At 74.1% G+C, this 57,671-nt stretch carries 41 protein-coding genes and 3 pseudogenes (1 of these 44 running past the window's edge); 20 read left to right on the top strand and 24 right to left on the bottom strand.

The features are described from left to right. The 3 genes from uvrC to AB0H53_RS19620 form a co-directional block, all read right to left on the bottom strand. Positions 1 to 1,815, bottom strand: partial view of an excinuclease ABC subunit UvrC gene (gene uvrC, locus AB0H53_RS19630; protein ID WP_362114538.1) — the 5' portion only. It extends 183 nt beyond the left edge of the window; 1,815 of the gene's 1,998 nt are visible here — the first part of the coding sequence; the start codon lies at positions 1,813 to 1,815; its stop codon lies beyond the left edge, outside the window. A 115-nt stretch (positions 1,816 to 1,930) separates the two neighbouring features. Further along, positions 1,931 to 2,830 (bottom strand): hypothetical protein, encoded by a 900-nt coding sequence (locus AB0H53_RS19625; protein ID WP_362114535.1) that lies wholly within the window; start codon positions 2,828 to 2,830, stop codon positions 1,931 to 1,933. A gap of 5 nt (positions 2,831 to 2,835) precedes the next feature. Further along, positions 2,836 to 3,480 (bottom strand): papain-like cysteine protease family protein, encoded by a 645-nt coding sequence (locus AB0H53_RS19620; protein ID WP_362114532.1) that lies wholly within the window; start codon positions 3,478 to 3,480, stop codon positions 2,836 to 2,838. 224 nt (positions 3,481 to 3,704) lie between these two features. Here AB0H53_RS19620 and AB0H53_RS19615 point away from each other — a divergent pair, with 224 nt between their 5' ends. Further along, entirely contained in the window at positions 3,705 to 4,667 is a 963-nt protein-coding gene (locus tag AB0H53_RS19615; protein ID WP_362114529.1) for a hypothetical protein, read from the top strand. Between the two features lie 29 nt (positions 4,668 to 4,696). On the opposite strand, the gene AB0H53_RS19610 is transcribed toward AB0H53_RS19615, so the two are convergent. Together AB0H53_RS19610 and uvrA are read right to left on the bottom strand one after the other, a co-directional pair. Continuing rightward, complete coding sequence (locus AB0H53_RS19610; protein ID WP_362114526.1) at positions 4,697 to 5,125, bottom strand: Rieske (2Fe-2S) protein; 429 nt, start codon at positions 5,123 to 5,125, stop codon at positions 4,697 to 4,699. Between the two features lie 321 nt (positions 5,126 to 5,446). Beyond that, on the bottom strand, positions 5,447 to 8,428 hold the full coding sequence (gene uvrA, locus AB0H53_RS19605; RefSeq protein ID WP_362114523.1) for an excinuclease ABC subunit UvrA: 2,982 nt from the start codon (positions 8,426 to 8,428) through the stop codon (positions 5,447 to 5,449). Positions 8,429 to 8,621: 193 nt separating this feature from the next. Here uvrA and AB0H53_RS19600 point away from each other — a divergent pair, with 193 nt between their 5' ends. From AB0H53_RS19600 to AB0H53_RS19590, 3 genes are all read left to right on the top strand, one after another. Continuing rightward, a complete protein-coding gene (locus AB0H53_RS19600) occupies positions 8,622 to 9,305 on the top strand; it encodes a maleylpyruvate isomerase family mycothiol-dependent enzyme (protein ID WP_362114520.1) in 684 nt (227 codons plus the stop codon). Positions 9,306 to 9,314: 9 nt separating this feature from the next. Next, on the top strand, positions 9,315 to 9,971 hold the full coding sequence (locus AB0H53_RS19595) for an MBL fold metallo-hydrolase (RefSeq protein WP_362114517.1): 657 nt from the start codon (positions 9,315 to 9,317) through the stop codon (positions 9,969 to 9,971). A 147-nt stretch (positions 9,972 to 10,118) separates the two neighbouring features. Beyond that, positions 10,119 to 11,423, top strand: coding sequence for an MFS transporter (locus AB0H53_RS19590; RefSeq protein WP_362114514.1), 1,305 nt, complete (start codon positions 10,119 to 10,121; stop codon positions 11,421 to 11,423). Positions 11,424 to 11,463: 40 nt separating this feature from the next. Here AB0H53_RS19590 and AB0H53_RS19585 read toward each other — a convergent pair whose 3' ends face one another. The 6 genes from AB0H53_RS19585 to AB0H53_RS19560 all read right to left on the bottom strand — a co-directional run bounded on the left by AB0H53_RS19585 (position 11,464) and on the right by AB0H53_RS19560 (position 19,204). After that, entirely contained in the window at positions 11,464 to 11,775 is a 312-nt protein-coding gene (locus tag AB0H53_RS19585) for a hypothetical protein (protein WP_362114511.1), read from the bottom strand. A 112-nt stretch (positions 11,776 to 11,887) separates the two neighbouring features. Next, positions 11,888 to 12,868 (bottom strand): TerC/Alx family metal homeostasis membrane protein, encoded by a 981-nt coding sequence (locus AB0H53_RS19580; RefSeq protein ID WP_362114508.1) that lies wholly within the window; start codon positions 12,866 to 12,868, stop codon positions 11,888 to 11,890. A gap of 243 nt (positions 12,869 to 13,111) precedes the next feature. Then, positions 13,112 to 15,070, bottom strand: coding sequence for a TerD family protein (locus tag AB0H53_RS19575; RefSeq protein ID WP_362114505.1), 1,959 nt, complete (start codon positions 15,068 to 15,070; stop codon positions 13,112 to 13,114). 208 nt (positions 15,071 to 15,278) lie between these two features. Beyond that, positions 15,279 to 15,845: a TerD family protein gene (locus tag AB0H53_RS19570; RefSeq protein ID WP_362114670.1), complete on the bottom strand. Its 567-nt coding sequence runs from the start codon at positions 15,843 to 15,845 to the stop codon at positions 15,279 to 15,281. 202 nt (positions 15,846 to 16,047) lie between these two features. Further along, entirely contained in the window at positions 16,048 to 18,204 is a 2,157-nt protein-coding gene (gene uvrB / locus AB0H53_RS19565; RefSeq protein ID WP_362114502.1) for an excinuclease ABC subunit UvrB, read from the bottom strand. A gap of 127 nt (positions 18,205 to 18,331) precedes the next feature. Continuing rightward, positions 18,332 to 19,204 (bottom strand): MHYT domain-containing protein, encoded by an 873-nt coding sequence (locus AB0H53_RS19560; protein ID WP_362114499.1) that lies wholly within the window; start codon positions 19,202 to 19,204, stop codon positions 18,332 to 18,334. A 449-nt stretch (positions 19,205 to 19,653) separates the two neighbouring features. Between AB0H53_RS19560 and AB0H53_RS19555 the strand changes: the two genes are divergently transcribed. From AB0H53_RS19555 to AB0H53_RS19540, 4 genes are all read left to right on the top strand, one after another. Then, complete coding sequence (locus AB0H53_RS19555) at positions 19,654 to 20,199, top strand: methylated-DNA--[protein]-cysteine S-methyltransferase (protein ID WP_362114496.1); 546 nt, start codon at positions 19,654 to 19,656, stop codon at positions 20,197 to 20,199. 130 nt (positions 20,200 to 20,329) lie between these two features. Then, a complete protein-coding gene (locus tag AB0H53_RS19550; protein ID WP_362114667.1) occupies positions 20,330 to 21,604 on the top strand; it encodes an MFS transporter in 1,275 nt (424 codons plus the stop codon). A 54-nt stretch (positions 21,605 to 21,658) separates the two neighbouring features. Further along, the gene (locus AB0H53_RS19545; RefSeq protein WP_362114493.1) at positions 21,659 to 22,693 is read left to right on the top strand and encodes a pseudouridine-5'-phosphate glycosidase; all 1,035 of its coding nucleotides are present in this window, start codon (positions 21,659 to 21,661) and stop codon (positions 22,691 to 22,693) included. Beyond that, on the top strand, positions 22,690 to 23,574 hold the full coding sequence (locus AB0H53_RS19540) for a PfkB family carbohydrate kinase (RefSeq protein WP_362114490.1): 885 nt from the start codon (positions 22,690 to 22,692) through the stop codon (positions 23,572 to 23,574). Before AB0H53_RS19545 ends, AB0H53_RS19540 begins: the two co-directional genes overlap by 4 nt. An 8-nt stretch (positions 23,575 to 23,582) precedes the next feature. Here the strand turns inward: AB0H53_RS19540 and AB0H53_RS19535 are convergent, their stop codons facing one another. Continuing rightward, entirely contained in the window at positions 23,583 to 24,221 is a 639-nt protein-coding gene (locus tag AB0H53_RS19535) for a uridine kinase (RefSeq protein WP_362114487.1), read from the bottom strand. Between the two features lie 85 nt (positions 24,222 to 24,306). On the opposite strand from AB0H53_RS19535, the gene AB0H53_RS19530 reads away from it, so the two are divergent. The 3 genes and pseudogenes from AB0H53_RS19530 to AB0H53_RS19520 all read left to right on the top strand — a co-directional run. Further along, positions 24,307 to 25,101 carry an SDR family oxidoreductase gene (locus AB0H53_RS19530; protein WP_362114664.1) on the top strand — a complete coding sequence of 265 codons (795 nt, stop codon included), beginning with the start codon at positions 24,307 to 24,309 and terminating at the stop codon, positions 25,099 to 25,101. Positions 25,102 to 25,148: 47 nt separating this feature from the next. Further along, positions 25,149 to 25,508, top strand: a complete 360-nt coding sequence (locus AB0H53_RS19525; protein WP_362114484.1) for a MerR family transcriptional regulator — start codon at positions 25,149 to 25,151, stop codon at positions 25,506 to 25,508. 213 nt (positions 25,509 to 25,721) lie between these two features. After that, positions 25,722 to 26,369, top strand: a pseudogene (locus AB0H53_RS19520) (DUF2293 domain-containing protein); the annotation flags it as partial. A gap of 295 nt (positions 26,370 to 26,664) precedes the next feature. On the opposite strand, the gene AB0H53_RS19515 reads toward AB0H53_RS19520, so the two are convergent. Then, a complete protein-coding gene (locus AB0H53_RS19515) occupies positions 26,665 to 27,477 on the bottom strand; it encodes a chaplin (protein ID WP_362114481.1) in 813 nt (270 codons plus the stop codon). Positions 27,478 to 27,598: 121 nt separating this feature from the next. After that, positions 27,599 to 28,967: pseudogene (locus AB0H53_RS19510) on the bottom strand (amidohydrolase). A gap of 48 nt (positions 28,968 to 29,015) precedes the next feature. On the opposite strand from AB0H53_RS19510, the gene AB0H53_RS19505 reads away from it, so the two are divergent. Continuing rightward, positions 29,016 to 30,755 carry a hypothetical protein gene (locus AB0H53_RS19505; protein WP_362114478.1) on the top strand — a complete coding sequence of 580 codons (1,740 nt, stop codon included), beginning with the start codon at positions 29,016 to 29,018 and terminating at the stop codon, positions 30,753 to 30,755. A gap of 140 nt (positions 30,756 to 30,895) precedes the next feature. Here the strand turns inward: AB0H53_RS19505 and AB0H53_RS19500 are convergent, their stop codons facing one another. The 3 genes from AB0H53_RS19500 to AB0H53_RS19490 form a co-directional block, all read right to left on the bottom strand. Next, the gene (locus AB0H53_RS19500; protein ID WP_362114475.1) at positions 30,896 to 32,362 is read right to left on the bottom strand and encodes an SWIM zinc finger family protein; all 1,467 of its coding nucleotides are present in this window, start codon (positions 32,360 to 32,362) and stop codon (positions 30,896 to 30,898) included. Then, positions 32,359 to 35,397: an SNF2-related protein gene (locus tag AB0H53_RS19495; RefSeq protein WP_362114472.1), complete on the bottom strand. Its 3,039-nt coding sequence runs from the start codon at positions 35,395 to 35,397 to the stop codon at positions 32,359 to 32,361. Before AB0H53_RS19495 ends, AB0H53_RS19500 begins: the two co-directional genes overlap by 4 nt. 122 nt (positions 35,398 to 35,519) lie before the next feature. Then, the gene (locus AB0H53_RS19490; protein WP_362114469.1) at positions 35,520 to 35,747 is read right to left on the bottom strand and encodes a hypothetical protein; all 228 of its coding nucleotides are present in this window, start codon (positions 35,745 to 35,747) and stop codon (positions 35,520 to 35,522) included. 388 nt (positions 35,748 to 36,135) lie between these two features. On the opposite strand from AB0H53_RS19490, the gene AB0H53_RS19485 reads away from it, so the two are divergent. Next, on the top strand, positions 36,136 to 36,429 hold the full coding sequence (locus AB0H53_RS19485; RefSeq protein WP_362114466.1) for a DUF6343 family protein: 294 nt from the start codon (positions 36,136 to 36,138) through the stop codon (positions 36,427 to 36,429). Positions 36,430 to 36,439: 10 nt separating this feature from the next. Here the strand turns inward: AB0H53_RS19485 and AB0H53_RS19480 are convergent, their stop codons facing one another. The 3 genes from AB0H53_RS19480 to AB0H53_RS19470 all read right to left on the bottom strand — a co-directional run bounded on the left by AB0H53_RS19480 (position 36,440) and on the right by AB0H53_RS19470 (position 38,622). Then, positions 36,440 to 36,808 carry a tetratricopeptide repeat protein gene (locus AB0H53_RS19480; RefSeq protein ID WP_362114463.1) on the bottom strand — a complete coding sequence of 123 codons (369 nt, stop codon included), beginning with the start codon at positions 36,806 to 36,808 and terminating at the stop codon, positions 36,440 to 36,442. Positions 36,809 to 37,053: 245 nt separating this feature from the next. After that, positions 37,054 to 37,659 (bottom strand): dephospho-CoA kinase, encoded by a 606-nt coding sequence (gene coaE, locus AB0H53_RS19475; RefSeq protein ID WP_362114460.1) that lies wholly within the window; start codon positions 37,657 to 37,659, stop codon positions 37,054 to 37,056. Between the two features lie 24 nt (positions 37,660 to 37,683). Further along, complete coding sequence (locus AB0H53_RS19470; RefSeq protein WP_362114457.1) at positions 37,684 to 38,622, bottom strand: PAC2 family protein; 939 nt, start codon at positions 38,620 to 38,622, stop codon at positions 37,684 to 37,686. A 227-nt stretch (positions 38,623 to 38,849) separates the two neighbouring features. Between AB0H53_RS19470 and AB0H53_RS19465 the strand changes: the two are divergent. Further along, positions 38,850 to 39,151: pseudogene (locus AB0H53_RS19465) on the top strand (sheath polysaccharide-degrading enzyme); the annotation flags it as partial. Positions 39,152 to 39,247: 96 nt separating this feature from the next. Here AB0H53_RS19465 and rpsA read toward each other — a convergent pair. Continuing rightward, the gene (rpsA, locus tag AB0H53_RS19460) at positions 39,248 to 40,750 is read right to left on the bottom strand and encodes a 30S ribosomal protein S1 (RefSeq protein WP_362114454.1); all 1,503 of its coding nucleotides are present in this window, start codon (positions 40,748 to 40,750) and stop codon (positions 39,248 to 39,250) included. Positions 40,751 to 41,116: 366 nt separating this feature from the next. On the opposite strand from rpsA, the gene AB0H53_RS19455 reads away from it, so the two are divergent. Further along, the gene (locus tag AB0H53_RS19455) at positions 41,117 to 41,911 is read left to right on the top strand and encodes a class I SAM-dependent methyltransferase (protein ID WP_362114451.1); all 795 of its coding nucleotides are present in this window, start codon (positions 41,117 to 41,119) and stop codon (positions 41,909 to 41,911) included. Next, on the top strand, positions 41,908 to 44,439 hold the full coding sequence (hrpB, locus tag AB0H53_RS19450; RefSeq protein WP_362114448.1) for an ATP-dependent helicase HrpB: 2,532 nt from the start codon (positions 41,908 to 41,910) through the stop codon (positions 44,437 to 44,439). The genes AB0H53_RS19455 and hrpB overlap by 4 nt, the downstream gene beginning before the upstream one ends. A 185-nt stretch (positions 44,440 to 44,624) precedes the next feature. Here the strand turns inward: hrpB and AB0H53_RS19445 are convergent, their stop codons facing one another. Further along, positions 44,625 to 46,373, bottom strand: a complete 1,749-nt coding sequence (locus AB0H53_RS19445) for a lytic transglycosylase domain-containing protein (protein ID WP_362114445.1) — start codon at positions 46,371 to 46,373, stop codon at positions 44,625 to 44,627. A 208-nt stretch (positions 46,374 to 46,581) separates the two neighbouring features. Here AB0H53_RS19445 and AB0H53_RS19440 point away from each other — a divergent pair, with 208 nt between their 5' ends. After that, on the top strand, positions 46,582 to 47,439 hold the full coding sequence (locus tag AB0H53_RS19440; RefSeq protein WP_362114442.1) for a DUF4184 family protein: 858 nt from the start codon (positions 46,582 to 46,584) through the stop codon (positions 47,437 to 47,439). Between the two features lie 114 nt (positions 47,440 to 47,553). On the opposite strand, the gene polA is transcribed toward AB0H53_RS19440, so the two are convergent. Further along, positions 47,554 to 50,208 carry a DNA polymerase I gene (gene polA, locus AB0H53_RS19435; RefSeq protein WP_362114662.1) on the bottom strand — a complete coding sequence of 885 codons (2,655 nt, stop codon included), beginning with the start codon at positions 50,206 to 50,208 and terminating at the stop codon, positions 47,554 to 47,556. A gap of 245 nt (positions 50,209 to 50,453) precedes the next feature. Between polA and AB0H53_RS19430 the strand changes: the two genes are divergently transcribed. Both AB0H53_RS19430 and AB0H53_RS19425 read left to right on the top strand, forming a co-directional pair. Continuing rightward, on the top strand, positions 50,454 to 52,733 hold the full coding sequence (locus tag AB0H53_RS19430) for an FdhF/YdeP family oxidoreductase (RefSeq protein ID WP_362114439.1): 2,280 nt from the start codon (positions 50,454 to 50,456) through the stop codon (positions 52,731 to 52,733). 61 nt (positions 52,734 to 52,794) lie between these two features. Next, positions 52,795 to 53,298, top strand: coding sequence for a hotdog fold thioesterase (locus AB0H53_RS19425; RefSeq protein ID WP_362114436.1), 504 nt, complete (start codon positions 52,795 to 52,797; stop codon positions 53,296 to 53,298). Here AB0H53_RS19425 and AB0H53_RS19420 read toward each other — a convergent pair. Then, entirely contained in the window at positions 53,267 to 55,207 is a 1,941-nt protein-coding gene (locus tag AB0H53_RS19420; protein WP_362114433.1) for a Xaa-Pro dipeptidyl-peptidase, read from the bottom strand. The two genes, AB0H53_RS19425 and AB0H53_RS19420, sit on opposite strands and share 32 nt — an antisense overlap. Positions 55,208 to 56,298: 1,091 nt before the next feature. On the opposite strand from AB0H53_RS19420, the gene AB0H53_RS19415 reads away from it, so the two are divergent. Further along, entirely contained in the window at positions 56,299 to 57,516 is a 1,218-nt protein-coding gene (locus AB0H53_RS19415; protein WP_362114659.1) for a branched-chain amino acid ABC transporter substrate-binding protein, read from the top strand. Positions 57,517 to 57,671: the final 155 nt, after the last annotated feature.

Raw genomic sequence — 57,671 nt, 5'->3', positions numbered from 1 at the left:
ATGCTTGATCAGCGCCTGCTTGCGGGTGGCCCCGAGACCGGGGACCGCGTCCAGCGGGCTCGTCCGTATCCGCTGGTGGCGCTTGGCGCGCTGGTAGCGGATGGCGAAGTCGTGGGCCGTGTCGCGGACCCGCTGGAGCAGGTACAGCCCCTCACTGGAGCGCGGCAGGACCACCGGGTCGTCGTCGCCGGGCAGCCAGACCTCCTCCAGCCGCTTGGCGAGGCCGCACACGGCGATGTCGTCGATACCCAGCTCGTCCAGGGCCCGCTGCGCGGCGGCGACCTGCGGCTGTCCGCCGTCCACCACGACCAGCTGCGGCGGGTAGGCGAACTTCCGCGGCCTGCCGTCGTCCTCCGGCCGGTCCACGGGCACCTCGCCGTCGAGCTCCTGCTCGGCGGGCCACTCCCCCGTCCGCTCCTTCTCGGCGAGGTACCGCCGGAAGCGCCGGGTGATCACCTCGTGCATGGAGCGGACGTCGTCCTGGCCCTCGAAGCCCTTGATCTGGAAGCGGCGGTACTCGCTCTTGCGGGGCAGGCCGTCCTCGAAGACGACCATGGAGGCGACGACGTCCTCGCCCTGGAGGTGCGAGATGTCGTAGCACTCGATCCGCAGCGGGGCCGTCTCCAGGTCCAGCGCCTCGGCGATCTCCTCCAGCGCCCGCGAGCGGGTGGTCAGGTCGCTGGCGCGCTTGGTCTTGTGCAGGACCAGGGCCTGCTGGGCGTTGCGCCCGACGGTCGCCATCAGGTCCTTCTTGTCGCCGCGCTGCGGGACGCGCAGGGACACCTGGGAGCCGCGCCGGCCGCTGAGCCACTGGGTGACGGCGTCCAGGTCCTCGGGCAGGGCGGGCACCAGCACCTCCTTGGGGACCGCGTCGCCGCTCTCCTCGCCGTACAGCTGCTGGAGCGCGTGCTCGACCAGGCCCGCCGTGTCGACCGCCTCGACCTTGTCGGTGACCCAGCCGCGCTGGCCGCGCACCCGGCCGCCCCGGACGTGAAAGATCTGCACGGCGGCTTCCAGCTCGTCCTCGGCGACCGCGATCAGGTCGGCGTCGGTGGCGTCGGCCAGCACGACGGCGCTCTTCTCCATGGCCCGCCTCAGGGCCCCTATGTCGTCGCGCAGCCGGGCCGCCCTCTCGTACTCCATGTCCTCGGCCGCCACCGTCATGTCCTTCTCCAGGCGGCGGATGTAGGTGCCGGTGCGTCCGGCCATGAAGTCGCAGAAGTCCTCGGCCAGTTCGCGGTGTTCCTTCGGGGTGACCCGGCCCACGCACGGCGCCGAGCACTTGCCGATGTAGCCGAGCAGACAGGGGCGGCCGGTGCGGGCGGCGTTCCGGAACACGCCGACGGAGCAGGTCCGTACCGGGAAGACCCGCAGCAGCAGGTCCACGGTGTCGCGGATGGCCCAGGCGTGGCTGTACGGACCGAAGTACCGCACGCCCTTCTTCTTCTGCCCGCGCATGACCTGCACGCGCGGGAACTCCTCGTTCAGCGTGACGGCCAGGTACGGGTAGCTCTTGTCGTCGCGGTACTTGACGTTGAAACGGGGGTCGTACTCCTTGATCCAGGAGTACTCCAGCTGCAGTGCCTCGACCTCCGTGGAGACCACGGTCCACTCGACGGAGGCGGCCGTGGTGACCATGGTCCGGGTGCGCGGGTGCAGGCCCGCCAGGTCCTGGAAGTAGCTGGCGAGCCGCTGGCGCAGGGACTTCGCCTTCCCGACGTAGATCACCCGGCGGTGCTCGTCGCGGAACTTGTAGACCCCCGGCGAGTCGGGGATCTGTCCCGGTTCGGGGCGGTAGCTGGAGGGGTCTGCCATGCCTCACACCCTACTGGCGCCCGCTGACACCACGGGCACTCCCCGGGCGCCCGGGGAGCCCCCGTGGTGGGGGCACGGGGGCTCCGCGGTGGGGACGGCGTTCGCCCCGCCGGTGTCAGCCGCCGTGGCCGGTACGGCGGCTCCGCCGCAGGGCCGCGGCACCGGCGAGGGCCAGCGCGGCGACGGCGGCCGCCGTGACCGCCACCGCCGGTGCCCGGCGGTCCGGCCGCTGCTCCGCGCGGGCCTGCGGCCGCGGTTCCGGCCGGGCCGGGACCCCTGTCGCGGGGCGGCCTGCCACGTGGGCTGCCGGCCCGGCCGGGAGCCCGGCCTGCGGTCGGTCGTCCCGCGCCGCCCCCGGGTGGGTGGCGTAGCCGCCGGCCCTGCCCTCACCGGCGTACGCCGAGCCGGGGAGCTTGTCCCGGTACGCCGCCGCCACCCGGTTCCGGTAGGCGGCGAGGGTGGTGCCGTTCGCCCCCACCGCCCGTACCGCGTCCTCGTCCAGCGGGAGCACCCTGCCGCCCTTGTGGACGTACCAGGCGTCGATCTGCGGCTCGCGGAACACGGTGCCGCCGGGCAGTTCACGGCTGCCCTGCCGGGCGTACCTGGTCTCGTCGTCGCCGGTGGCGATGTTCACCACCTGCCATCCCCGGCCCTGGCGGACCGTCCACACGGACGCCTTCCGGCCGTCGGAGGAGACCGCCCGGGCCGCGTGGAACTCCACCCGGGCCACCGGGGCCCCGGGACGGCCCGCCACGAAGTCCGGTGACAGGACGTGCACTGCGACCGGCGCGCCCTCGACGCGGGGCGGGGCGGCGGCGCGGCCGGCGGCGCCGTCCCGCGCGAAGAACCGGGCCAGCGTGCCGAGGGTGGCGGGGGCGGTGACCGCGGCCCGGGCGGTGGGCGCGGGCGGGAGGGTTGCGGCGGTGGCCCGCGGGGTTCCGGTGGCCAGCAGCGCGGCGGTGGTCAGCGCGGTGGTGCCCAACGCGGCCGCCGTGACACGTCGTGTGCGCGTCATCCGTCTCACGCCCCGATCCGGTAGAGCGAGTGGGTCCAGGAGAAGGAGTTGTTGTTCACGTACCAGGCGTGCGAGGCCCAGTTGTAGCGGTCGCTGGAGGGCCACGGGTCGCCCCAGTACACCCAGCCGTTGGCGTCGTCGTAGCCGTGGACCACATGCATGTGGCCCCCGCCGCTGGACCACTGGATGCGGGTCTCCACCGGGCGGCCGGCGTCGACCTCGGCCTGGACGGTCGAGTACCGCAGCCATCCGTCGACGTAGGACCCGGGGTTCACACCGGCCCAGCGCAGCCCGGTCTGCACGTGGCCCAGGGTGGCCTGGGAGTTCGGGCAGTCGGTGCCCTGCTGGCGGTTGTAGGCGGCGTTGCAGAACTGGTTCTGGGTGTGGGTGCGGCCGAACCAGGTGGCGATGGTGTTGCCGGCGGCGGCCCAGCACCAGTTGCTCTTCTGCTGCGCCTGCATGGTGATGTTCAGGCGCTTGGCGGCGGCGGAGTGCTGGTCGGTGGCGGTGGCCGCGGCGGGGGCGGGGACGGGAGCGGCGCCGGCCGTGGTGGCGGGGGCGGTGAGGAGGGCGGCGGCCAGCAGCGCCGCGAGGGTGAGCGGTCTGTACTGGTTGCCGTGCGTGTTGCCGTGGGGGTTCAGGTTGCGCATCGCGGTCCTCCGGCTGGGGATGTGGGGAGGGAGGAGCGCGTCCGGACGCTCTGGCGAGCATCGATCATTGTCGCGAACAGGTCAACACGCTTGAATACGGAATGACATCGCGCTGTGAACGACAGCGGCTGCTCCGTGAACGGCCTCCCCGCCCCACCTGCTCGCCCGGCCTCACCCGTGCGGTGTCGCACCGCTCCGTCGTGAACGTTCACTGAGGAGTCCCCATGGGACACACCGAGGCAGATCTGGCGCAGTTCCTGACCACCGGCCCCTTCCACCTGGCGTTGCGCGCCGCGCTCACGGTGCGCGGGCTGCCGCTCCAGCGGGTCCAGCACCACTTGGCCCATCGCGGGATCAAGGTGGGGGTGACCAGCCTGTGCTACTGGCAGCAGGGCGCCCGGCGCCCCCAGCGTCCCGAGTCACTCAAGGCCGTGCGGGCCCTCGAAGAGGTGCTGGAACTGCCCGGCGGCTCCCTGATCCGGCTGCTCGGCCCGGTCGGTGACGGCACGGGAACGGACGGCGGCGGCGCGGGGGCCGGCGGGAGCGGCGGCGGCCGGCCGGCGGGCCGCTCCTACCGCTCACTGGTGGAGGTCTCGGGAGCGGTCGAGGAGCTGCTGGCCGGCCTGGAGGCGCCGGCGGACGGCGGGCTGCACACCGTCGGCCACCACGAGCGGGTGAGGATCGGGGAGCGGCGGCAGCTGGTCGGCCGCGACTCGCAGCACGTCGTGCGCGCCCACCGCGACGGGGTCGACCGCTACCTGGCGATCCACCACGGCGACCCGGGGTGCGACCCGGAGCGGGTGGTGGCGCGGGCGGGCGAGAACTGCCGCACCGGGCGGGTCCGGCGGCACCGGGAGACCGGCGTGGTCGTCGCCGAGCTGCTCTTCGACGCGCGGCTGCGGGCCGGGGAGACGTACTTCTTCGGGTACGGCTTCGAGGACGGCACCGGTGGCCCCAGCGGGGAGTACGTGCGCGGGTTCAACTTCGCCGGCGGCCAGTACGTGCTGCAGGTCGGCTTCCACGAGGACGCCCTGCCGGTACGGTGCCGGCGCTTCGCCCAGGCGTCGGCGGGCGCGCCGCGCGGCAGACGCGGCGACCTGACGCTCAGCGGGCGGCACCGCACGGTCCACTTGGTGGAGCAGGGGGTACGGCCGGGGATCCTGGGGATCGACTGGGACTGGGAGTGACCGCCCGGCGGACCGGCGGACCGGCGGGCTTACGCGTCGGGTCCGGCGACGAGTTTGCCGCCGGCGATGCGCACCGGGACCTCGGGCAGCGGCTGGGTCGCCGGGCCCTTGAGCGCCTGGCCGGTGGTGACGTCGAAGCGGCTGCCGTGGCACGGGCAGTTGCCCTCCTTGTCCTCGATCTTGTCCAGGACGCAGCCCGCGTGGGTGCACTGGGCGCTGAACGCCTTGTACTGGCCCTTGACCGGGCAGCTGACGACCAGGCGCTCCTCGCGGTACAGCTTGGCGCCGCCCACCGGCACCTCGTCAGCCGCGCCGAGGGTCACCGGGGCGGTCGGGGTGGGCGTCTGGGCGTGACCGAGCTTGGACTCGGTGGAACAGGCGGCGACCCCGAGCCCGGCGGCCCCGGCGAGGGCGGCGCCTTTCAGCACGGTTCGGCGGGCGGCGGGCTGGCCGGGCATGGGCTCTCCACGGTGGAAGGAGGACGTCGGTGACGGAACCGACGATACCGGCGTAGATCGGAGCCCTTCCGAGGGGGCTGCCGTCCCGCCGGCCGGGGCCCTGGGCCGCCATCCCGGACGGTGCGGGCCCGCGCCGCGCTCCTGGCGGCCGGGGACCGGCCCGGGGTCGCACCGCCGCGCCGCCCGCCCCCCGGCCGGGACGTACCGGTGCCGGTCGGCGGCGGAGCGGGGCGGACCTTCCGCGTCCGGCCCCGGGGCGGTGCCCCGGGGCGGTGCCCCGGGGCCGGACGCGGAGGGCGCCGGGGACGGCGCCGGGGAGGGTCAGGCCTTGCGGGCCCGGGTCGTCTTCCTGGCCGCGGCCGCCTTGCGCGTCCCGGACGCACCCGACGCGCCGGAGGCCGCCGCGGTCTTCCGGGCCGTCCGCTGCCGCGTCGCGGGCACCGACGCGTCGCTGATCCGGTCGGCGCCCAGGATCTCCCGCAGGAACTTGCCGGTGTGGCTGGCCGGGACCCCGGCCACCTGCTCGGGCGTGCCCTCGGCGACGACCAGGCCGCCGCCGCTGCCGCCCTCGGGCCCCATGTCGATGACCCAGTCCGCCGTCTTGATGACGTCCAGGTTGTGCTCGATGACGATCACCGTGTTGCCCTTGTCGACCAGGTTGGACAGCACCTTGATCAGCTTCGCGATGTCCTCGAAGTGCAGACCGGTGGTCGGCTCGTCCAGCACGTACACCGTGCGGCCGGTGGACCGCTTCTGGAGCTCGGAGGCCAGCTTCACCCGCTGGGCCTCACCACCCGACAGCGTCGGCGCCGGCTGCCCCAGCCGGACGTATCCGAGACCGACCTCGGTGAGCGTCTTCAGGTGGCGGGCGATCGTCGGGACGGCCTCGAAGAAGCCCAGGGCCTCCTCGATCGGCATGTCCAGCACCTCGGCGATGGACTTGCCCTTGTAGTGGACCTCCAGGGTCTCCCGGTTGTAGCGCGCGCCGTGGCAGACCTCGCACGGGACGTACACGTCCGGCAGGAAGTTCATCTCGATCTTGATGGTGCCGTCACCGGAGCAGTTCTCACAGCGGCCGCCCTTGACGTTGAAGGAGAACCGGCCCGGCAGATAGCCGCGCACCTTCGCCTCCATCGTCTCCGCGAACAGCTTGCGCACGTGGTCGAAGACACCGGTGTACGTCGCCGGGTTGGAGCGCGGCGTGCGGCCGATGGGCGACTGGTCGACGTGGACGACCTTGTCGACCAGGTCGTCGCCGTCCACGCGCGTGTGCCGCCCGGGCACCGACTTGGCCGCGTTGAGCTCGCGCGCCAGGTGGGTGTACAGGATGTCGTTGACCAGGGTGGACTTGCCGGACCCCGAGACGCCGGTGACCGCCGTCAGCACCCCGAGCGGGAACGACACGTCGATGTCGCGCAGGTTGTTCTCGCGGGCGCCGTGCACGGTGAGCTGCCGCGACGGGTCGACCGGGCGGCGGACGTCCGGGGTCGGGATGGACCGCTTCCCGGCCAGGTACTGCCCGGTCATCGACTCCTTGTTGGCCAGGAGCTGCTTCAGCGGGCCGGAGTGGACGACCTTGCCGCCGTGCTCGCCCGCGCCCGGGCCGATGTCGACGACCCAGTCGGCCACCTTGATGGTGTCCTCGTCGTGCTCGACGACGATGAGGGTGTTGCCCATGTCGCGCAGCCGCACCAGGGTCTCGATGAGCCGGTGGTTGTCGCGCTGGTGCAGGCCGATGGACGGCTCGTCCAGCACGTACAGCACGCCGACCAGCCCGGAGCCGATCTGGGTGGCCAGCCGGATGCGCTGGGCCTCGCCGCCGGAGAGGGTGCCGGCCGCCCGGTTGAGCGACAGGTAGTCCAGGCCCACGTCGACCAGGAACCGGAGCCGCTCGTTGACCTCCTTGAGCACCCGCTCGGCGATCTTCTTGTCGCGGGCGTTCAGCCTCAGCTCGCCCAGGAACTCGGCGCAGTCGCTGATGGACATCGCGGAGACCTCGGCGATGGACTTCCCCATCACGGTGACCGCGAGGACGATCGGCTTGAGGCGGGTCCCCTCACAGGTGGGGCAGGGCACCTCGCGCATGTAGCCCTCGAAGCGCTCGCGGCTGGAGTCGCTCTCGGCCTCGCTGTGCCGGCGCTTGACGAAGGAGACGGCGCCCTCGAAGGCGGGTGTGGTGTAGGCCCGCTCCCTGCCGTACCGGTTGCGGTACCGCACCTCGACCTGGGTCTTGTGCCCGTACAGCAGGGCCTTCCTGGCCCGCTGCGGCAGGCCGGCCCACGGGATGTCGGTGCGGAAGCCGAGGGCGCCGGCCAGCCCGCCGATCAGCCGCCCGAAGTACTCCTTGGTGTGGCCGTGCGACCACGGGTGGATGGCGCCTTCGTCGAGGGACCGGTCCGGATCGGGAACGATCAGCTCGGGGTCGACCTCCATGCGCGTGCCGATGCCGGTGCAGTCGGGGCAGGCGCCGAAGGGCGAGTTGAAGGAGAAGGAGCGGGGCTCCAGCTCCTCGAAGGACAGGTCGTCGTACGGGCAGTACAGGTGCTCCGAGTACATCCGCTCGCGCTCGGGGTCGTCCTCGGGGAGGTCGACGAAGTCGAGCACGACCATGCCGCCGGACAGGCTCAGCGCGGTCTCGACGGAGTCCGTCAGCCGGCGCTTGGCGCTGTCCTTGACGGTGAGGCGGTCGACGACCACCTCGATGGTGTGCTTCTCCTGCTTCTTCAGCGCCGGCGGCTCGGAGAGCTGGATGGTCGTGCCGTCGACACGCGCACGGCTGTAGCCCTTGGTCTGGAGGTCGGCGAAGAGGTCGACGAACTCCCCCTTGCGCTCGCGCACCAGCGGCGAGAGCACCTGGAAGCGGCTGCCCTCGGGGAGCTCCAGCACTCTGTCCACGATGGCCTGCGGCGACTGGCGGGAAATGGGCCGGCCGCACTGGGGGCAGTGCGGCTTGCCGATGCGCGCGAAGAGCAGGCGCAGGTAGTCGTAGACCTCGGTGATGGTGCCGACCGTGGAGCGCGGGTTGCGCGAGGTCGACTTCTGGTCGATCGAGACGGCCGGGGAGAGGCCCTCGATGAAATCGACGTCCGGCTTGTCCATCTGGCCGAGGAACTGCCGGGCGTACGAGGAGAGCGACTCCACATAGCGCCGCTGGCCCTCGGCGAAGATCGTGTCGAACGCGAGGGACGACTTGCCCGATCCCGAGAGCCCGGTGAAGACGATGAGGGAGTCGCGCGGCAGGTCGAGCGAGACGTTCTTCAGATTGTGCTCGCGCGCGCCACGGACGATGAGACGGTCGGCCACGCCGGTCCGCACCTTTCTTGAGAAAGCGGGGGCACAGCCCCCGTCCCAGACTGTTCCAGCCTAAGGGGGCCGCCAGATCGATGAATGCCTGACTTCCAAGGATGCCTCCACCGAGCGTATAGCACGTGCATTCGATTTACGGCCGGGCGCCGCCGCCTTCACCCGATCGAGTGGCGGCGCTAGGGTCGGCGGCATGATCGACCATGTGCAGGATCTGGCCTCCGTGCGCGAGGCGACCGACCGGCTGCTGAGCTCCGCCTCCCGCCTCGGGGCGGCGGCCGTGGCCGAACCGTCCCGGCTTCCCGGGTGGACCCGGGGCCACGTCCTGGCCCACCTCGCCCGCAACGCCGACGCCCTGGTGAACGTACTCCGGGGCCGCCCCATGTACGTCAGCGGCGAGGCACGGGAGGCGGACATCGAGCGCGACGCGCACCGCCCGCTGACCGTCCACCTCGCCGACCTGCGGGAGAGCGCCGCCCGCTTCCAGACGCAGGGCGAGCTCCAGGCCGACTGGGACCGCACCGTCGAGCTGCGCAACGGGGTGACCGACCGCGCCGCGCGGGTGCCCTTCCGCCGTCTGGTCGAGGTGGAACTGCACCACGTCGATTTGGGCATCGGCTACGAGCTGGAGGACCTGCCGGAGCGGTTCACCGAGCGGGAGATCGCCTTCCTGGCCGACCGCTTCTCCCGCACCACCACGGTACCCCCGACCCTGCTGTCCGCCGCCGGCCGCGAGTGGCGCACGGGGGGCGGCGACGGGCCCGGGGTGACCGTCTCCGGCCCCGCCGCCGACCTGCTCGGCTGGCTCGCCGGCCGCCGCGACGGAGCCGGACTGGCCGTGACCGGCGGCCCGCTGCCCGTACTGCCTCCGCTATAGGCTGTGTCCATGACCTACAGCGGAGTGGTGAAGGTCGGCGGCCCGGCCGATGTGCACGAGCTGGCCGACCTGATGATCTCCAAGGTCGCCGTCGGCCCGATGGACAACAACGCCTACCTGCTGCGCTGCCGCGCCACCGGCGAGCAGCTGCTGATCGACGCGGCGAACGAGCCACGGACCCTGCTCCGGCTGATCGGTGACGACGGCATCACCTCCGTCGTCACCACCCACCGCCACAGCGATCACTGGCAGGCGCTCGCCGACGTCGTGTCGGCCACCGGCGCCCGTACGTACGCCGGGCGGTACGACGCCGACGGCATCCCCGTCCCGACCGACGTACCCGTCGAGGACGGGGACACCGTCACCGTGGGCCGGGTGCGGCTCACCGCCCGCCGGATGGTGGGCCACACGCCCGGTTCCATCGTGCTGGTCTACGACGACCCGCACGGCCACCCGCACGTCTTCACCGGTGACTGCCTCTTCCCGGGCGGGGTGGGCAACACCTGGGAGGACCCCGACGCGTTCGCCAGTCTCATCCTGGACGTCGAGACCAAGCTGTTCGACGTCCTCCCGGACGAGACCTGGGTCTATCCCGGCCACGGCCGGGACACCACGCTCGGCGACGAGCGTCCACGCCTGCCGGAGTGGCGCGCACGCGGCTGGTGAGCGGGCGCCCGCGCGGCGCCGCCGGTGCTGCCCGCGGGCACGGGGCGCGTGTTCACACCCGCGCGCCCCTGCACGCCCCCGTAACCGGCCACCGGCCCGGGTAGTTGGCGCGACATGCGCCAGAGTCATCATCCGCGTCCGCCGTCCATGAGACGGCTCGCGGCGGCCTCACTCGCGGGGACCGCCGTGGAGTTCTACGACTTCTTCGTCTACGGGACCGCCGCCGCCCTGGTCCTGGGGCCGCTGTTCTTCCCGACCTTCTCGCCGGTCGCCGGGACACTGGCGGCCTTCGGCACCTTCGCGGTCGGGTTCCTCTCCCGGCCGCTCGGGGCCGCGCTCTTCGGGCACATCGGCGACCGCTGCGGGCGGCGGCCGGTGATGTTCGCCTCCCTGCTGCTGACCGGCACGGCGACGGTCGCGGTGGGGTGTGTGCCGTCGTACGCGACGCTCGGCGTGGCCGCTCCCCTGCTCCTGCTGGCGCTGCGGTTCGTCCAGGGGCTCGGGCTCGGCGGGGAGTGGGGCGGCGCGGTGCTGCTGACCGTGGAGCACGCTCCGCAGCGCCGGCGCGCCCTGTGGGCGAGCTTTCCGCAAGTGGGCCCGTCAGTGGGGTTCCTGCTGGCCAACGGCGTGATGCTGGCGCTCTCGGCGGGGCTGAGCGACGCCCAGTTCCGGGAGTGGGGGTGGCGGGTGCCGTTCTGGGCGGCCGGCCTGCTGGCGGCGGGCGGGCTGCTGCTGCGCAGGTCGCTCGCGGAGACGCCGCAGTTCCGGGACATGGCGGAGAGCGGCACGCGGGCGAGTGCCCCGCTGCGCGAGGTGGTGCGCCAGCACTGGCGGCTGGTGCTGCTCACGGCGGGGGCGCTGGCGGTCGGATACGCGGTGTTCTACGCGGTGTCCACCTGGGCGCTGGCGTACGGCACCGAGCGGCTGGGCGTCAGCCGTACGGTGATGCTGATCTGCGTCATGTCGGCGGTCGCCGTCAAGGGTGTGGCCACCCCGTTCGCCGCGCTGCTGGGAGACCGGTACGGGCGGCGGCCGATGTGCCTGGCCGGGTGTGCGGCGGTCGCGCTGTGGATGTTCCCGATGGTGGCCCTGCTGCACACCGCCCGGCCGCTGCTGATGGTGCTGGGGCTGACCGGGGCGCTGCTGGCGTTCCTCACGATGTTCGCCGTGGTGGCCGCCTACCTGCCCGAACTGTACGAGCCCAGGGTGCGGTGCACCGGCGCGGCCGTCGGTTACAACCTGGCGGGTGTGGTGGGCGGGGCGCTGACACCGGTGGTGGCCACGGCGGCGGCGGGCGGGGCGGGGCCGCCGTGGGGAGTGGCGGCGTACCTGGCCGGCATCGCGCTGCTGAGCCTCGGCTGTTTCGCCCTGCTCCCCGAGACGCTGCCGCAGCCGGCCGCCGGGACGGTGACCGCTCCGGCGGCCGGGACGGCGGGGTCGGCGACCGCGTGAACGCGTGGGGGCGCGGGGCCGGGTCGCGGGGGTCGGACGGTCAGACGGACTGCCGCAGGTCCATCCGGTCGAGCAGGTCGCAGTCGGTGAAGACGGTGGGACGGGTGCACAGGGCTCCGATGCGCTCCGCCATGCTGCTGACCTCCGGGTCCTGGCTGTTGCGCATGGCCTCCTCGGGGGAGTCGAACTCGACGATCATGAGGTAGCGGTTCGGGTTGGACCGGTCCCGGAGCACGGCACGGCCCGTGGGGCCGCCGGCGCGGCCGGACATCTGCGCCCTCCGCTCCTCGAGGAGCGCCTGCACCTCGTCCATGCGCTCGGTTTCCATGTCGATGATCTGCGCGAATCTCATGGTTCTTCGCTCTCAGGACACCTTCGGGTGCCGAAGGCTCTCCCTCCCAAACAAGCACCGGAGGGTGCGGGCCGCAATGCGGGCCCGCACCCTCCGGACAGGACGAGGAGCGTCAGACGTCGACGCTCTTGCGCTCGGCCGCTTCGCGCCGGGACTTCCTGTTGGACGCGATCAGGCTGGTGACCGTGGTGACGACCAGCACGCCGCAGATGACCGCCAGCGAGAAGGGGATGCTGATCTCGGGGACGTGCACCCCCGACTCGTGCAGGGCGTGCAGCACCAGCTTCACCCCGATGAAGCCCAGGATCACCGACAGGCCGTAGCTGAGGTGGACCAGCTTCTTCAGCAGGCCGCCGATCAGGAAGTACAGCTGCCGCAGGCCCATCAGCGCGAAGGCGTTGGCGGTGAAGACGATGTACGGGTCCTGGGTCAGGCCGAAGATCGCGGGGATGGAGTCCAGCGCGAACAGCACGTCCGTCGTCCCGATGGCGAGCATGACGACCATCAGCGGTGTCAGGACGCGCTTGCCCTTGTCGCGGATGAAGAGCTTGGTGCCGTGGTACTTGTCGGCCACTCCGAAGCGGTTCTCGATGGACTTGAGGAGTCGGTTCTCCTCGTACTCCTCCTCTTCCTCGTGGGAACGCGCCTCCTGGATCAGCTTCCAGGCGGTGTAGATGAGGAAGGCGCCGAAGAGGTAGAAGACCCACGAGAAGCTGGCGATGATCGCGGCGCCGGCGGCGATGAACACCGCGCGCAGGACCAGCGCTATGAGGACGCCGATGAGCAGCACGCGCTGCTGGAGGTGGGTGGGCACCGAGAACTTCGCCATGATCAGGACGAAGACGAAGAGGTTGTCGACACTGAGCGACTTCTCGGTGATGAAGCCGGCGAAGAACTCCCCGGACGCCTGGCTCTCGCCGAAGAACAGCAGGCCGAGTCCGAACAGCGCGGCCAGCACGATCCAGACGACCGTCCAGATTCCGGCTTCCTTGATCGACACGTCATGGGGCTTACGCCCGATGAGGAAGTCGACCGCGATCAGGGTGCTCAGACCGAGAATGGTCAGCACCCAGAGGGTCATTGAAACGTCCACTGCGCCTCCGGCGTCGTACGGCTACTGATCAGCGTCGTCGCTGCCGGAGGTCTCCTCCACCCGAGCGGCCCGCCTCATCCGGCAGGCCCACCACGGGCCGGCGCCCCGGGACCAGGTCTCTGTCCGACCGTCCGTACTGACGGGAACGCCGCATACGGGAGTACTCCCCTCCGCGTAAAGAACAGTACCGCAAACCCCAAAGGAAGGTAAAGAGGAAAGTAAAGGTGAGGCCAAATGCCCAGGTCAGGGACGCCAGTCGGGACGAGCTCGGGCGGCCCGCGCCAGCACGTGCCGCAGGACGTCGCCACTCGGCGGCAGCCGCGGCGGCTCGTACGTCCAGGCGTGACCGACCCAGGGGTCGGCGAGATGGTCGTCCGGCACCGGGGTGAGCCTGAGCAGCGACCGCCACAACGGGTCGAGCACCGGACCGTGGGCCCGGGCGTCCTCGCGGTCCGCCACCAGCAGCAGGTGCACGCCGACCGCGGGGCCCTCGTCCGCGAGGTACCGGAGCTGCGTGACGGCCCGGTCGTCGAAGCCGTGCGGGAAGTCGTTGACGATCAGCAGCTGCTGGGCGGGGTCCAGGTCGGCCGGCAGCGCGTCGGTGGCAGCGCCCCGGACCGCCATCTGCACCAGGTCCACCCGCTGGGTCAGCCGGGCGAGGACGGCGGCCACGCCGGCGGCGCCGGCGGCCGGCGGTCCGGCGAGCACCCCCGCGCCGGTCAGCGGGGCCAGTGAGGCGGCGGCCGAGCCCGCCGGGTCGATGACATGGACGGTGTACCCGCCCGCCTGATGAACGGCGAGCAGCCGCGCCGCGTGCGCCACGGCGGTGTCCATGGCCAGGCGGCGCAGCAGGACGTCGTCCGGGGCGGCGGCGGCCGCGCTGCCCGAGCGGCCGCTGTCCACCCACAGGCCCCGCTCCAGCGGGAGCCGGACCAGCATCGGGATCCGCAGCTGCGGGCTCTCGGGCAGCCGCAGGTCACCGAGGCGTACCGCCATGGGGGCGTCCGCGGGCACGCGGTAGGCGCGCCAGACGGGGTTGTCCCAGCGGGCCAACGCGACCGGCAGGGCGGGCTCCACCACCTCGGCCTCGGCGGCGAGCTGAGCGAGGTCCCGGTCGAGTGCCTCACGCGCGCGGGCGGTCAGCGCGTCCCGCTTGGCGCGGGCGGCCGAGCGGGCCTGCTCGCCGGTGGAGCCGGTACGGCTGCGCGGATCGGACAGGACCCGGTCGAGCTCCCGCTCCATGCGGGAGTCGGCGAAGTCGACGGCGCCGCGGTACGCGGCGACGGTCCGGGCCAGGTCCTCGAACATGCCCCAGACCTGGTTGTACAGCCGTTCCTCCATGGACCGGCCCGCCGCGTCACCGGCGACCGGCCGGGCGGGCCGGCCGGGCCCGGCGGACGCCGCCGCGGCCGTGGACGGCGGGGCGGGACACCGCGGCGCGGACGGGGAGTGCGGGGGCGCGGGCGGGGACGCCCGCCGCCGGGGGTGGGCGTGGTCGACGGCGCCGCCGGAGGGCGCGGGCCCGGGCCGCTGTGGGCTCGGGTCCGCGCCGGGCCCGGACCGGTGGGGCGCCGGAGCCTGGTCCGGGAAGGCGGGGCGCGCCCGGTCGCTCCGGCCGGCCCGGGGCGGGGGCACGGTGACGCAATCGTCCATCCCGTCCCGGGCCGCCTCCTGGATGGCGTCCGCCAGGTCGGCGGCACGGTCGAGGCCCTGGTCGGCCAGCAGCTCGGCGAGCCCGCCCGCGTACCCCTGGCCGACCGCCCGCACCTTCCAGGCACCCTGGCGGCGGTACAGCTCCAGGGCGACGACGGCGGACTCGGTGTCCAGCCCGGTGACGGTGTAACCGGCGACGCGGGTGCCGTCGAGGCCGGTGATCGAGACGACCGGGGCGGCGAGGGCGCCGAAGCGGGCCGGGCCGCCGGCGGTGAGCGGCAGGGCGAGCAGCACCGTCACCCGGGACGCCGTCCCGGGCAGGGCGGCCAGGTCCACGGCGAGCCGGTGCCCGGCGGCCGCCTGCCGCGGGACCTCGAGGCCGGGCAGGACGGGTGAGCCGGGGTGGGCGACCCACTCGGCACCGCGCACCCTGCCGTCCTCGTCGCCGAGGGTGGCACCGGCCACCACCGGCGTACCGGCGGACACCCGGATATCGAGTCGGGTGAGGGGCAGCGGGTGGTTCTGCCCCCGGGCCAGCTCGACCGTCATGACGCGTGTGTCCCCTCGGTGCTTCCGGTGCCTCGGTGGCGGAAGTGCTTCGGTGCCGGCAGTGGTGCCGGCAGTGCTCCGGCGCTCGTACGGACTGCCGTGCCCGGGTGTCACCGGCGGCCCGGCGGCCCGGGCGCCAGTGGGACAGCTCCCGGTGGCCTGCCGCCTCCGGGAGCTGCGGGTGACTGCCTGCGTACGGTGCCGTCGCCTACAGGTGCGGCAGGATCGACGGCATGAGGTCCTGGAACGTCCGGCCGTTGGCCGGGTTGCCCAGGGCCGTCATCCGCCAGCCGGCACCGGCGCGGTGCACCTTCGCCATGATCTGCGCGGTGTACTGGCCGCCACCGTCCAGGGTGTAGCGGGCGAGCTCCTGGCCGTTGGTCTCGTCGACGATGCGGCAGAAGGCGTTCTGCACCTCCTGGAACGTCTGCCCGGTGAAGGAGTTCACCGTGAAGACGATCTGGTCGATGTGGACCGGGACCCGCTCCAGGTCCACGAGGATCGCCTCGTCGTCGCCGCCCCGCCCCACGCCACCGACCAGGTTGTCGCCGGTGTGGCGCACCGATCCGTCGTCACTGACCAGGTGCCGGAAGAAGACCACGTCCACCGGCTGCTTGTCGGCGAACAGCACTGCCGAGGCGTCGAGGTCGATCTCACGGGTGCGCGAGCCGAACAGGCCGCGGCGGGGCGCGGCCTGCCAGCCCAGGCCCATCCGCACCGCGGTCAGCGTGCCGCCGCCCTTCTTCTCCAGGCTGATGGCCTGACCCTTGGTCAGGTTGATGCCAGGGCCCCCGGGCGCGCTGCCCTTGGATACGTCCACCCCGTCGTCCCTTCTCGTCGCGTGCGCCGCGCCGTCTGTGCGTGCGGCTGCCAGCACCCTACGCAGGGCCATGGAGGCGGCAGCAGGCCCGGTCCGCTTTTGTGTCGGTGTTGCAACACACCGGCTGCCGGGACGACACCGGCTGCCGTGACGCCGGTCAGGCGATGCCCGCCTCCTTCATCTGCCGCAGCTCCTTCTTCAGCTCCCCCACCTCGTCACGCAGCCGCGCGGCCACCTCGAACTGCAGCTCGGCGGCGGCGGCCCGCATCCGCTGGGTCATCTCCTCGATGATGCCGGCCAGTTCCGCCGCGGGGCGGTCGCTGACCAGTGCCCCCTTGGACGCCGCCGGGCCGCTCCTGGCCCCGGCCTTGGCCTTGCCGGCGGCCTTGGCGGCGCCGCCGAGCGAGGGCACGGGCGCCTTGGCCCCCTTCCCGTCCTTGGCCTGCCGGTAGTTGGTGCCCAGCAGCTGCTCGGTGTCGATCTCCTCGCGGGCGATGGTGGCCACGATGTCGTTGATCTTCTTGCGGAGCGGCTGCGGGTCGATGCCGTTCGCCGTGTTGTACGCGACCTGCTTCTCACGGCGCCGGTTGGTCTCGTCGATGGCCTGCGCCATGGCCGGGGTGATCGTGTCGGCGTACATGTGGACCTGGCCGGAGACATTGCGCGCCGCGCGGCCGATGGTCTGGATCAGCGAGGTGCCGGAGCGCAGGAAGCCCTGCTTGTCGGCGTCCAGGATCGCCACCAGGGACACCTCGGGCAGGTCCAGGCCCTCACGGAGCAGGTTGATGCCGACCAGCACGTCGTAGTCGCCGGAGCGCAGTTCGCGCAGCAGCTCGATCCGGCGCAGGGTGTCGACGTCGCTGTGCAGGTAGCGGACCTGGATGCCCAGCTCGAGGAAATAATCCGTGAGGTCCTCGGCCATCTTCTTGGTGAGGGTGGTGACCAGGACGCGCTCGTCCCGCTCGGTGCGCACCCTGATCTCGTGCACGAGATCGTCGATCTGGCCCTCGGTGGGCTTGACGACGACCTCGGGGTCGACCAGGCCGGTGGGGCGGATGATCTGCTCGACGAAACCGTCGGAGCGGGACAGCTCGTACTGGCCCGGCGTCGCCGACAGGTACACCGTCTGGCCGATCCGCTCCTGGAACTCCTCCCACTTCAGCGGCCGGTTGTCCAGCGCCGACGGCAGCCGGAAGCCGTGGTCGACCAGGGTCCGCTTGCGGGAGGCGTCACCCTCGTACATCGCGCCGATCTGCGGCACGGTGACGTGCGACTCGTCGATGACCAGCAGGAAGTCCTCGGGGAAGTAGTCGAGGAGGGTGTTGGGCGGGGAGCCGGGCTCCCGGTCGTCGAAGTGCATCGAGTAGTTCTCGATACCGGAGCAGGAGCCGATCTGGCGCATCATCTCGATGTCGTAGGTGGTCCGCATCCGCAGCCGCTGGGCCTCCAGCAGCTTGCCCTGCTTCTCCAGCTCGGCAAGGCGCTGCTCCAGCTCCCGCTCGATGCCGTTGACCGCCCTCTCCATACGCTCCGGGCCGGCCACGTAGTGGCTGGCGGGGAACACGTGGAGCTCCCGGTCGTCGCTGATGACCTCGCCGGTGATCGGGTGCAGCGTGGACAGCGCCTCGATCTCGTCGCCGAACATCTCGATGCGGACCGCCAGCTCCTCGTACACCGGGAAGATCTCGATGGTGTCGCCCCGGACCCGGAAGGTGCCGCGGGTGAAGGCCAGGTCGTTGCGGGTGTACTGGATGTCGACGAACCGGCGCAGCAGCAAATCCCGGTCCATCTCCTCGCCGACCTTGAGCGGGACCATCCGGTCGACGTACTCCTGGGGCGTGCCCAGACCGTAGATGCAGGAGACCGAGGCGACCACGACGACGTCGCGGCGGGTCAGCAGCGAGTTCGTGGCGGAGTGGCGCAGCCGCTCGACCTCCTCGTTGATCGAGGAGTCCTTCTCGATGTAGGTGTCCGACTGCGGGACGTACGCCTCGGGCTGGTAGTAGTCGTAGTACGAGACGAAGTACTCGACGGCGTTGTTCGGCAGGAGCTCCCGGAACTCGTTGGCCAGCTGGGCGGCCAGCGTCTTGTTCGGCGCCATGACCAGGGTCGGGCGCTGGAGCTTCTCGATCATCCACGCCGTGGTCGCCGACTTGCCGGTGCCGGTCGCCCCGAGCAGGACGACGTCCTTCTCACCGGCGCGGATCCGCCGCTCCAGTGCGGCGATGGCCGCCGGCTGATCACCGCTGGGCTGGTAGGGGCTGACGACCTCGAAGGGCGCCACCGAACGTTCGATCTTCGTAACGGGCCGCATGGAACCACCGTACGACCCGGCACTGACACTCGGGGCGCCGAGCGGTGCCCGACCGGAACGGAAAGGGGGCGCGGGACCGGGGCGGGGCCCGCCCCGGCCGGTGCGCGACCGGCGCTCTCCCGGCCGGTCAGCGGTCCCGCGAGCGCTCCCGGCCGCGCGGTGGCCGGACCGGCGGCCGGCCGGCCGGCTCCCGGTGGGCGCCGCCCCGCCGGGCCGGCGCCCATGGCCGGCGGACGCCACGGCGCTCGGGCCGCCGCCGCTGCCGGCCGTCCGTCGCCGGCAGCGGGCCGGCCGCCATCAGCAGGGCCGCCACCACCAGGAACACCGCCGGGCCGACCAGCATGGGCACCAGGAGGGAGCCGTCCGGGCCGGCGTCCCCCGCCGGGCCGGCCGCGCCGTGCAGGTGCACGCTGACGGCGGCCATGCCCGTGTAGTGCATCCCGGCGACCGCGACGCCCATGACGAGGCAGGCAGCGAGGCCGGGCAGGACTCCGCGGGCGGAGACCGCCGCCCAGAGGGCCGAGGTGGCCGCGACGACCGCGACGACGACGGAGAGCGCGACGGTGAGCGTGTGGTACTCGAGCCGGCCCTCCAGGCGCACTCCGGCCATACCGAGGTAGTGCATGGTGGCGATGCCGAGCCCGGTGATGGTGCCCCCGGTGACCAGGGACATCGCGGTGGCACCCCGGTGGCCGACGACGAGGGTGCCGACGCCGGTCATGACGATCGCGACGGCGAGGCTGGCGAAGGTGACCGACCGGTCGTGGCCGACGGGGGTCTCCGCCACGCGGAAACCCGTCATCGCGATGAAGTGCATGGTCCAGACGCCCGTGCCGATGGCCAGTGCGCCCAGGGCCGACCAGGCGGGCCTGGCGGCACCCCGGCCGCGCAGCGACCGGGTGACGCAGCGCAGCCCCAGGGCTGCGCCGAGGCAGGCCACGAGGTAGGCCGCCACGGGTGTGACGAGGCCGTGGCTGAATCCGTCGACCGTGCCCCGCATGCCCCTGCCCCCTCGTCCCGTGTGCGCTCCGCCGGCGCGCACGCCCTCGGCCCTGTGACACCGCCGCGGCCCGCCGCTCGGCCGCCGCGCCGTCCCGTCGGCCGGGTGAGCGGCCCGGGCCCCGTACGCCACCGCTCCGTGGCGGTCGTTCCGTCGGTGGTGCCATGTGTACCGGCTGGTAGGGGCGCGCCGCTATGACCATCGGGCACCGAACACACTTTGCGTGGCGATTTGTCGACAGGCGGACGGGGTGGGTGCGGATCCCGGCGATTTCCTTCACGCCGTGGCCACGTCCCGGCCGCCCTCCGCCACATCCACCGCCCTCCGCCCGCACCCCGGACCGTCCGCACCGCCGGGGCCTCCGCCAACGCCGGGGCGCCGCTGACGCCGGGGCGTCCGCGGCCGCCTCCACCGGCGCGCTGTCAGTGGCCGCCCGTACGGTGGTCGGCATGGACAGCGACGCGCAGTTGGTGGAGTGGGCCCTCGTCGGCAGCGACATCGGCCCTTTGCTGCTCGCGGCGACCGGCGAGGGGCTGGTCAGCGTGGTCTTCCACGCGGACGGGACGGTCCGGGCCGGGGCGCTGCGGCGACTCGCCTCCCGGCTCGGTCCGGTGCGGCTGGTCGAGTCGGCGTCGGGCCGTCTGGCCGAGCCGATACGCAGGCTCGACGCCTATTTCACGGGCGGGCTGCGGGAGTTCGGGCTGCCGTTGGACTGGTCGCTGACGACCGGCTTCAACCGGCAGGTGCTGCGCGAGCTGGCGTCGGGTGTGCCGTACGGGGCGGTCGTGGGCTACGGGGAGCTGGCCGCCCGGGTGGGGCAGCCGGGGGCGGCTCAGGCGGTGGGCGCGGCGATGGGCGCCAATCCGCTGCCGGTCGTCGTGCCCTGCCACCGGGTGGTGGAGCGCGACGGCCGGATCGGCGGGTTCGGCGGCGGGCTGGAGACGAAGCGCCGGCTGCTGGCGCTGGAGGGGGTGCTGCCGCAGCCGCTGTTCTGACACCGGTCCGGCCGGTGCGGCCGGTGCTCCGTCCGCCCCCGGCGCTCCCCTGGCCCGCGCCGGTACGGGGTGGCACAGTGCCCCAGTGACCGCTGACCATCGCCTGCCCGATGTCCCCGCCCCCGGGGCGGTGGCACCGTCCGGCCCGCCGGCGGCCGGGGAGCTGGCCGCTCTGCGGCGGCGCACCACCGCCGTGCTCGTCGTCGGCCAGATCCTGGGCGGTCTGGGGGTGGCGACCGGGCTCGCGCTCGCCACCGTGCTGGCGCACCAGGTCAGCGGCAGCGAGGCGATGTCCGGACTCGCTCCGACCGCGACCGTGGCCGGTACGGCGCTGCTGTCGGTGCCGCTGGCCGCGTTGATGGCCGCGCGGGGGCGGCGGCCGGGGCTCGTGCTCGGCTACGCCGTGGGGGCGGTCGGCGCGGCCGTGGTGGTGGTCGCGGCGGCCATCGGGAGCTTCTGGCTCCTGCTGGCCGGGATGGCCGGGTTCGGTGCCGGTTCGTCGGCGAACCTCCAGGCCCGGTTCGCCGCCGCGGACCTGGCGGAGCCGGAGCGGCGTGGCCGGGCCATCTCCACGGTGGTGTGGGCGACGACCGTGGGCGCGGTGGTGGGCCCGAACATATCGGCGCCCGCCGGTCGGAGCGTGTCGGGGCTCGGCATCCCGCCGACGGCAGGACCGTTCCTGTGGGCCGCCGGGGTGTTCCTGCTGTCGGCGGCGCTGGTCGCGGTGCTGCTGCGGCCGGACCCGCTCCTGACGGCGCGGGCGCTGGCGACCGGCGGCGGGGAGGACCTGGAGCCGGCGGGCCGTTCGCTGAGGTCGGGCGTCCGCGCGGTACGCAAGTCGCCGCGGGCCCGGCTGGCGCTGGTCACGGTCACCCTCTCGCACACCGCGATGGTCTCGATCATGTCGATGGCGCCGGTGGCCCTCAGCCACCACGGGGCGGACATCGAGCTGATAGGCCTGGTCATCAGCGGCCACATCGCCGGGATGTACGCCCTGTCACCCGTGATGGGCTGGCTGTCGGACCGGCTCGGCCGGCTGTCCGTGATCGGCCTCGCGGTGGCGCTGCTGGCCTGCGCGGCGCTGCTGGCGGGCACCGCGGGTACCAGTCACGCCCGCAGCGCCGCCGGGCTGGTCCTGCTCGGCCTCGGCTGGTCGGCGGGGCTGGTCTCGGGGTCGGCGCTGCTGACGGACGCCGTGCCGCAGGCCGCGCGAGCCGCCGTGCAAGGTCTGTCCGATCTGACGATGAACACCGCGGCGGGGATCGGCGGAGTGGCGGCCGGCCTGATCGTCGCGCGGGCGGGCTACGGCTGGCTCAACCTGGCGGCGGCGGTGCTGCTGCTCCCGCTGGCCGCGCTCGCGGTACGGCGGTCGCTGCGGGGCGGGGGCCCGGTCGGGCGGTCATGAGCGGTGACTTCGGGCGAGGTTTGCGGGGCGGTCCGCCGCGCCAGGGATGGGAACATGCCGGAGACCACAGTGGTGCTGTCCGAAGAGGTACGGGAGGCGCTGGCCGTCCACCGCCCCGTCGTCGCCCTCGAATCGACGATCATCGCGCACGGCCTGCCGCGTCCGCGCAACCGTGCCGTGGCGGAGGAGCTCGAAGGGCTCGTACGGTCGGCCGGCGCGGTTCCGGCCACGATCGCCGTACTCGACGGAACGGCCCACGTGGGGCTGGGCGAGGCGCAGTTGGACCGGATCGCCGGCGACCCGGCGGTGCGGAAGCTGGGCCACCGCGACCTGGCTCCCGCGCTGGCGACCGGGGCGACCGGGGCGACGACGGTGTCCGCGACCGCCTTCCTCGCGGAGCGGGCGGGCATCGCGGTCTTCGCGACCGGCGGACTGGGCGGGGTACACCGGGGATGGTGCCGGACCCAGGACGAGTCGGCGGACCTGCGGCTGCTGGCGCGTACCAGGATCACCGTGGTGTGCGCGGGCGTGAAGTCCGTCCTCGACGTACCGGCGACCCTCCAGCGGCTGGAGACGCTGGGCGTCGGCGTGCTGGGGTACGGGACGGAGTACTTCCCCGGCTTCTACCTGACGTCGTCGGGCGAGCGGGTCGACTGGACGGTCCGGACTCCCGAGGAGGTGGCGGCGGTGATACGGGCGCGGGACGCGCTGGGCGGTCCGGCGGCGGCACTGATCGTCGCCAACCCGGTGCCGGAGGCCGAGCAGCTGGACCCGGCGCTGCACGACCGGGTGCTCGCCCGGGCACTGGACGAGAGCCGGGAGCGGGGGATCGGCGGGCAGGCCGTGACGCCGTTCCTCCTGGAGTACCTGATGCGGCACACCGGCGGGGCGTCCCTGGAGGCCAACCTGGCCGCGGTGCGCGGCAACGTGCGGCTCGCGGCGCGGGTCGCGGCGGCAGCGGCAGCGGCAGCGGCAGCGGCAGCGGCAGCGCGAACGGCCGGTGCGCCCGGGACCGCGGGCGCCGGTACGGGAAGGGGCGGTACGGGAAGGGCCGGTACGGGAACGGCCGGGTCCCCGGCGGCGCGGTGAGTGCCCTGCTGGTGATCGGGGACGTGGTCACCGACGTGGTGGCCCGGTACCGTCCGCCGCTCGCCCCGGCGACCGACACCGCGGCGCGGATCCGTACGCTGCCGGGCGGCGCCGGCGCCAACGTGGCGTGCTGGGCGGCGCGTTCGCGCGGGAACGAGGTACGGATCCTGGCGCGGGTCGGCCGCGACCGGGCGTCCTGGCACGAGGAGTCGCTGCGGCGCGCCGGTGTGCGGCCGCTGCTGGTGCGGGACCCGGAGGCGCCGACCGCGACGGTCGTGGCGCTGGTCGGCGCGGACGCCGAGCGCACGTTCCTCACCGACAGCGGCGCGGCGCTGCGGCTCGCTCCGGCCGACTGGTCGCCCGGACTGCTCGACGGCGTGGGTCATCTGCACCTGTCCGGTTACCTCTTCTACGCCGCGACCAGCGGGGAGACCGTGTCACTGGCGCTGGCGGCCGCACTGGAGCGCGGCATCCCGGTGAGTGTGGACCCGGCGTCGGCGGGGTTCCTGGCCGAGCTGGGGGTCGACCGCTTCCTGACGGCGGCCCGGGGCGTTGAGGTGCTGCTGCCGAACGCCGGGGAAGCCGCCCTGCTGACCGGCCGGACGGGACCGGCGGAGGCGGCGGCCGAGCTGAGCCGCCGCTTCCCGCTGGTCGCGGTGACCCTCGGCGCCCGGGGCGCGCTGGTCGCCGCGGCGGGCCGGGTGGTCGCCCGGGTGCCGGCCCCCGCGGTACGGGCGGTGGACTCCACGGGTGCGGGCGACGCCTTCACGGGCGCCTTCCTGGCCGCCCGGCTGTCCGGCGCCGGTCCGGCCCAGGCGGCCGCGGCGGGCTGCGACGCGGGGGCGCGGGCGGTGACCCTGGTGGGTGGCCGGCCGGTGTAGCGGCGCGCCTACGGCAGCCCGCTCCACGCCGGGTGCCGTGGGTCGTCGGCGCGCACGACCACGTCGGCGGCGTCCTCGGGGGCGACCTCGTCCACGTACCGCTCGAAGGCGGGCAGCGTCCAGGCCCAGGACTCGTCGGTGCGCCGGGCCAGGGCGCCCCGGGACAGCCGCAGGTGCACGGTGAGGTCGAACGGGAACCACTGCCCCAGCAGGAACGGCCCGTGCAGCACCAGCACCCCGCCGGGCGGGAGCCGGGTGCAGGGGGTGCGCGTCGCCCGGTCGCCGACCGGGTCCCACAGGTCCGGCAGGACCAGCCCGCTGCCGCCCGGCTCCAGCGGTCCGAAGACCTCCCGCCACAGGGCGCCGGTGTCGAACCAGCCGCTGTAGTACGTGTCGGGGTCCTCCTTGCCGTACTCGTACCGCAGCGACGCCGGCCGCAGGAATCCCCCGGTCCCGACACCGATCACCGCCCGCCCGCGCAGCCGCAGCGCCTCCGCCACCCACTCCGCCGGCTCGCCGGGCCGGGCGGCGGGCGGACCGTCGACGGCCACCTTCAGCCATGGGCCGCCGTCGCCGGGGGTCAGGCCGTCGATGTGCTCGGCGAGGGCGTCGGCCAGCCGTTCCCAGGTGATCGGTTCGAGTCGCACCTCTCCATGCTGCCCGAGTTGACCTTGCCGCTGACGGCAGGGTCCGAGGATCCGCCGTATGAGCCGTATGAGCGGTACGAACCGCATGAATCCCACGCCCCGCCCGGATCATGTGAAGGGCACCACTTCCCACGGCGACCGGGTCGTCGTCGTCACCGGCGCCGGCACCGGGATCGGGCGCGCCACCGCCAGGGCCTTCGCCGAGCGGGGCGCGCGCGTCCTGGCCGTGGGCCGCCGCCCGGAGCCGCTCGCCGAGACCGCGCGCGGTCACCGGGACCCCGGCCGCATCCGGCCGCTGAGCGCCGACATCACCGCGGACGGCGCCGCGGACGAGATCGTACGGGCCGCGCTCGACGCCCACGGGCGGATCGACGTACTCGTCAACAACGCGGCCGTCGTCGGTGACGGCCGGCTGGGCACCTTCACCCGCGCGACGATGGAACCACAACTGGCGACGAACCTGATGGCTCCCGTCCTGCTCACCCAGGCCGCGCTGCCCGCGCTGGAGGCGGCCGGTGGAGTGGTCGTGAACGTCACCACCTCGGTCGGTCTGCGCGCCTGGCCGGGCAACGCCGTCTACGCGGCCACGAAGACCGCGCTGGAACTGCTCACCCGGAGCTGGGCCGTGGAGCTCGCCCCGCGCGGGATCCGCGTGGTGGCGGTGGCGCCGGGCGCCGTCGAGACCCCGATGGGCGAACACTCCGGGCTCTCCCCCGAGCGGCTGGCCGGGCTCCGCGCGTGGCAGCGGGCACACACCCCGCTGGGCCGGATCGGCCGCCCGGAGGAAGTCGCGTGGGCGATCGTGCAACTCGCCTCGCCCGAGGCGTCCTTCGTGACCGGAACCGTACTGCCGGTGGACGGGGGCGCCGTGGTCGCATGACGGATGCTCGTCGCACGCGTGGTACGACTGTGCCGGGAGGTACAGCTGTGCGCATCGGGGAACTCGCCCGGGTGACGGGCACGACGGCTCGCGCCCTGCGTCACTACGAGGAGCAGGGCCTGCTCGCCCCGGCCCGCGCGGACAACGGCTACCGGGTGTACGGCGAGGACGCCGTCGTCCGCGTACGCAACATCCGCCATCTGCTGGACGCCGGGCTGACGTTGGAGGACGTCTCGGCCTTCCGCGCCTGCCTGGACGGTGATGTGGCCGCCGCCCCTCCCTCGGCGCGCGGCCTGGAGATCGCTCGCCAGCGGCTCGCGGTCCTGGACGCCCGGATCGCCGCGCAGACGGCCGCCCGCGACCGGCTGGCGGCCGCGCTGCGGCGTCACGGGGCCGCCGGGCCGTGACCGCGTGCCCGGCGTCCACCGGCCGGGCGCGGGCGGTGTTCCGCACGGCCGTCGCGGGGAAGACAGTGGGCAGCGGCGTGCGCCACGCGTCGCAGCGCGGGCCGACCCGCCGTCCCCACAGGAGTGACCGAGGCATGGAGACGGCACCGATACCGACGATCCGCCCACTGCCCGGCTGGTCCGCCGGGGCGGCGGCACCCCGCGGGCACTGACGTGCCGGCCGGTCCGCTCGTGGTGATCGAGCCGCTGAAGCCACGCGGCCACTGCGCGCGGCCGCGGTGGGCCGCTGGCCGGCTGGCCCTGGAGTGCCACGCCCCGCTCCGCCCGGGCTGCGCCGGCCCGGGCCGCCTGGTCCCCCTGCCGCGCGGCGACGCGGCGCTCACCCGCCGGGCCCGGGAGGCCAGCGGGCGCTGGGCGGTGGTGGTACGGCACAACAGGCGCCGTACGAGATGCGAACGCCAGGGCATCCTCGCGGAAGGGGCTGCCCTGGCCCGGGCCGAGGCGGCCTGTCTGGCCGACGCCGGGGCCCGGGGCCCGGCGGCGGGCCTGGGACGCGGTGCGACGGGCGGCCGAGGCCGCCCGCTTCACCGCCGAACTGGCCGCCGGGATCCTGCGTCTGTTCCCGGGGTGCCCCGGGGGCGGCGCCGGGCCGGGGCACCCGCCGCGGGGCGCGGCAGTGGCCGGGTGGGCCGCACGGCGGCGGGGCGGGCCCTGGACGAGGGCGTGGTCACGGCGGCGGTGCGGGCATCGGTACGCCATGTCGACACCGAGTACGACGCGCCGCTGACGCGCGGAGTCCTCCGCCGCCAGGCTCGCGCCCGGGTGGGACCGGCCGTCGAGGCGGTCCTGGAAGCCTGGCGACGGCGTACCGGCGCGCCTCTGCCCCCGCCGGTACGCCGGGGCCGCCGGGGAACGTCCGGGGCTCGCGGGCCCCGGGGGGCTTTCCGGCGCCGTCGGGGCGCCCGACGCCTGGCGGGCTGTCGACGCACCGTCCGGACTGCCCTGCTCGCGTGGGAGCGCGTCCCCGTGCCGCCAGGGTGCGCGAGCCCGGACGTGCCGGCGCCGTCGGGTTCTTCGCTGCCGTCGGGGCGTTCCGGTCCTGGGGCCCCCGGACGTCTCACGGCCCGCGAACCCTCGGGCCCGCGGGCGCGACGGGTCAGCTCCCGGCGGGGGCGCCCTCGGCAGCGGGAGCGGGGACCCGGCGGAAGCGGCGGTGGAGCAGCCCGCCGGCGAGCATCAGGCCCGCCGCCGCGGGCAGTCCGACACCGAGCAGGTCGTCCGCTCCGGTCCGGGCCAGCGACGTCGAGCCGGCCTGCGGCTCGGGGGCCGGGACTGCCGCCTCGGGAGCGGGAACCGGAGCCGGAGCCGGAGCAGGGGCCGGGGCCGGGGGGGCCGAGGGCCGGGGCCGGTCCGGCTTCGGCGGGGCGACCGGCTCGTTCTCCTTCGGGGGCTTCACGGCCGGCTCGTCGCCACCGCCGTTGACGGAGGTGTTGCCGAAGGCCGGGTTGAGCACACCGACCAGGTTCACCGAGTTGCCGGAGACGTTCACCGGCAGGTCGACGGGCAGTTGCAGACCATTGCCGGCGATCACTCCCGGCGAACCCACCGCGGCGGCGTCGGCGGACGCGCCGCCGGAGTTCTTGCCGCTCGCGCCACCGCCGTGCGGCGTGGCGTGCTCGTCCTTGTGGTTCCCGCCGTGGCCGCCGCCCTTCTCGGCGTCCTGGCCGCCCCTGTTCTCACAGCGGTTGCCGGCCGCGGGGTTGAGCAGCCCGACGACGTTGACGGTGTTGCCGCAGATGTTGACCGGGACGGCCACCGGCAGCTGCACGACGTTGCCGGAGACGACTCCCGGCGAGTTGGCCGCGACACCGGCCGCGTCGGCGTCCGCATGCGCATAACCCGCCGCCAGTGCGAACGCGCCACCCGTGGCCATCAGTGTGGCCAGACCATTTCGGCGAGTATGCCTCATGGCTTCCTGCCTTCCGGAGACTTTCACGGGCACCCGCCCGCACCCGAATCAACGCCTGACAACCACTCAGGGTTATGAGGCGTGCGCCATTCACTCCATCGAGTGGTGCCGCGCCCCACCCTCATCCCTCCGCTTCGTAGGCCCGCGCCCTCCCGCCCGTCCGCCGCCCGGTCAACGCGGGCAGCTCCGCCGCCAGTCGGGCGACCGTCCCGGCCACGTCGACCGTCAGCAGCCGGCGGTCCCGCATGAGGACGCGCCCGTCGACGACCGTGGTCCGGACATCGGCGGACCGCGCGCTGAACACGAGTGCCGTCGCCGGATCGTGCACCGGCTGGACGTGCGGCCCGGTCAGGTCGACCAGGATCAGATCGGCACGCCGCCCGGGCGCGAGCGTCCCCACCCGCCCGCCCAGCCCGACCGCCGCGGCGCTCTGCGTCGTCGCGTGGCCGAGGGCCTGCCGGGCGGTCAGCCAACGCGGGTCGTGTTCCGCCGACTTCTGCACCAGTGCGGTGAGGGTCATGCTCTCCCACACGTCGAGGGTGTTGTTCGACGCGGCACCGTCGGTGGCGAGTCCCACGGGCACCCCGATCCGTGTCAGGGCCCGCACCGGAGTCGTCTCCCAGCCGAACTTCATGTAGCCCTTGGGCGCCGTGGCCACTGCCGTCCGCCCGGCCGCCCGCTCCAGCAGCGGCAGGTCCCGGGCGGTGATCCCGGTGCCGTGCGCGATGAGCACGTCGACGTCCAGCAGCCCGGCCCGGTGCAGCACCTCGATCGGTGTGCGTCCGTGCCGGGCGAGGCTGCTCCCGGTCTGCGCCCGGTTCTCGGCGGCGTGCAGGTGGACGGACAGGCCGTGCTCGTGTGCCAGCGCCGCGGTCGCCGCCAGGTCCTCGTCGGTGACGGTGTACGGGGCGTGGGGCGCCAGCGATGTCGTGATCCGCCCGCCGGCCGGCCCCCCGCCACTCCAGGGCGAACTCCAGCGACCGCTGCCGCCCCTCGGCTCCTTGGGAGGAGAAGTACGTCCAGCCCAGGTCGGCGCGCAGACCGGTGTCCAGCACGGCGGCGGCCACCCGGTCCATCGCGACATAGTGGTCGGCGAACGTGATGACACCGCCCCGGATCATCTCCGCGCAGGCGAGCCGTGCCCCCAGCTCGACGACCCGGTCGGTGAGGTTGCTCTCGATCGGCCAGATCCAGTCGTTGAACCACTCCTCCACGGGCACGTCCTCCGCGATGCCCCGCAGGGCCACCATGGGCGAGTGCGTGTGGCAGTTGATGAGCCCGGGCATGGCCACCTGCCCGCGCCCGTCGATCCGCTCGGCGGCCGCTACGCCCCGGGCGGCGCCCGCCGAGGTGACCTGCGCGATCACTCCGTCCCGTACGACGATCCCGCCGTCCTCCTCGAACCGGACCTCCCCGTCCGTACCGTGCAGCAGCAGAGCGCACCCGTCGATGACGAGGTCCGCGGCCTTCGCTTCGCGTGCTCCGGGCATCGGGCTCCCTTCCCCGGACCAGCATGCCCGCGCACCCGGTCGCGGGGGGTGAGGGAAGTATCGTGGCGCGGCGAGGGGGTGGCCGTGGGCGAGGAGTGGCTGCGGGTGCCGGTGGGGGCGGACGCGGAGCGGTGGGTGACGCGCGGGGAGGTGCGCACGGTGCTGTTCGTCGTGCACAACGTGACCTCCGCGACCCGGTTGCTGGATGTGCTGCCGCTGTTCGACGGTGAGTGGGGCGTGCAGTGTCTGGCCACCTGCACGGGTTCCTCGCCGTTCCTGGCCGGGGTGCCCGAGCTGCTGGCCGGGGCGGGGCTGCCAGTGCTGCCGTGGGCGCAGGCGAAGGAGACGGCGGTCGATCTCGTGGTCAGCGCCAGCTACGGAGGCGAGTTGCACGCGCTGCGGGGGAAGCTGGTCGTGCTGTCGCACGGCGTCGGCTACAACAAGAGGCTGGCGACGCCGGAGAACGCCACCCCGGTCGCACCGGTCTTCGGAATCGACCCGCAGTGGTTGCTCCATGACGGTGCGCCTCTCGCCTCCGCGACCGTCCTCTCCCATCCCGAGCAGCTCGAACGACTGCGGCGCTCGTGTCCCGAAGCCGCCGGTACCGCCGTGCTCGCGGGTGATCCCTGCTTCGACCGGATGCTGGCGTCCCGCGCGGCACGTCCCGCGCTGCGGCGGGGCTTCGGGGTGGCGGACGGGCAACGGCTGGTGGTGCTCAACTCGACCTGGGGGCCGCGCTCCCTGTTCGGGCGGGTGGAACTGGGCCGGCTGATCGACCGGTTGGCCGCCCTGCCCGTCGACGAGTACCGCCTGTGCGCCGTGCTGCACCCGAACATCTGGTACGGCCACGGGCCCGGGCAGGTCCGCAGGTGGTTGCGGTACGCACAGGGCGCCGGGCTGACGCTCATCGATCCGCTCGGACCCTGGAGGCAGGCCGTCGTGGCCGCCGACTGCCTGATCGGCGACCACGGATCCGTCACGTTCTACGCGGCGGCGCTCGGGGTGCCCGTGCTCCTGGGGGCGTTCCCGGAGCCGGACCTCGACCCGAAGTCGCCGGTCGCCGAACTGGGGCGGAGCGCTCCCCGGCTGCTGCCGCACGATCCACTGCGGCACCAGTTGGAGTCCGTCATGGAGGGACACCGCCCTGAGCGGTACGCGCCCGTCACCGCCCAGGTCACCTCGTGTCCCGGTGAGTCGGCGCGGCGGCTGCGCGCGCTCTTCCACCGTCTCCTGCGACTGCCGGAACCCGCCCGGCCCGCGCTGCTGGAACGCTTGCCCGTCCCCGAGGACACCGGGCAGGCGATCGAGGTGCCGCTGAGGGTACTGACTTCGGCCCGCGGTGGCGAGGACGGCGGCCCTCCCGAGGTGACCGTCGCGCGGTACGCCTCCACCGCCGCCGAGCCGGAGGAACGGCAGGCCGACGACGCGCACACCGTAGTACCGGTGGACACATGCGATACCGGTCGGCTCCCGGCAGCCGACCTGGTGGTCACGTACCGGCCACTCCATCCGCGGGCCTGGGCCGCCGAGGCGCTGGCGGAACACCCGTACGCGGCCATGGCGGTCGCCGTGACCGGGGTGGGACGCTGTCTGACCCGCACCCGGGAGGGGCTCGTCCGGGAGCTCACCGCGCGGCCCGGGGCCGACGGCTTTCCCGATCCGTGCGACCCGGCGGCGTACGCGTCCGCGCTGTACGCCCTGTCAGGTCCGACGGCCACCACGGGCGGCCGGATGGTCGTGGTGACGGGGCGGAGCCGTCACCACGTCGACATAGGGACCGGTCACTGACGTTCGTCCGCCGCGGTCGGTCCGGCCTCGGCGGTCCACGCCGGCGCGCAGCCGGCCCCCGCCGTCGCCAGTGCCACCAACTCGGCTTCCACCAGGCCCCCTCAGCCGCTGCCGGAACGGTACGTACGGCAGCCTACCCATCAGCGCCCCAACAGGTCGGCGAGTGCGCCGACCGGGTCCGCGTCGGGGGTGCCCCTCGGCCACCAGTCCTCCCGGCCGGGGTCCGACTCGTAGCCGTACCACAGGCCGTCGCGGCCGTAGCGGAGCTGGAGGGCGGGCGTGGACAGGCGGTTGCGCCAAGGGCGGAAGTGCGGGAAGTCGGCGGCGGTCAGGGCCGGGCGGGCCCGGTCGAAGGGGCCGGCAGGCGGGTCCCAGGGCTCTTCGAGCACGGCGAGGCCCGCGAGGCCGCCCTGGCGCCAGGCGGCGACCGCGCGGGCGAGGTCGGCGGGAGTGCGGTCGAGCGCGGCGGCCAGGTCACGGTACAGCGCGCGGGTGGAGGCGGTCAGGCCCGAGCCCGGGTGGGCGGCGGCCAGCCGGACGGCGTCCTGCCAGGGGGTGAGGGCGGCGACCGGGTCGTGCCCGGTGGTGAGAAAGGCGTGGGCCCGGGCCGCCGCCTCCGTGGCGAGCAGCTCCAGGGCGAGGGGATCGGGTGCGTCCGGGTCCTCGGGATAGGCGGGAGGCCGCCCGGGGTGGGCCGGGGCGGCCTGCGGAGGCGGCAGGGCGGGGAGGACGGGGAGGACGGGTGCCCTCGGGGCGGGTGCCGACGAGGCGGGTGCCGAGGGGGCCGTCTCCGGAGCCTGTGCCTGCGGAACCTGTGCCTGCGCGGCGGGTGCGGCGGGGGCGGGTGCCGCGAGGGCGCGGGCGGAAGGGGGCGGGGAGGCCTGGGGTGGCCGCCGGCTGGCGGGCTCGGCGGGGACCACGTCGCGGGCCGGCACGGTGGGCATGGGCGGGGGCGCCGCGGTGGTCTCGGCGGCCGACCGGGCCGCGTTGCGGTGGCTGAGCGCCGCGAGGATCTCCTGTTCGCCCCGGCCGCGCATCAGGAACAGCACGAACGGGTCCTCGTCGAGCAGGCGGGCGGCCTGGTAGCAGAGGGCCGCGACGTGCTTGCAGGGATAGCCGTCGTCGGGGCAGGAGCAGTCCGGGACGAGGTCACCGGGGCTGGGCAGCAGAGCGGCCACGCCCGCCAGGGCCTGCGGGACGTCCTTGTCGAGGAGGGCGGCGATGTGGTCGGGGCGGGCGGCCGCGGCGTCCAGGAAGCGCTCCCAGTCGTCGTCGGCGAGGACGCGCAGGCGGATCTCGGTGCGGTACGGGCGGGGGCGGCTGCCGTGGACGTACGCCGTGACCCGGCCGGGGGTCACGGTGATCGCGTCGACCAGCCCCCGGCCCGCGTAGGCGCGCCCCCGGGCCAGGCGGGCCGGGTCCAGGGCCATGTCCTCCAGGGCTTCCACCCAGGCGTTCCCCCACCAGGTGGCGGCGAACCTGCCGTCCTCGCCCGTGGCGGGGGCGAGCTGCGGGAAGGTGCGCCGGTGGTCGTCGTGGAGGGGGACGCGGCGGGAGCCGGGCGCGGGGTGCGCACCCGGTCTGCCGGGACGGCGGTAGGGGCTCATGACGGCCTCCTCAGCGACACCAGGTCGGCCAGTTCGCGGTCGGTGAGCTCGGTCAGGGCCGTCTCGCCGGAGCCGAGGACCGCGTCGGCCAGGGCGCGCTTGGCGAGCAGCATCTCGGCGATCCGGTCCTCCACCGTGCCCTCGGCGATCAGCCGGTGAACCTGGACCGGCTGGGTCTGGCCGATGCGGTACGCCCGGTCGGTGGCCTGTTCCTCCACGGCCGGGTTCCACCAGCGGTCGTAGTGCACGACGTGGCCGGCCCGGGTGAGGTTCAGGCCGGTGCCCGCGGCCTTCAGGGACAGCACGAACACCGGGACCTCACCGGACTGGAAGCGGTCCACCATCCGTTCGCGCTCCGCCACCGGTGTGCCGCCGTGCAGGAGCTGGGACGGCACCGCGCGGGCGGTCAGGTGTGCGGTGAGCAGCCGCGCCATGGACACGTACTGGGTGAAGACCAGGACCGAACCACCCTCGGACATGATCGTGTCGAGCAGTTCGTCGAGGAGGGCCAGCTTCCCGGAACGGCCGGCCAGCCGCTTCGGCTCCTCCTTCAGGTACTGAGCCGGGTGGTTGCAGATCTGCTTGAGCGAGGTCAGCAGCTTCATCACCAGGCCGCGGCGGGCGATGCCCTCGGCGCCCTCGATCAGGGCCATCGTCTCGCGGACCACCGCCTCGTAGAGGGAGGCCTGTTCGCGGGTGAGCGGGACGGGGTGGTCGGACTCCGTCTTGGGCGGCAGTTCGGGCACGATGCCCGGGTCGGACTTCCTGCGGCGCAGCAGGAAGGGGCGGACCAGCCGGGCCAGCCGCTCCACCGCCTCGTCGTTCTCGATCTGTTCGCTGTTCTCGACGGCTCGCGCGTGACGGGCGCGGAAGGCCTTGAGCGGGCCGAGGAGCCCGGGGGTGGTCCAGTCGAGCAGGGCCCACAGCTCCGAGAGGTTGTTCTCGACGGGGGTGCCGGTCAGGGCGACCCTGGCCGGCGAGGGGATGGCGCGCAGTGCCTTGGCGGTGGCGGAGAAGGGGTTCTTGACGTGCTGTGCCTCGTCGGCGACGACCATCCCCCACTCCTGGGCGGCCAGTGTCCCGGCGCTGGTGCGCATCGTGCCGTAGGTGGTGAGGACGAAGCCGCCGGCCAGGCCGTCCAGGGTGCGGTCGCTGCCGTGGAAGCGGCGCACCGGCACACCGGGGGCGAACCGGCCGATCTCCCGCTGCCAGTTGCCCAGCAGCGAGGCGGGGCAGACCACGAGGGTGGGGGCCGGGCGGGCCCGGCGCAGGTGCAGGGCGATGAGGGTGACCGTCTTGCCCAGGCCCATGTCGTCGGCGAGGCAGCCGCCGAGGCCGAGGGAGGTCATCAGGTCCAGCCAGGCCAGGCCCCGCAGCTGGTAGTCGCGCAGGGTGGCGTTCAGGCCGGGCGGCGGGGGGACGTCACCGGGCCCGGCGACGAGCCGGTCGCGGAGCACGGCGAGCGCCCCGACCGGCACGGCCTCGACCGTCTCCCCGTCCACCTCGGCGGTGCCGCTCAGCGCCACGGCCAGCGCGTCGACCGGCTCCAGCAGGCCCAGTTCCCGCTTGCGCGCCTTGCGGACGAGCGCGGGATCGACGACCACCCACTGGTCGCGCAGCCGCACGATCGGGCGGTGGGCCTCGGCGAGGGCGTCCATCTCGCGCTCGGTGAGCGGGTCGCCGTCGAGGGCGAGCTGCCAGTCGAACCTCAGCAGCTCGGCGCCGTCGAAGAAGGCGGTGCCGTCGGTGGCCGAGCCGGGCGCGGGCCGTACGACGGCGGTGGCGCCGAGCGACCGGGCGAGTTCCCTGGGCCAGTGCACGCTGACGCCCGCCGCGTCCAGCCCGGCGGCGGCGGGGCCCAACAGCTCGTACAGCTCGTCCTCGGTGAGCGGGAGGGTGTCGGGCACGGGCCGCTCCAGCAGCCGGCTGAGCGGTGGCCACACGCGGGCCGCGCGGCGCAGTGCCAGCACCGCGTCGATCCGGGCGCGCGGCCCGAAGCGGTCGGCGCCGTCGCCCGCCCAGAGGTCGGCCGCGTCGATGACCAGGGTCGGGTCGGCCAGGCTGTGCACCTGGACCAGCGCGGCGGCGGCCGGTCGTTCGCCGCCGTCCTCCCGCGCGGTGTCGAACAGCTCGTACCCGGAGAGGTCCAGGCGCAGGGACACCCGGACGCCGGCGTCCATGCCCGCCGCGGCCTCGGCGGCCCAGGCACGCGCGCGGGGCAGGTGCTGCGGGCCGCGGGCGGCGAACGGGGCGCCGGCCGCGTACGGCGCGGCGGGGGTGCGCGGCAGGGTGTCGGCGACCGCGTCGAGGAACGCCCGCACCAGGGCCTCGGGTTCGGGGAGCTGGAGCGGGCGCAGTCCGGGGACGGGTACGGCGTGCGCCTCGTAGGGCATGGCGGCGGCGATCGCGCGCAGGTGGGCGATGTCGTCGGCGTCCAGCGGGCCCGCCCGCCAGGCGTCGAGGTCGTCGGTGGTCAGTCCGGGCAGCAGCCGGCCGCGCGCGGCCAGGTGCAGCGCGTGCAGGGCGGCGGCGCCCCAACAGGCGGCGGCCGGGTGCGCGCCGGGCGCGTGCCGGGCCGCGACGAGCGCGGGGAGGGCGTCGGCGACCGGCAGCAGCAGTGCGGGGACGGTCCTGCTGCGGACGCCGGAGCCGTGCCGGCGGACGACGGTGATGGTGCCGGGCTCCGCCGCCGGGCGCGGCGCCGGGCCGCCCGAGGGGCCGAGTGCCGGACCGTTCCCCGGGCCGGCCGCGGGGCCGAGTGCCGGACCGCCCGCGGGGGCGTCTGCCGGGCCGGCCACCGGGCCGGATCGCGCCCCGGTGGCGGGGCCCCGCGTACGCGCCCCGGGCGGGGTTTCGCCGGAACCGCCACCGGACGGGGCGCCCGGCCCGTCGCCGGGCGTACCGCCGCCCGGCCCGGTCGGCAGCGGGTGGCCGTCGGGGGACCAGAAGGCGACCCGGCCCTCGCGGGGCAGGCCGGCCGGCAGGAACACCGCGGCACAGGTGTGCGGCGGCAGCGGCGGCAGTTCGTGCGGCACGGCCGGTCACCTCCCCTCACGCTGGTCGTGTCGTCGTCGCACCGGTGACGACTGGACCTACGACCTTACGGGTGGGGTCTGACAGTCGGCCCGCGTACCGCCCGCGCGCGGCCCGGTCCCCGTTACCGCACGCCCTCCCACAGCTCCCGCTCCGCCGCCCTGAGGTCCTCCGCCACACCCGGCCGGCCGCCGCCGAAGACCATGGTCGCGCGGCGCTCCGGCCCGTAGGCGGCCCAGCCGGGATCACCGGTGGCCGCGAACGCCACCCAGGCCCCGTGCATCGCGTCCGCCACGGCCTGCGGCGGGTCCTCGCCGGCCACCGGGGCGTACGCCGGGTCGTCCAGCTCCACGCGCGCGGCGGGGCCGGCGGGGCGAAGGGCGAAGCCGCGTAGGGGATGCCCAGGAAGGACGCGATCCCGTCGGCCGAGCGGCGGCCCCGTACCGTGCCGTACCTCGTCGCGCGCACCGGTTCCCTCTGTTCCGGCTCCCTTCGGCCGCGGCGCCCGCGGCGTTCCCGCCTTCGGGACGCCGGTGCCCTCGGGTGCCGGGCACCACGGTGCCGTGTGCCGGCCGCCGGCGTGAACCCCGCCCGCCGTGCGTCCCGGCGACGCGGGCGGGGGCCCGGCACCTCGCGCGGACGCGCCGGCTGCCGGGCGCCGGACGGGTGCCGGGCGGGCGGCCGGTCACCGGCGTCGCGGCCCCCGCGCGGGGTACCCGCGGTACGGGAAGGCGATCACCATGCGTACTGGCAGTGAACCGAGCACCGCGCGCAGTCCCCTGCGGATCCGGTTCTGGCTGGCCCTGTGGGGTCTGATCTGGGCCGCGGCCGGGACCGCCGTCTTCGTCCTGGCCGGGCGCCCCGGCTGGGCGGCGGCCTGCGGCCTGCTGTTCCTCGCGGTGACGGTGGACCTGGCCCTGATCGTGCGGCACATGCGCCAGGGGCCGCACTACCAGCCGGGCCGCGACGTCCCCCCGTACGAACCGGACCGGGGCCGGGGTCCCCACGGGGGAAGCGGCGGGCTCGGTCGCTGAGGCGGCCAGCTCACTGGTCCGCGTCGAAGCGGGCCGCCTCGATGTACTCGGGCTTGGGGTCGAGCGCCGCGGCCAGGCGGAAGTGGCGCCTGGCCCGGTCCGGGCGGCCGGAGCGCTGGAAGGTGCGGCCCAGGGCGAAGTGGGCGAAGGCGTTGTCCGGCTCGCGCTCCAGCACCAGCTCGAACTCCAGCTCGGCCGGGCGCAATTGGGCCGCCGCGAAGAACGCGCGGGCGCGCAGCAGGCGGGCGGCGGTGTTCTCGGGGTGGGCCGCGATCACCGAGTCGAGCAGCTTGACGGCCCCGCGCGGGTCCCGGGCGGCGAGAAGCTGCTCGGCCGCGCGGAAGTCGATGACGTGGGTCTCCGGGTTGCTCTCGGGCACGGTGTCATCCTTCCCCTCGCTGCGAGGGTTCAACATCGACAGGGACGGGGCTATTCCGCCCGCCGGCCGGCCCGGCGGGCGCGGCGCGCCACTCCCCCGGTGACACGGGCGGACGCGCGGGCGGCCGGCGGCTCGGGCGGGCGCCGGGAGCGGGCCGCCGGGGAACCCCGGGAAGCCGGGGGGGGGAGCCGCGGCGCGGGCGGGGTCCTCCGTGGTGCGGTGGCGCCACGGCGCGGCGGGGGCCGTCAGGCGGCGCGGGCGGCCCGCTCGGTCAGGTCGGCCCAGACCGCACGCACCTGTGGTTCCAGCGCCCCCAGCGGCCCGTCGTTGTCGATGACCAGGTCCGCCACGGCTCGCCGCTGCTCCCTGGTGGCCTGGGCCGCCATCCTCGCCCGTGCCTCGGACTCGGTCATTCCGCGGAGCCGGACGAGCCGCTCCAGCTGCGTGTCGGCGGACGCGTCGACGACCACGACCACGTCGTAGAGCGGCGCCAGGCCGTTCTCGGTGAGCAGCGGTACGTCGTGGACCACCACCGCGTCCGGTGCCGCCGCCGCTTCCAGCTCCGCCGACCGCGCGCCGACCAGCGGGTGGACGATGGAGTTCAGCGTGGCCAGGCGCTCGGCGTCGGAGAAGACGATCGAGCCCAGTCGCGGGCGGTCCAGGGTCCCCCCGGGTGTGAGGATCTCCGGTCCGAACGCCGCCACCACGGCCGCCAGCCCGGGCGTTCCGGGCTCCACGACCTCGCGGGCGATCCGGTCGGCGTCGATGAGCACCGCCCCGTACCCGGCGAGCAGTCGTGACACCTCGCTCTTGCCGGCGCCGATTCCGCCGGTCAGCCCCACCTTCAGCATGAGCCGCAGCCTACGCCAGGCGCCTCAGACATCGCCCTCCCGCTCCGCCAGGAAGCGTTCGAATTCGCGGCCGATCTCGTCGGCGGACGGCAGGTCCACCGGTTCGGCGACCAGGCTGCCCCGCGTCTCGGCGCCGGCGATGGCGTCGTACTGGTGCTCAAGACCCCGTACCAGCGCGACCAGTTCCTCGTCGCCCTCGCCGATCTGTCGCTCGATCTCGGTCTGGGTGCGCTGCGCCTCGGTGCGCAGCGCGTGCGCGATGCCCGGCAGGACCAGGCCGGTGGCGGCGGTGATCGCCTCCAGCGCGGTCAGCGCGGCGTCCGGGTAGGAGGACCGGGCGACGTAGTGCGGTACGTGCGCGGCCACACCGAGGACGTCGTGCCCGGCCTCCATGAGCCGGTACTCCAGCAGCGCCTCGGCACTGCCCGGCACTTGGGCCTCGTCGAACGCGCTGCGGTGGCCGGGCACCAGGTCGGCGCGGTTGCCGTGCGGGGTCAGGCCGACGGGGCGGGTGTGCGGGACGCCCATCGGGATGCCGTGGAAGTTGACCGAGAGGCGCACCTGGAGCCGCTCGACGACCTGCCGCACCGCGGCGATGAACCGCTCCCACTCCACGTCCGGTTCGGGCCCGGACAGCAGCAGGAAGGGCGCCCCGGTGGCGTCCTGGACGAGGCGGACCTCGATGCCCGGCGTCTCGTACCCGGCCCAGCGGTCGCGCCGGAAGGACAGCAGCGGGCGGCGGGCCCGGTAGTCCACGAGCCTGTCGTGGTCGAAGCGGGCCACCACCTGGTGCGGCAGCGTCTCCAGCAGGTTGTCGACGATCTGCTCGCCGGTCTCACCCGCGTCGATGTATCCGTCGAAGTGGTAGAGCATGACCAGGCCCGCCGACTCCTGGGCCAGCGCCATGTCGACGACGGCCAGCCCCTTCGGCTCCCACGCGTACAAATCCTGGGGATCAAGCACGATTACCGCTCCTCCTCATGTCCGTAGGGAAGAACGTCACTCGCCGTGCTCGAATTCCCCGTTCCCGTACCGGTGTCCGGGATGTGCGGGAGCCCCGCGCCTACAGAATTGGTCCAGACCTTGGCATGGGCACTTCGTTGCCGCGGTCACGCGGCGGTGTGCTCGTCGCCCGCGGGCCCCCGCCCGGCGCACCCGCGCGTGAGGAACGGAAGGGAAGGCGCGCGTGCAGCGGCAAGGCGGCCGCGCCGGGTACCGCGGCCGCCCGGATCACTCCCGCCGGCTCCCCCGCGTGGCCCTGACGGCCGGTGGCGGCTACGGCCTCCGCCTCGACGGCGCCTCCCGCTGGCCCGTCGGGGCGTCACGGTCACCGGCGGCCGGAAGGGGATCGTGACGGACGCGGCGAACGGCGTGGGCGTCGAACTCCGTCACCGTGCGCGGTCCCGACCCGGAGGGCGTCCCCTTCCGCACGTCCAGCCGGGGCGGCGTCATCCGGAACCCGCGGATCCACGACACCGGCGACGACGACCGGGTCCGCCGGCCGGTGGGCGGACACGACCGAGGCCCGCCCCCTCGCGGGGACGGGCCTCGATGCTCGCTACCTACTGCTCAGCGGTGAGCCGGGAATTCAGCTCTGGCCGCCGGCCAGCTTCTCGCGAAGGGCGGCCAGCGCCTCGTCCGACGCCAGGGCGCCGGAGTTGTCGTCCGACTCCGAGGAGTACGAACCGCCGGAGACCCCCGCCGGGGCACCGGCCGGAGCGGCGGTGCCACCCTCGGCAGCGGCGGCCTCGTCGGCCTCGCGGGACTTGATGACCTGGGCCTGGTGCTGCTCGAAGCGCTGCTGCGCCTCGGCGTACTGGGTCTCCCAGGCCTCGCGCTGCGCCTCGTAGCCCGGCAGCCAGTCGTTGGTCTCCGGGTCGAAGCCCTCGGGGTAGATGTAGTTCCCCTGGTCGTCGTAGGACGCGGCCATGCCGTACAGGGTCGGGTCGAACTCGACCGACGCCGGGTCGGCACCGAAGGACTCGTTGGCCTGCTTCAGCGAGAGGCTGATGCGGCGGCGCTCGAGGTCGATGTCGATGACCTTGACGAAGATCTCGTCGTTGACCTGGACGACCTGCTCCGGGATCTCCACGTGGCGCTCGGCCAGCTCGGAGATGTGGACCAGGCCCTCGATGCCCTCGTCGACGCGCACGAACGCACCGAACGGAACGAGCTTGGTGACCTTACCGGGAACGACCTGCCCGATCTGGTGGGTCCGGGCGAACTGCTGCCACGGGTCCTCCTGCGTCGCCTTGAGCGACAGGGAGACACGCTCGCGGTCCATGTCCACGTCGAGAACCTCGACGGTGACCTCCTGGCCGACCTCGACAACCTCGGAGGGGTGGTCGATGTGCTTCCAGGACAGCTCCGAGACGTGCACGAGGCCGTCGACGCCACCCAGGTCCACGAACGCACCGAAGTTGACGATCGAGGAGACGACGCCGGAGCGGACCTGACCCTTCTGCAGGGTGGTGAGGAACGTCTGGCGAACCTCGGACTGGGTCTGCTCGAGCCAGGCGCGGCGGGACAGGACCACGTTGTTGCGGTTCTTGTCCAGCTCGATGATCTTGGCCTCGAGCTCCTTGCCCACGTAGGGCTGGAGGTCGCGGACACGACGCATCTCGACGAGGGACGCCGGCAGGAAGCCACGGAGGCCGATGTCGAGGATGAGACCACCCTTGACGACCTCGATGACGGTGCCGGTGACGATGCCGTCCTCTTCCTTGATCTTCTCGATGGTGCCCCAGGCCCGCTCGTACTGGGCACGCTTCTTCGAGAGGATCAGGCGGCCTTCCTTGTCCTCCTTCTGGAGAACAAGGGCCTCGATCTCGTCGCCGACCTTGACGACCTCGTTCGGGTCGACGTCGTGCTTGATCGAGAGCTCGCGGCTCGGGATGACACCTTCGGTCTTGTAACCGATGTCGAGCAGGACCTCGTCCCGGTCGACCTTCACGATGACGCCGTCGACGATGTCGCCGTCGTTGAAGTACTTGATCGTCTCGTCGATCGCGGCGAGGAAGGCTTCCTCGTTACCGATGTCGTTGACCGCAACCTGCGGGGTGGTGGCGGTGGTCTCGGTGCTGCTCGTCATGTGGGAAAGGGCTCCGGTACGGACATTGAAGTCGTAGGTACTGCTACGCCGAGAGCCCGTATCGCCTCTGCAGAAGCCGGACAGCCAAGGAAGCGCCGATCCCCGCCAGGGGTGGCGCCTCGACAACCGAGGGGACATACAACAGATGCGAGCGCGGCCTGCTCCGTCTGAGGCGCGCAGGCCCGCAGCGCAACCTTTAGCATACGGGGACGGCCGGACACGGTCAATGCGCGAAGGCGCACACCTGGGGCAGAACGCCACATACCCGGCACATTTAATGTTTCCCAAGGCCATCGCGGCCGTAGTTCGAACATCGTCACGCCGGCCGCGGTGGTGTACCGAGCGCAAACTACAACGGTGGGCGGGATGATCCAAGAGTACGAGCCCGAAGCGACCCGGCGGCACGCCGACGACGCGGAGAGCAGCCGGGCCAACCGCGCATGGTGGGACCGGAACGCCGACGAGTACCAGACCGAGCACGGCGCCTTCCTGGGCGACGACCGGTTCGTCTGGGGTCCCGAGGGCCTGGACGAGGCCGAGGCGGGACTGCTCGGCCCGGTGGCCGGGCTCGACGTGCTGGAGATCGGCGCGGGCGCCGCCCAGTGCTCGCGCTGGCTGGCCGCCCAGGGGGCCCGGCCGGTCGCCCTGGACCTCTCGCACCGCCAGCTCCAGCACGCGCTGCGGATCGGGGGCGGTGTCCCCCTGGTGGAGGCGGACGCCGGGGCGCTGCCGTTCCGGGACGGCTCCTTCGACCTGGCGTGCTCGGCGTACGGGGCGGTGCCGTTCGTGGCCGTCCCGGCCGGGGTGTTCCGCGAGGTGCGCAGGGTGCTGCGGCCCGGCGGGAGGTGGGTCTTCTCGGTGACGCATCCGATCCGCTGGGCCTTCCCCGACGAGCCCGGCCCCGAGGGCCTGTCCGTCGCCGCCTCCTACTTCGACCGCACCCCTTATGTGGAGCAGGACGGCCAGGGCCGGGCGGTGTACGTCGAGCACCACCGCACCATCGGCGACCGGGTCCGGGACGTCGTCGCGGGCGGGTTCCACCTGGTGGACCTGGTGGAACCGGAGTGGCCCGCCTGGAACACCCAGGAATGGGGCGGCTGGTCACCGCTGCGCGGCGGACTGATCCCTGGGACGGCGATCTTCGTGTGCGAGCGCGCGTGATCCGTGACGAGGCGCTGGGCCTGCCCGTACGCGACGCCCTGCCCGCCCTGGAGCGCGCGCTGGACGAGCACGGCACGGCCGTGCTGTGCGCGCCGCCCGGCACCGGCAAGACGACGCTCGTCCCGCTGGTGCTCGCCGAGCGGGGGGCGCGGGTCGTGGTCGCCGAGCCGCGGCGGATCGCGGCGCGGGCGGCGGCCCGCCGGATGGCGTGGCTGCTGGGTGAGGAGGTGGGCGGCCGGGTCGGTTTCACGGTGCGGGGCGAGCGGGTCGTCTCCCCCCGGACGGCCGTGGAGGTGGTGACCACCGGCGTCCTGCTCCAGCGGCTCCAGCGCGACCAGGAACTGCCCGGGGTGGACGTGGTGATCCTGGACGAGTGCCACGAGCGGCACCTGGACGCGGACACCGCCGCGGCGTTCCTGCTGGACGTACGGCAGACCCTGCGGCCCGACCTGCGGCTGGTGGCCGCGTCGGCGACGACCGACGCCGAGGGGTGGGCCCGGTTGCTGGGCGGCGCCCCCGTCGTCGAGGCGGCGGGCGTCACGCACCCGGTGGACGTGGTGTGGGCGCCGCCGGCCGGGCCGGTGCGCCCGCCGCACGGGATGCTCGTGGACCCGGCGCTGCTGCGCCATGTCGCCGCCGTGGTGCGGCGGGCGCTGGCCGAGCACCCGGGCGACGTGCTGTGCTTCCTGCCGGGGGTCGGCGAGATCGCGCGGGTGGCGGGGCAGCTCTCCGGTGCGGGCGCCGAGGCGCTCCAGGTGCACGGGCGGGCGCCGGCGGCCGTACAGGACGCGGTGCTCTCCCCCGGCCGGGGCCGCCGGGTGGTCCTGGCGACCTCGGTGGCCGAGTCGTCCCTGACGGTGCCGGGGGTGCGGGTGGTGGTCGACTCGGGCCTGGCGCGGGAGCCGCGCGTGGACCACGCGCGGGGGTTGAGCGCGCTGACGACGGTGCGGGCGTCCCGGGCGGCCGCCCGGCAGCGCGCGGGCCGGGCGGGGCGCGAGGCGCCGGGCGTGGTCTACCGGTGCTGGGCGGAGGCGGAGCACGTCCGGCTGCCCCGGTTCCCGGCCCCCGAGATCCAGGTGGCGGACTTGGCCGCGTTCGCGTTGCAGGTGGCGGCCTGGGGTGACCCGGACGCGTCGGGGCTGGCTCTCCTGGACCCGCCGCCCGCCGGGGCGATGGGCGTGGCGCGGTCGGTGCTGGCCGCCGTCGGCGCGGTGGACACGTCGGGCCGGGTCACCGACCGCGGGGTGCGGATGTCCCGCCTGGGCCTGCACCCCCGGCTGGCCCGCGCGCTGCTGGACGGTGCCCCGCGGGTGGGTGCCCGGCGCGCGGCCGAGGTGGTGGCCCTGCTGAGCGAGGAGCCGCCCCGGGAGTACGGCGACGACCTGGCGGGCGCCTGGCGGGCCGCCCGGCGCGGCACGGACGCGTACGGCGCGCGCTGGCGCCAGGAGGCGCGGCGGCTGGCGGGCCAGCTGGCCTCGGCGGTCGGGGCGCCCGCGCCGGGGGCCTGGCCGGGCGCGGGGTCCTCGCGCGCGGGCGCGCGCGCGGAGGAATCAGCCCCGGGCGACGACGGGGCGGTCGGGGTCGTCACCTCGCTGGCCTTTCCCGAGCGGGTCGCCCGGGCGCGGGGCGAGGGGGCCTTCCTGATGGTCTCCGGCACCGGCGCCCAGCTCGGCGAGGCCTCCCGGCTGCGGGCCGCGCCCTGGCTGGCCGTCGCGGTCGCCGACCGGCCCGCCCACACCGCCTCCGCGCGGGTGCGGCTCGCCGCGGTGATCGACGAGGACACCGCGCGGGAGGCGGCCGGCCGGCTGCTCGTGGCGGGCGACGAGGTGCGCTGGGAGGACGGCGACGTGGTCGCCAGGTCCGTGGAGCGGCTGGGTGCCGTCGAGCTGACCGTACGGCCGCTGGCCGGCGCCGATCCGCGGCTGGTGCGCGGGGCCCTGCTGGAGGGGCTGCGGCGCGAGGGGCCGGGGCTGCTGCGCTGGTCGCGGGAGGCGGCCGAGCTGCGGCACCGGCTGGCCTTCCTGCACCGGGAGCTGGGCGCGCCGTGGCCGGACGTGGCGGACGCCGCGCTGCTGGAGCGCGCCGGGGAGTGGCTGGAGCCGGAGCTCTCGCGGGCCCGGCGCCGGGCCGACCTGGGCCGTATCGACGCCGGGGAGGCGCTGCGGCGGCTGCTGCCCTGGGCCGGCGGGCAGGCGGCCCGGCTGGAGGAGCTGGCGCCGGAGCGGATCGAGGTGCCGAGCGGGTCACGGATCCGGGTCGACTACGCCGGTGAGCGGCCGGTCCTGGCCGTGAAGCTCCAGGAGATGTTCGGCCTGTCCCGGACACCCCGGGTGGCGGGTGTCCCGGTCCTGGTGCACCTGCTCTCCCCCGCCGGCCGGCCCGCCGCCGTCACGGCGGACCTGGCGTCGTTCTGGCGCGACGGCTACCGCTCGGTACGCGCGGAGCTGCGCGGCCGGTACCCGAAGCACCCCTGGCCCGAGGATCCGGCGACCGCGGTGGCGACCCGCCGGACGAACGCGCGCCGCTGACGCCCGGGCACGCCGGCGCTGCCCGCCGCCGGGCACGGGGCGGTCGTGGCCGGGCACGCCGGCCCTGTCCGCCGCCGGGGCCTCGGCCCGGAGCGGGCGGCGCCGTGGCCGGCGCGTCCGTGAGGCGGGAACGCCGCACCGCCCCCGCCGGTTCGGCGGGGGTGGTGCGGGGACCCGGCGGCCGGTCAGCCGACCTTGAGCACGACCGTCAGGGTCGCGCCGCCGGTGGTGGTCAGGCGGAGCAGGAAGTTGCCGGTCCGGTCGCCCGCGACGATCTTCGGCAGCTCGACCACACCGTTGGCGTCCGTCGTCAGCTCGGTGAGCGTACGGACCGGGTTGCCCTGGGCGTCCTTGGCGAAGTACGGGCCGCCGTCGGCCGTGGCGGCCGCCGCGTCGGCCAGGGTGGCGGTGACGGCCACACCGGGGGCGGTCGCGCCCCGGTAGGTGGCCTTGGCCGTGACCCGGTCGGCGAACTCGGTACCGGGCGCGGCCGTCAGTGCCTTGCCGTCCGTGCGGACGAGCAGGTCGGCCGCGCGGGCGGTGACGGTCGCGGTGTAGTCCACGCCGGGCAGCGCTCGGCGCTCGAAGGTGGCCCGCACGGTGAACTCGCCGACGCGCTCGCCCGCCTGGATCGTGGGCGCGCTCGCCGTTCCGTCGGCGCCGGTGAGGACGGTGACCTCGGTGGCGGCGTCCGGGAAGCGGGCGTCGGTGTCACCGACGATCCGGAACCTGACGGGAACCTTGGCGACCGGCTTGCCCGTCGCGCCGAGCGCCACGACCTCGGGCCGCTCCGCGAACCGGGCGCCGGCCGTCGCGGTGAGCGTGCCGGTGCCCGCGTCCACCAGGCGTGTGACGGTGTCGGACGGCGTGGGGGTGGAGGTGGGCGGCGCGGTGGGGGTCGGCGTGGGCTTGGTGGCGCCGGGCCTGGGCGGCTTGGACGCTGGTGGCGTCGGCTTCACCGAAGGCTTCGGCTTCGGCTTCACCGTCGGGGTCGGGGTCGGCGTCGGGGTCGGGGTCGGCGTCGGGGTCGGGGTCGGGGTCGGCGTCCGGGTGGGCCCGGTGGCCGAGGGGGACGGCGGCGGGGTGGTCGGGGAAGCCGTACCCGTACCCGTACCCGTGTCGCTGCGGTCGCTCGGCAGGACGCCCGTGCCGTCGGGGACCTGGTGGGTGCCGCTCTTGTAGAACTCGAACCAGGACAGCACCGTACGCAGGTACTCCCGGGAGCGGTTGTAACTCAGGATCGCCTTGTCCAGGTCGGCCCCGACCGCCAGGTCGCGCTTGTTGGCGCAGAGGTACATCCCGGCGGCCTGCGCGGCGTCGTAGATGTTGTTGGGGTCCTTGCGGCCGTCCCCGTTCCCGTCCTCGCCCCAGGTGGCCCAGGTGGAGGGGATGAACTGCATCGGGCCGACCGCGCGGTCGTGCGTCCTGTCGCCGTCGTACGCGCCGCCGTCGGTGTCGGAGATGTTGGCGAACCCGACGCCGTTGAGGACCGGCCCGAGGATCGGGGAGAACGTGGTGCCGTTGGCGTCGACCCGGCCGCCGCGCGCCTGCCCCGACTCCACCTTGCCGATGCCGGCGAGGAGTTGCCAGGGCAGGTTGCACGCGGGGGCGGCGCCCTTGAGGTGCGTCTCGGCCTGCTTGTAGGCGGCGAGCACGGTCGCCGGGATGCCCGCTTCCGCGGTGCCCGTCGCAGGCAGCGCTATGGCGGGGTCCGGCTTGTTCGGCGTGGTGAGCGGCGGCAGGTCCGTGTAGTACGGGGAGTTGCCGGTGGCGGAGTCGGCGGCCGGCGGCGGCGTGGCGTCGGCGGCCTGCTGGTCGCCGGCCGCGGGCGCGACGCCCGGGCCCTGCGAGGCGGAGAGCGCGGCCACCGCCGCCGCGGCCACCGCGGTACTGGTGGCGCCCTTGCGCAGTCGGCGGCCGAAGTGCGCTGCCATACGTATGGTCCCTCCCCATCAACGGCTTGATGTCCGCGCTCCCCAGCGCGAGACCTCAGGCGACCCTACGTCAACTCCGGCCGCCGGCACACTGCCCCCTGACCGCTTTTCACGCTTTCGTCACCTACACGTCGTCCGAATTCCGGCGTACGAAGTTGTCGCATACTGAACGTCGTTGACCGGGGGCCGGAGATACGGGGGACCAGGGATGCCGTTCACGCTCAGCCATGCCGCCGCGGTGCTGCCGGGGATACGCAGATCCGGCACGGCACGCGGCCCGCTCGTGGCGTCCGCGCTCGTCGCGGGTTCGTTCGCGCCCGACATGACGTACTTCGCCGACACCGCCCTACCGGGCGCGATGCGCTTCGGAGACGTCACGCACGGGCTGTGGGGAGTGCTCACCGTCGACGTGGCCGTCACCGCTGCGCTGGTGGCGCTGTGGCTGATGGTGCGTGAACCGCTGGTCGCCCTCGTGCCCCGGCGGTGGCGGACACGGGTGCACGCCCTGGTGCGCGGCGAGCCGTGGCGGGGACGGTGGGTGCCCGCGCTGGCGGCCTGGTTCTACGTCTCGGCGGTGATCGGCTCGGCCACGCACGTGGTGTGGGACCTGTTCACGCACGCGGACCGGTGGGGCACTCGGATGCTGCCGGTGCTGGGCGAGGTGGTGGCCGGGTTCCCGGTGTACCAGTACGCGCAGTACGGCGGGTCGGCGCTCGCCCTGGTGGTGCTGGCGTGGTTCCTGGCCGGGGCGCTGCGCCGGGTGCCCGCGGGCCCGGCGGCCCCGGAGCTGCCGGCCCTGCCGGACTTGGACCGGCGCGGCAGGTGGACGGCGGTGGCGCTGCTCGTCGGGTGCGTGGCCGCCGGGACCGCGCACCGGTGCCTGCGCTGGTACGCGTACTGGGGCCGGATCGAGACCCCGTTGGACATCATCCCCACCGCCTGCTTCGGCGCCGGCGCGGGCCTGGTGGCGGGCGTGCTGCTCCACGGCGCCGTCGTGCGCCTGCGGCCGGCGGCCCTGCGGAGGCAGGCCACGGGCGCCGAGCGGGAGCCCGCGCGGAGGCCGTGAGGTGGGCCCGGGTCCCCCGGCGGCGCCGGGGGCCCCGCCCGGGACTCCTGGGTGCCGGGCGGGGGCGAGCCCCGGCACGCGGTCCGGCGCACCGGCGGCGGACCCGGAAGTGGATCAGTGCGCGGCGGACTCCCAGTCGGGGCCCACGCCGACCGAGACGTCGAGCGGGGCGCGCAGGTCGACAGCCGTGGACATCTCGTGGCGCACGATCCGCTCCACCTCGTCCCGTTCGCCCGGGACCAGTTCGAGCACGATTTCGTCGTGGACCTGGAGGAGCATCCGGGAGCTGAGGCCCGCCGAGGTGAGCGCCCGGTCGACATTGAGCATGGCGACCTTGACGATGTCGGCGGCGGTGCCCTGGATCGGGGCGTTCAGCGCCATCCGCTCGGCGGCCTCGCGGCGCTGGCGGTTGTCGCTGTTGAGGTCGGGGAGGTAGCGGCGGCGGCCCAGCATCGTCGCCGTGTAGCCGGTGGCCCGTGCCTCGTCGACGACCCGGCGCAGGTAGTCGCGCACCCCGCCGAAGCGCTCGAAGTAGGTGTCCATCAGGGCTCGCGCCTCGCCCGCGTCGATGTTGAGCTGCTGGGAGAGGCCGAAGGCGGACAGGCCGTAGGCCAGGCCGTAGGACATGGCCTTGATCTTGCGGCGCATCTCCGCGTCGACGGCGGACTTGGCGACGCCGAAGACCTGGGAGGCGACGGTGGTGTGCAGGTCCTCGCCGGAGGCGAAGGCCTCGATCAGGCCCTCGTCCTCGGAGAGGTGGGCCATCACGCGCAGCTCGATCTGGCTGTAGTCGGCCGTCATCAGGGCGTCGAAGCCCTCGCCCACGACGAACCCCCGGCGGATGGCGCGGCCTTCCTCCGTACGCACCGGCACATTCTGCAGGTTGGGGTCGGTGGAGGACAGGCGGCCGGTCGCGGCGACCGTCTGGCTGAAGGTGGTGTGGATACGGCCGTCGGCGGCGATCGTCTTGATCAGCCCCTCGACCGTGGAGCGCAGCCGGGCCTGCTCGCGGTGGCGCAGCATGATCACGGGCAGCTCGTGCTCGGTCTGGGCGGCCAGCCAGGCGAGCGCGTCGGCGTCGGTGGTGTAACCGGTCTTGGTCTTCTTGGTCTTGGGGAGGTTCAGCTCCCCGAAGAGGACCTCCTGGAGCTGCTTGGGCGAGCCGAGGTTGAACTCGTGGCCGACCGAGGCGTGCGCCTCCTTCACCGCCTGCTGCACGGCTCCCGCGAACTGCTGCTCCATGGCTTCGAGGTGGGGGCGGTCGGCGGCGATGCCGTGCCGCTCCATCCGGGCGAGCAGCAGGGACGTGGGGAGCTCCACATCGTGCAGCAGCTCGGTGGCGCCGACCTCCGCGAGCTTCTCGCCGAAGGCCGTGCCCAGGTCGAGGACGGCGCGGGCCTGTGCCATCAGGGCGTCGGCCTCGGCCTGCTCGTCGGTGCCGAACGCGAGCTGCCCGTCGGCGGCGGCCGGGGCGAGCTCACGGTGGAGGTACTCGACGGAGAGGGCGTCCAGCGCGAAGGACCGGCGGCCGGGCTTGACCAGGTAGGCGGCGAGCGCGGTGTCCATGGTGACGCCGGCGAGGGTCCAGCCGTGCTCGGGGAAGACCCGCAGCGCCTCCTTGGCGCTGTGCATGACCTTGGGCCGGGCCGGGTCGGCCAGCCAGCCGGCGAAGGCGCGCTCGTCGGCCTCGTCGAGCTGTGTGGTGTCGAACCAGGCCGCCTGGCCCCCGGCGGCGGCCAGCGCGACCTCGCTGACGCTGCCGACGCCCAGGGCCCAGGTGGCGACGGTGGCCACGCCGAGCGGCTGCCCGCCGTGCTCCTCCAGCCAGGGGGCCACCTCACCGGCGCCGAGCACGGTGCCGTCCAGCTCCACACCCGCGTCGGGGGCCGGGGCCTCGTCCTCCTCGGCGCCGGGGTCGACGGCGAGGAGCCGCTCCCGCAGGCTGGGGTTGCGGATCTCCAGGACCTCCAGGAAGCCCTTCAGGGCGGTCCTGTCGTACGGGGCGCGCTCCAGGTCCGCGACGGACTTGGGCAGCTCCACGTCCCGGACCAGCTCGGTCAGGTGGCGGTTGAGCTTGACCGACTCCAGGTGGTCCCGCAGGGCCTGGCCGACCTTGCCCTTGACCTCGTCGGCGCGCTCGACCAGCTCGGCGAAGGAGCCGAACTGGCTGATCCACTTGGTGGCGGTCTTCTCGCCGACGCCCGGAATGCCCGGGAGGTTGTCGGACGGGTCGCCGCGCAGGGCGGCGAAGTCGGGGTACTGCGCGGGAGTCAGCCCGTACTTCTCCTGGACCTTCTCCGGGGTGAACCGGGTCAGCTCGGAGACGCCCTTGGTGGGGTACAGCACGGTGACCCGGTCGGAGACGAGCTGGAAGGAGTCACGGTCGCCCGTGACGATCAGCACGTCGAACCCCGCCTCCTCGGCCTGGGTGGCGAGTGTGGCGATGATGTCGTCGGCCTCGAAGCCGTCCACCGCGAACCGCTCCGCGTTCATCGTGTCGAGCAGCTCGCCGATCAGCTCGACCTGCCCCTTGAACTCGTCGGGGGTCTTGGAGCGGTTGGCCTTGTACTCGGGGAAGTCCTGCGAGCGCCAGGTCTTGCGGGACACGTCGAAGGCCACCGCGAAGTGCGTGGGCGCCTCATCACGCAGCGTGTTCGCCAGCATCGACGCGAAGCCGTAGATCGCGTTGGTCGTCTGGCCGCTCGCGGTGGTGAAGTTCTCCGCGGGCAGCGCGAAGAACGCCCGGTACGCCAGGGAGTGCCCGTCCATGAGGAGCAGGCGCGGACGGTTGTCTTCGGTCTTCTTCGATGCTGTCTCAGCCACGGACACGATCCTGCCACGGACCACTGACAATCCCGACCGGGCGGGGCCCGGCCCGCTGGGGGCCACCTGGGCGGGGCCCGGCCCGGCCGGCCCGCCCCGGTCGCGTCGGGACGGGGAGGCGCCGTTGTCGGTGGCGCGTGACAGGATCGGAGACACCACCACGACGAGCGAGCCCGAAGGGGAGCGACGCGATGGCCAGCAAACCGCCCGCAGGTGATCCGGTCCAGGACGCCCCGCAGGTCCGGGCGCCTCAGCACGCCGCCGCCGGCCTGCCCGCCGTCGCGCACACCCTGCGTGTCGCGCAGCGGCAGATGGGTGCGCGCCGCACGGCGCGCACGCTCCTCAAGGTCAATCAGAAGGACGGCTTCGACTGTCCCGGCTGCGCCTGGCCCGAGGGCGACGAGCGGCACGTCGCGGAGTTCTGCGAGAACGGCGCGAAGGCCGTCGCCGAGGAGGCGACGCTGCGCCGGGTGACGCCCGGCTTCTTCGCCGCCCACCCGGTCGCCGACCTGGCGGACCGCAGCGGGTACTGGCTGGGGCAGCAGGGCCGGATCACTCACCCGATGTATCTGGCGGAGGGCTCCGACCGGTACGAGCCGGTGACCTGGGAGCGGGCCTTCGGGATCGTCGCGGAGGAGCTGACCGCGCTCGGCTCCCCGGACGAGGCCGTCTTCTACACCTCCGGCCGCACCAGCAACGAGGCCGCGTTCCTGCTCCAGCTCTTCGCCCGCGAGTTCGGCACGAACAACCTGCCCGACTGCTCCAACATGTGCCACGAGTCGTCCGGTTCCGCGCTGACCGAGACGATCGGCGTCGGCAAGGGCAGTGTCTCCCTGGAGGATTTGCACCGCGCCGACCTGATCATCGTGGCCGGGCAGAACCCCGGCACCAACCACCCGCGGATGCTCTCCGCCCTGGAGAAGGCCAAGGCCGGCGGCGCCAGGATCATCTCGGTCAACCCGCTGCCCGAGGCGGGCCTGGAACGGTTCAAGAACCCGCAGACCCCGCGGGGCGTGCTCAAGGGCGCCACGCTCACCGACCTCTTCCTCCAGATCCGCATCGGCGGCGACCAGGCCCTCTTCCGGATGCTCAACAAGCTGGTGCTCGACGCGCCCGGCGCCGTGGACGAGGACTTCGTACGCGAGCACACCCAGGGCTACGAGGAGTTCGCCGGGGCCGCGCGGGCCGCCGACTGGCCCGAGACGCTCGCCGCCACCGGCCTGTCCCGGTCGGAGATCGAGCGGGCCCTGGCCATGGTGCTGGAGTCCCGGCGCACCGTCGTCTGCTGGGCCATGGGGCTCACCCAGCACAAGCACGCGGTCGCGACCATCCGCGAGGTGGTCAACCTCCTGCTGCTGCGGGGCGCCATCGGCCGTCCCGGCGCCGGTGTGTGCCCGGTGCGCGGGCACTCCAATGTGCAGGGTGACCGCACCATGGGCATCTTCGAGCGCCCTTCCGACGCGTTCCTGGACGCGCTGGACAAGGAATTCGGCATCACCTCGCCCCGCCACCACGGACTGGACGTGGTCCGCGCCATCCAGGCGCTGCGCGACGGGAAGGCGAAGGTCTTCTTCGCCATGGGCGGCAACTTCGTCGGCGCGACGCCCGACACCGAGGTCACCGAGGCCGCGATGCGCCGTGCCCGGCTCACCGTGCACGTGTCGACCAAGCTGAACCGGTCGCACGCGGTCACCGGCGCCCGCGCGCTGATCCTGCCCACGCTGGGCCGCACCGACAAGGACGTGCAGGCGAGCGGCAAGCAGTTCGTCACGGTCGAGGACTCGATGGGCCTGGTGCACGCCTCGCGCGGCAACCTGCCGCCCGCGAGCCCGCACCTGCTGTCCGAGCCGGCCATCGTGGCACGCCTGGCGCGGGCGGTGCTGGGCACGGCCTCGGCCACGCCCTGGGAGGAGTTCGCAAGGGACTACGCGACCATCCGCGACCGCATCGCGCGCGTGGTGCCCGGCTTCGAGGACTTCAACGCCAAGGTCTCCCGGCCCGGCGGCTTCACCCTGCCGCACGCCCCGCGCGACGAGCGGCGTTTCCCCACCGCCACCGGCAAGGCCAACTTCACCGCCGCCCCGGTGGAGTACCCCGAGGTCCCCGAGGGCCGGCTGCTGCTGCAGACGCTGCGCTCGCACGACCAGTACAACACCACCATCTACGGGCTGGACGACCGTTACCGGGGCATCAAGGGCGGCCGCCGCGTCGTGCTGGTGCATCCCGACGACGCCCGGGAGCTGGGGCTGGCCGACGGCGCGTACGCGGACCTGGTCAGCGAGTGGCGGGACGGCACCGAGCGCCGGGCGCCCGGTTTCCGGGTCGTCCACTACCCCACCGCGCGCGGCTGCGCCGCCGCGTACTACCCGGAGACCAATGTCCTGGTGCCACTGGACGCCACCGCCGATGTCAGCAACACCCCCGCGAGCAAGTCCGTGATCGTACGTCTGGAACAATCACCGTCCGCCTGAGCGTTTGCTCAGCCGCAGGCGCGGACACGACCCGGACGACGACGATCGGAGCCGACCCCCCATGGGCGAGCAGCCACACGTGAAGTTCCCGCAAGAGGTCATCGACGAGTACGCCGCGCTCGGCGTCGACCTGCCCGCCCTCTTCTCCGCCGGGCACCTCGGCACCCGCATGGGCGTGGAGATCGTGGAGGCGTCGGCGGACCGGGTCGTCGGCACCATGCCGGTCGAGGGCAACACCCAGCCGTACGGGCTGCTGCACGGCGGGGCCTCCGCCGTGCTGGCCGAGACGCTCGGTTCGGTCGGCTCGATGCTGCACGGCGGCATCTCCAGGATCGCCGTCGGCGTGGACCTGAACTGCACGCACCACCGCGGTGTCCGCAGCGGGCTGGTGACCGGGGTGGCCACCCCCGTCCACCGCGGACGCTCCACCGCGACGTACGAGATCGTCATCACCGACGAGCAGGACAGGCGGGTGTGCACCGCCCGCCTGACCTGCCTGCTGCGCGACGCCTCCGCCGAGGACGGCAAGGTCCTCAGCGGCCCGCCGGTGCCACCGGGAGCGTGACAGCGCCGGCCCCGGCCAGGACCGTCACCCGCGTCCCGGCCGGGTGCCGCAGCGTGTGGTCGTGGTCGGTGGAGATCAGTACCACCCCCAGCCGGTGCCCCTTCTCGAACACGTAGTCCTGCGGCTGCATCGCCCACTGGAACCGGTACTCCCGGCCCTCGGCCACCGGGCTCTGCCGCCACAGCGAGGCACGGTTGCGGACGTCCAGCCACCCCCTCGTCACGATTTTGAACCCGGCGGTCTCGGTCCGGTGCCGGGTCCGGTGGGCGCAGCCCGTGTCACCCGGTACGCCCTCGCCGTAACAGACCTGCTGGGAGGTGTCGGCGATGGTGCCCGCGGTCGCCCGGGTGTCCGTCCCGTGGTCGACCAGCAGCGCCGTCAGGTACGGGGAGGTGCCCGCCAGCGAGGCCCGTACCGACACCCGGGGCGCCCCGTTGATCCGCAGGTCCGCCGGCAGCGGTCCGGTGGTGTACGCCAGCCGGTTGCCGTTCGGTTCGTCGGGCCGCACGACCAGTTCCTCGGCGGGCAGGGTGCGCCCCGCGTCCGTCAGCGTCTGCCGCACCGGCCGGCCGGGCAGCGGCGACAGGCCACCGGCGGCGAGCCGCAGGCGCACGTCCCGGGTGCCGGGCGCGGGCCAGTCCGCCTGCCGGCGCCAGCCGAAGTCGGCCTGCTCCACCTCCACCGCCGGCCCGTCGAGGGCGCCGTTGTCCAGTCCGTACAGCCAGAAGTCGAACCACTGGTGAAGCCGGGACAGCCACTCCTCCATGCGCAGCGGCATCGGATTGCTGTGCCCGGCCTGGTGCAGCCACAGTCTGCGCGGGACGTCGTGGCGCCTGAGCGCCTCCCACAGCCGGCCGGCGTGCCCGGTCCGCACGTTCCAGTCGTTCAGGCCCTGCACCAGGAAGACGCCGGCCTTGAACCTGGCCGCGTCCTTCACGTAGTCCCGTTCGTCCCAGAAGCGGCTGTAGTCGCCGTTCACGCGGTCCTGCTCGGCGGTGAGCCGGGCGTGCGCCGGCCGGCAGATCTCCCGGTCGGCCCGGCTGTAGACGGCCTTGGCGAGGATGTCGGTGTCCTCCCCCTGGTAGCCGCCGGGTGCCACCACGGCCCCGCCGCCCCGGTAGTAGTCGTACCAGGAGGAGATGCCGGAGATCGGCACGATCGCCTTCAGGCCCTCCACCCCGGTGGCGGCCACGGCGGTGGGAAGCGTCCCGTTGTAGGAGATGCCCATCATCGCCGCGTCGCCGGTGGACCAGGCCGCGCCCACCGGACGGCCGTCCGTGTCCCGGCCCCTGGCCCGGCCGTTCAGCCAGTCCACGGCGGCCTTCGCGCCGAGGGTCTCCGCGCGGCCGCCGGACACCGGGCAGCCCGTCGAAGCGCCGGTGCCCACGCTGTCGACCTGGGCCACCGCGTAGCCACGCGGCAGGAAGTAGTTGTCGGTGTAGCCGGGGAAGACGACCGAGGAGCCCGCGGCGGCGGTGGCCGGCGGGGGCGCGGCGGCGAACAGTCCCGGCAGCCCTCCCCCGCCGCCCGGCCCGTCCGCCGGGCGGCTGCCCGGCCGCCCGTCCGGCAGGCCGTCCTCGTCGATGTCGACCTGGTGGAAGGGGACGTCGTTGCCGCCGCCCCAGTAAGGGCTGGCCTCGATGATCGTGGCCACCTTCAGCCCGGCGCCGGTCTCCCTGGGCCGAAGGATCCGCATCCGTACGGTGTCCCGCTCACCGTCGCCGTCACTGTCCGTCGGGGTCTCGACGTCCACCTGCTGGAAGACCGCGTCCGCGCGGGAGACGACCGGCCGGGTCCGCTCGTCCACGATCCGCAGCGCCGGCCGGTCGTCCGGCGCCCGTGCCTCGGGCGCCGCCGGCGCGGCCGGCGTTGCCACCAGCGCACCGGCCACGGCGATGGCCGAAACCATCACGCGGAGCCCGCGGGATGCACGGAACGTGTGCACAGGGGTGAGTCTCGTCATCGTGCCTGCCTCCAGGGGCCGGGGTTCTGACGGTCACGCAGAAAGAGCACACGCATTCCACCGCTCGGACACCAGTAGCACCAGACCGCCCCATAGCGTGCCGCTCACACACAGTTGACCACCGCCGTCCCGCGCCGATGCCGCTCCCGGCCCGGCGGGGTGGCGTGGGACGCCCGGACGGCCGCACCGCGCTCCCGCTCCACGCCGCGCGCCGGGGCCACCGCACCGCACCTCCCGCGCCGCGCCCGCAGCCGTCCGGCACGCCGGGCACCGGGTCAACCCCCGCACGCCGTGGGCCACTTCGCCCAGCGGACCCCGTGTCGCGCTGAACGGACACCAGGTACGCGCCGACCAGCGCGGGAGTCCGCGCCCCGGCCGGCGCCACCACGGGGGCGGGCACCCTCGGACTCCGCGCGGTCCACCCGGCCGAACGCCGCCGCGTGCCCCTCACCGCCACCCGCGGCGTGCCGACCCGGGCGCACGACGGTGCGCGCACGGCGCCTCGCGCCACCCCCGGCGCGCCCCCGCGGGCCGGCCGAAGGGGTGTCCGCGACCCGCCCGGGCACCCTCGGCGACAATCGAAAAAAATGCCTCAGGCAACCATCTAATCTCACGGAGAGTAATCGCCAGGAGGGCGCCCAACGGCATCGCGCACCACCCCCGCGCACCCGCCCGACGGCGGCCCGACCAATCACGCCCCCATGCCCCGGGGAGCCGCCGTCAGGACCAAGATCACCGCAAGCCCCTTAGCGGAACTGGGCGTTCTCGCTCTACGGGAAACCAGCCCCCGCGTCCAGGACCCGTGCACACGCCACCGACCGGCGGCGACTCGACCCCGGCATAACAAGAAAGTCACATCATGTCGCTGGCGCTCCCCGACCGTCCGTACCTGCGCCTAGAGTCACGGCCAGTCACCGCGCCGCCGGGCGCGTCAGCCGCACGGCCTGTACCACTCATGTACGGCCCGGCGCTCGACACGGCTCCTCGACCCGAGGAGACCGCGCCAGGGAAAGGACCCCTTCGTGCGACAGCGTTCCTTGTTCATACTCACCGCAGTGCTCACCACCGGAGCACTGTCCCTCACCGCCTGCGGGTCGCGCGACGACAAGGGCGGCGGCGGTGGCGGCGGCGGCGGCAAGACCACCGTCGTCATCGGCGTCGACGCCCCCCTCACCGGTGACCTGTCCGCCCTCGGCCTCGGCATCAAGAACTCCGCCGACCTCGCGGCGAAGACGGCCAACAAGGAAAACACCGTCCCCGGCATCGAATTCAAGGTCGAAGCGCTCGATGACCAGGCACAGCCGTCCGTCGGACAGCAGAACGCCAGCAAGTTCATCAGCAACAAGGACGTCCTCGGCGTCGTCGGCCCGCTGAACTCCAGCGTCTCGCAGTCGATGCAGAAGCCGCTCAACGACGCCGGGCTGGTCCAGATCTCCCCCGCCAACACGGGCACCGAGCTGACCCAGGGCGACGGCTGGAAGACCGGCGACAAGAAGCGTCCGTTCAAGACCTACTTCCGCACCGCCACGACCGACCAGGTGCAGGGCGCCTTCGCGGCGAAGTACCTGTTCAACACCGCCAAGGTCACCAAGGTCTACCTGATCGACGACCAGAAGACCTACGGCGCCGGCCTGGCCGCGTCCTTCAAGGACACGTTCACCAAGCTCGGCGGCAAGATCGTCGGAAACGACCACATCAACCCCGACGACCGCGACTTCAACGCCGTCGTCGCCAAGGTCAAGAACTCCGGCGCCAAGGCGCTCTACTACGGCGGCGAGTACCCGGCCGCAGCGCCGCTCAGCCAGCAGCTCAAGGACAGCGGCACCAACATCCCGCTGATGGGCGGCGACGGCATCTACAGCGCCGAGTTCCCCAAGCTCAACAAGAAGGCCACCGGCGACCTCGCCACCTCCGTCGGCAAGCCCGTCGAGCAGCTGGACTCCGCCAAGAAGTTCATCGCCGACTACAAGACCGCCGGCTACAAGGACGACTACGAGGCCTACGGCGGCGGCACCTACGACGCCACCTGGTCGATCATCGAGGCCGTCAAGATCGCCGTGGCCGACAACGGCGGCAAGCTCCCGGACGGCGCCCGCGCCAAGGTCCTGGAGGCCATGAGCAAGGTCAAGTTCGACGGCGTCACCGGTCCGGTCTCCTTCGACGAGTTCGGCGACACCACCAACACCATGATGACCGCCTACCAGGTCGAGAAGGGCGCCTGGGTCCCCAAGGTGAGCGAGGCGTACAAGCCGTAACCGGCCCCTCCCGCTCCACGCATTGACCCCAGGCCGCGGGGGGGGGGCCCCCCCCCCCCCCCCCGGCCCCCCCGGGCCCCCCCACCACCCCCCCCCCCCCGGGGGCCCACAAGCCCCACACCCGGGCCCAGGGATAAAGGGGTAGCACACAAGAG

The organism is Streptomyces sp. NPDC050856, assembly GCF_040653855.1.
Classification (GTDB): Bacteria; Actinomycetota; Actinomycetes; order Streptomycetales; family Streptomycetaceae; genus Streptomyces.
Note: the sequence above shows the minus strand (reverse complement) of the source record. Positions and strands in the feature narration are given on the sequence as shown.

Bases quoted from the DNA above. Each gene is read 5' to 3' on its own strand.
- AB0H53_RS19625 (WP_362114535.1), bottom strand. From the start codon at position 2,830: ATGACGCGCACACGACGTGTCACGGCGGCCGCGTTGGGCACCACCGCG.
- AB0H53_RS19620 (WP_362114532.1), bottom strand. From the start codon at position 3,480: ATGCGCAACCTGAACCCCCACGGCAACACGCACGGCAACCAGTACAGA.
- AB0H53_RS19615 (WP_362114529.1), top strand. From the start codon at position 3,705: ATGGGACACACCGAGGCAGATCTGGCGCAGTTCCTGACCACCGGCCCC.
- AB0H53_RS19610 (WP_362114526.1), bottom strand. From the start codon at position 5,125: ATGCCCGGCCAGCCCGCCGCCCGCCGAACCGTGCTGAAAGGCGCCGCC.
- AB0H53_RS19600 (WP_362114520.1), top strand. From the start codon at position 8,622: ATGATCGACCATGTGCAGGATCTGGCCTCCGTGCGCGAGGCGACCGAC.
- AB0H53_RS19595 (WP_362114517.1), top strand. From the start codon at position 9,315: ATGACCTACAGCGGAGTGGTGAAGGTCGGCGGCCCGGCCGATGTGCAC.
- AB0H53_RS19590 (WP_362114514.1), top strand. From the start codon at position 10,119: ATGAGACGGCTCGCGGCGGCCTCACTCGCGGGGACCGCCGTGGAGTTC.
- AB0H53_RS19585 (WP_362114511.1), bottom strand. From the start codon at position 11,775: ATGAGATTCGCGCAGATCATCGACATGGAAACCGAGCGCATGGACGAG.
- AB0H53_RS19575 (WP_362114505.1), bottom strand. From the start codon at position 15,070: ATGACGGTCGAGCTGGCCCGGGGGCAGAACCACCCGCTGCCCCTCACC.
- uvrB (WP_362114502.1), bottom strand. From the start codon at position 18,204: ATGCGGCCCGTTACGAAGATCGAACGTTCGGTGGCGCCCTTCGAGGTC.
- AB0H53_RS19560 (WP_362114499.1), bottom strand. From the start codon at position 19,204: ATGCGGGGCACGGTCGACGGATTCAGCCACGGCCTCGTCACACCCGTG.
- AB0H53_RS19555 (WP_362114496.1), top strand. From the start codon at position 19,654: ATGGACAGCGACGCGCAGTTGGTGGAGTGGGCCCTCGTCGGCAGCGAC.
- AB0H53_RS19545 (WP_362114493.1), top strand. From the start codon at position 21,659: ATGCCGGAGACCACAGTGGTGCTGTCCGAAGAGGTACGGGAGGCGCTG.
- AB0H53_RS19530 (WP_362114664.1), top strand. From the start codon at position 24,307: ATGAATCCCACGCCCCGCCCGGATCATGTGAAGGGCACCACTTCCCAC.
- AB0H53_RS19515 (WP_362114481.1), bottom strand. From the start codon at position 27,477: ATGAGGCATACTCGCCGAAATGGTCTGGCCACACTGATGGCCACGGGT.
- AB0H53_RS19500 (WP_362114475.1), bottom strand. From the start codon at position 32,362: ATGAGCCCCTACCGCCGTCCCGGCAGACCGGGTGCGCACCCCGCGCCC.
- AB0H53_RS19485 (WP_362114466.1), top strand. From the start codon at position 36,136: ATGCGTACTGGCAGTGAACCGAGCACCGCGCGCAGTCCCCTGCGGATC.
- coaE (WP_362114460.1), bottom strand. From the start codon at position 37,659: ATGCTGAAGGTGGGGCTGACCGGCGGAATCGGCGCCGGCAAGAGCGAG.
- rpsA (WP_362114454.1), bottom strand. From the start codon at position 40,750: ATGACGAGCAGCACCGAGACCACCGCCACCACCCCGCAGGTTGCGGTC.
- AB0H53_RS19455 (WP_362114451.1), top strand. From the start codon at position 41,117: ATGATCCAAGAGTACGAGCCCGAAGCGACCCGGCGGCACGCCGACGAC.
- AB0H53_RS19445 (WP_362114445.1), bottom strand. From the start codon at position 46,373: ATGGCAGCGCACTTCGGCCGCCGACTGCGCAAGGGCGCCACCAGTACC.
- AB0H53_RS19440 (WP_362114442.1), top strand. From the start codon at position 46,582: ATGCCGTTCACGCTCAGCCATGCCGCCGCGGTGCTGCCGGGGATACGC.
- polA (WP_362114662.1), bottom strand. From the start codon at position 50,208: ATGGACGGGCACTCCCTGGCGTACCGGGCGTTCTTCGCGCTGCCCGCG.
- AB0H53_RS19430 (WP_362114439.1), top strand. From the start codon at position 50,454: ATGGCCAGCAAACCGCCCGCAGGTGATCCGGTCCAGGACGCCCCGCAG.
- AB0H53_RS19425 (WP_362114436.1), top strand. From the start codon at position 52,795: ATGGGCGAGCAGCCACACGTGAAGTTCCCGCAAGAGGTCATCGACGAG.
- AB0H53_RS19420 (WP_362114433.1), bottom strand. From the start codon at position 55,207: ATGGTTTCGGCCATCGCCGTGGCCGGTGCGCTGGTGGCAACGCCGGCC.